The organism is Endothiovibrio diazotrophicus (assembly GCF_054657215.1).
Genome location: NZ_BAAHXB010000027.1, coordinates 1 through 52,732, shown reverse-complemented (window position 1 = coordinate 52,732; position 52,732 = coordinate 1). Strand labels below are relative to the sequence as shown.

58 protein-coding genes, 1 tRNA gene and 1 pseudogene are annotated in these 52,732 nt (G+C 66.5%); 26 read left to right on the top strand and 34 right to left on the bottom strand.

All coding sequences use genetic code 11. The features are described 5' to 3' along the window. Window positions 1-118: 118 nt before the first annotated feature. Window positions 119-379 (bottom strand): 30S ribosomal protein S20, encoded by a 261-nt coding sequence (rpsT, locus tag ACYQ2W_RS09470; RefSeq protein ID WP_459865623.1) that lies wholly within the window; start codon window positions 377-379, stop codon window positions 119-121. A 142-nt stretch (window positions 380-521) separates the two neighbouring features. On the opposite strand from rpsT, the gene murJ reads away from it, so the two are divergent. Then, a complete protein-coding gene (murJ, locus tag ACYQ2W_RS09465) occupies window positions 522-2,093 on the top strand; it encodes a murein biosynthesis integral membrane protein MurJ (RefSeq protein WP_459865621.1) in 1,572 nt (523 codons plus the stop codon). Here the strand turns inward: murJ and ACYQ2W_RS09460 are convergent. Beyond that, complete coding sequence (locus tag ACYQ2W_RS09460) at window positions 2,038-2,256, bottom strand: hypothetical protein (RefSeq protein WP_459865619.1); 219 nt, start codon at window positions 2,254-2,256, stop codon at window positions 2,038-2,040. The two genes, murJ and ACYQ2W_RS09460, sit on opposite strands and share 56 nt — an antisense overlap. A 10-nt stretch (window positions 2,257-2,266) precedes the next feature. On the opposite strand from ACYQ2W_RS09460, the gene ribF reads away from it, so the two are divergent. Then, complete coding sequence (gene ribF / locus ACYQ2W_RS09455) at window positions 2,267-3,190, top strand: bifunctional riboflavin kinase/FAD synthetase (protein WP_459865617.1); 924 nt, start codon at window positions 2,267-2,269, stop codon at window positions 3,188-3,190. Window positions 3,191-3,340: 150 nt separating this feature from the next. Here the strand turns inward: ribF and ACYQ2W_RS09450 are convergent, their stop codons facing one another. From ACYQ2W_RS09450 to ACYQ2W_RS09435, 4 genes are all read right to left on the bottom strand, one after another. Beyond that, window positions 3,341-3,760, bottom strand: a complete 420-nt coding sequence (locus ACYQ2W_RS09450; RefSeq protein WP_459865615.1) for a hypothetical protein — start codon at window positions 3,758-3,760, stop codon at window positions 3,341-3,343. Between the two features lie 11 nt (window positions 3,761-3,771). Then, window positions 3,772-5,418 (bottom strand): methyl-accepting chemotaxis protein, encoded by a 1,647-nt coding sequence (locus tag ACYQ2W_RS09445; RefSeq protein WP_459865613.1) that lies wholly within the window; start codon window positions 5,416-5,418, stop codon window positions 3,772-3,774. 27 nt (window positions 5,419-5,445) lie between these two features. After that, window positions 5,446-5,718 carry a hypothetical protein gene (locus ACYQ2W_RS09440; RefSeq protein ID WP_459865611.1) on the bottom strand — a complete coding sequence of 91 codons (273 nt, stop codon included), beginning with the start codon at window positions 5,716-5,718 and terminating at the stop codon, window positions 5,446-5,448. A 261-nt stretch (window positions 5,719-5,979) separates the two neighbouring features. After that, window positions 5,980-8,010 (bottom strand): thioredoxin domain-containing protein, encoded by a 2,031-nt coding sequence (locus ACYQ2W_RS09435; protein WP_459865609.1) that lies wholly within the window; start codon window positions 8,008-8,010, stop codon window positions 5,980-5,982. Window positions 8,011-8,124: 114 nt separating this feature from the next. Here ACYQ2W_RS09435 and ACYQ2W_RS09430 point away from each other — a divergent pair, with 114 nt between their 5' ends. From ACYQ2W_RS09430 to thyA, 3 genes are all read left to right on the top strand, one after another. After that, window positions 8,125-9,333: a class I SAM-dependent rRNA methyltransferase gene (locus ACYQ2W_RS09430; RefSeq protein WP_459865607.1), complete on the top strand. Its 1,209-nt coding sequence runs from the start codon at window positions 8,125-8,127 to the stop codon at window positions 9,331-9,333. 286 nt (window positions 9,334-9,619) lie between these two features. Continuing rightward, window positions 9,620-10,426, top strand: a complete 807-nt coding sequence (gene lgt / locus ACYQ2W_RS09425) for a prolipoprotein diacylglyceryl transferase (RefSeq protein WP_459865605.1) — start codon at window positions 9,620-9,622, stop codon at window positions 10,424-10,426. Beyond that, a complete protein-coding gene (thyA, locus tag ACYQ2W_RS09420; protein WP_459865603.1) occupies window positions 10,423-11,301 on the top strand; it encodes a thymidylate synthase in 879 nt (292 codons plus the stop codon). Before lgt ends, thyA begins: the two co-directional genes overlap by 4 nt. Window positions 11,302-11,626: 325 nt before the next feature. On the opposite strand, the gene ACYQ2W_RS09415 is transcribed toward thyA, so the two are convergent. The 5 genes and pseudogenes from ACYQ2W_RS09415 to rplM all read right to left on the bottom strand — a co-directional run bounded on the left by ACYQ2W_RS09415 (window position 11,627) and on the right by rplM (window position 14,110). Continuing rightward, entirely contained in the window at window positions 11,627-12,628 is a 1,002-nt protein-coding gene (locus ACYQ2W_RS09415; RefSeq protein ID WP_459865599.1) for a porin, read from the bottom strand. A 318-nt stretch (window positions 12,629-12,946) separates the two neighbouring features. Next, a tRNA-Gln gene (locus ACYQ2W_RS09410) sits at window positions 12,947-13,020 on the bottom strand. A 38-nt stretch (window positions 13,021-13,058) separates the two neighbouring features. Continuing rightward, window positions 13,059-13,226 (bottom strand): annotated as a pseudogene (locus ACYQ2W_RS09405) (four helix bundle protein); the annotation flags it as partial. Window positions 13,227-13,264: 38 nt separating this feature from the next. Then, window positions 13,265-13,654: a 30S ribosomal protein S9 gene (gene rpsI, locus ACYQ2W_RS09400; protein ID WP_459865597.1), complete on the bottom strand. Its 390-nt coding sequence runs from the start codon at window positions 13,652-13,654 to the stop codon at window positions 13,265-13,267. A 27-nt stretch (window positions 13,655-13,681) separates the two neighbouring features. Continuing rightward, complete coding sequence (gene rplM, locus ACYQ2W_RS09395) at window positions 13,682-14,110, bottom strand: 50S ribosomal protein L13 (RefSeq protein WP_459865595.1); 429 nt, start codon at window positions 14,108-14,110, stop codon at window positions 13,682-13,684. A 427-nt stretch (window positions 14,111-14,537) separates the two neighbouring features. Here rplM and hemC point away from each other — a divergent pair, with 427 nt between their 5' ends. Genes hemC through ACYQ2W_RS09375 form a run of 4 tightly spaced genes read left to right on the top strand, consistent with a single transcriptional unit; the run spans window position 14,538 to window position 18,530 of the window. Beyond that, window positions 14,538-15,470 carry a hydroxymethylbilane synthase gene (gene hemC, locus ACYQ2W_RS09390; RefSeq protein WP_459865593.1) on the top strand — a complete coding sequence of 311 codons (933 nt, stop codon included), beginning with the start codon at window positions 14,538-14,540 and terminating at the stop codon, window positions 15,468-15,470. Continuing rightward, window positions 15,467-16,258: a uroporphyrinogen-III synthase gene (locus tag ACYQ2W_RS09385; RefSeq protein ID WP_459865591.1), complete on the top strand. Its 792-nt coding sequence runs from the start codon at window positions 15,467-15,469 to the stop codon at window positions 16,256-16,258. Before hemC ends, ACYQ2W_RS09385 begins: the two co-directional genes overlap by 4 nt. Further along, window positions 16,255-17,370: a uroporphyrinogen-III C-methyltransferase gene (locus ACYQ2W_RS09380; protein WP_459865589.1), complete on the top strand. Its 1,116-nt coding sequence runs from the start codon at window positions 16,255-16,257 to the stop codon at window positions 17,368-17,370. The genes ACYQ2W_RS09385 and ACYQ2W_RS09380 overlap by 4 nt, the downstream gene beginning before the upstream one ends. Further along, entirely contained in the window at window positions 17,367-18,530 is a 1,164-nt protein-coding gene (locus ACYQ2W_RS09375) for a heme biosynthesis HemY N-terminal domain-containing protein (RefSeq protein ID WP_459865587.1), read from the top strand. The genes ACYQ2W_RS09380 and ACYQ2W_RS09375 overlap by 4 nt, the downstream gene beginning before the upstream one ends. Window positions 18,531-18,583: 53 nt before the next feature. Here ACYQ2W_RS09375 and ACYQ2W_RS09370 read toward each other — a convergent pair whose 3' ends face one another. From ACYQ2W_RS09370 to ACYQ2W_RS09310, 13 genes are all read right to left on the bottom strand, one after another. Further along, window positions 18,584-19,420: a tetratricopeptide repeat protein gene (locus ACYQ2W_RS09370; RefSeq protein ID WP_459865585.1), complete on the bottom strand. Its 837-nt coding sequence runs from the start codon at window positions 19,418-19,420 to the stop codon at window positions 18,584-18,586. Next, window positions 19,351-19,944: a hypothetical protein gene (locus ACYQ2W_RS09365; RefSeq protein WP_459865583.1), complete on the bottom strand. Its 594-nt coding sequence runs from the start codon at window positions 19,942-19,944 to the stop codon at window positions 19,351-19,353. Before ACYQ2W_RS09365 ends, ACYQ2W_RS09370 begins: the two co-directional genes overlap by 70 nt. 21 nt (window positions 19,945-19,965) lie before the next feature. Further along, window positions 19,966-20,352, bottom strand: a complete 387-nt coding sequence (locus tag ACYQ2W_RS09360; RefSeq protein WP_459865581.1) for a hypothetical protein — start codon at window positions 20,350-20,352, stop codon at window positions 19,966-19,968. Between the two features lie 114 nt (window positions 20,353-20,466). Then, window positions 20,467-22,350, bottom strand: a complete 1,884-nt coding sequence (locus ACYQ2W_RS09355) for an AAA family ATPase (RefSeq protein WP_459865579.1) — start codon at window positions 22,348-22,350, stop codon at window positions 20,467-20,469. A gap of 107 nt (window positions 22,351-22,457) precedes the next feature. Further along, window positions 22,458-23,087, bottom strand: coding sequence for an SPOR domain-containing protein (locus tag ACYQ2W_RS09350; RefSeq protein WP_459865577.1), 630 nt, complete (start codon window positions 23,085-23,087; stop codon window positions 22,458-22,460). Next, window positions 23,084-23,338, bottom strand: a complete 255-nt coding sequence (locus ACYQ2W_RS09345; protein ID WP_459865575.1) for a hypothetical protein — start codon at window positions 23,336-23,338, stop codon at window positions 23,084-23,086. Before ACYQ2W_RS09345 ends, ACYQ2W_RS09350 begins: the two co-directional genes overlap by 4 nt. An 18-nt stretch (window positions 23,339-23,356) precedes the next feature. Then, complete coding sequence (aroB, locus tag ACYQ2W_RS09340; protein ID WP_459865573.1) at window positions 23,357-24,442, bottom strand: 3-dehydroquinate synthase; 1,086 nt, start codon at window positions 24,440-24,442, stop codon at window positions 23,357-23,359. Between the two features lie 45 nt (window positions 24,443-24,487). Further along, window positions 24,488-25,006 carry a shikimate kinase AroK gene (gene aroK / locus ACYQ2W_RS09335; protein WP_459865571.1) on the bottom strand — a complete coding sequence of 173 codons (519 nt, stop codon included), beginning with the start codon at window positions 25,004-25,006 and terminating at the stop codon, window positions 24,488-24,490. Between the two features lie 49 nt (window positions 25,007-25,055). Then, window positions 25,056-27,233 (bottom strand): type IV pilus secretin PilQ, encoded by a 2,178-nt coding sequence (locus tag ACYQ2W_RS09330; protein WP_459865569.1) that lies wholly within the window; start codon window positions 27,231-27,233, stop codon window positions 25,056-25,058. Window positions 27,234-27,248: 15 nt separating this feature from the next. Beyond that, window positions 27,249-27,824, bottom strand: coding sequence for a pilus assembly protein PilP (locus ACYQ2W_RS09325; protein WP_459865567.1), 576 nt, complete (start codon window positions 27,822-27,824; stop codon window positions 27,249-27,251). Window positions 27,825-27,831: 7 nt separating this feature from the next. Beyond that, window positions 27,832-28,425 (bottom strand): type IV pilus inner membrane component PilO, encoded by a 594-nt coding sequence (locus tag ACYQ2W_RS09320; protein WP_459865565.1) that lies wholly within the window; start codon window positions 28,423-28,425, stop codon window positions 27,832-27,834. Between the two features lie 35 nt (window positions 28,426-28,460). After that, window positions 28,461-29,015, bottom strand: coding sequence for a PilN domain-containing protein (locus tag ACYQ2W_RS09315; protein WP_459865563.1), 555 nt, complete (start codon window positions 29,013-29,015; stop codon window positions 28,461-28,463). Window position 29,016: 1 nt separating this feature from the next. Next, a complete protein-coding gene (locus ACYQ2W_RS09310; protein WP_459865561.1) occupies window positions 29,017-30,087 on the bottom strand; it encodes a pilus assembly protein PilM in 1,071 nt (356 codons plus the stop codon). Window positions 30,088-30,291: 204 nt separating this feature from the next. Between ACYQ2W_RS09310 and ACYQ2W_RS09305 the strand changes: the two genes are divergently transcribed. The 3 genes from ACYQ2W_RS09305 to ACYQ2W_RS09295 all read left to right on the top strand — a co-directional run bounded on the left by ACYQ2W_RS09305 (window position 30,292) and on the right by ACYQ2W_RS09295 (window position 33,673). Beyond that, window positions 30,292-32,766, top strand: a complete 2,475-nt coding sequence (locus tag ACYQ2W_RS09305; protein WP_459865559.1) for a penicillin-binding protein 1A — start codon at window positions 30,292-30,294, stop codon at window positions 32,764-32,766. A gap of 32 nt (window positions 32,767-32,798) precedes the next feature. Further along, window positions 32,799-33,407: a hypothetical protein gene (locus tag ACYQ2W_RS09300; RefSeq protein ID WP_459865557.1), complete on the top strand. Its 609-nt coding sequence runs from the start codon at window positions 32,799-32,801 to the stop codon at window positions 33,405-33,407. Between the two features lie 113 nt (window positions 33,408-33,520). Then, window positions 33,521-33,673, top strand: a complete 153-nt coding sequence (locus ACYQ2W_RS09295) for a DsrE/DsrF/DrsH-like family protein (RefSeq protein WP_459865625.1) — start codon at window positions 33,521-33,523, stop codon at window positions 33,671-33,673. Window positions 33,674-33,830: 157 nt separating this feature from the next. Here ACYQ2W_RS09295 and ACYQ2W_RS09290 read toward each other — a convergent pair whose 3' ends face one another. From ACYQ2W_RS09290 to ccmA, 10 genes are all read right to left on the bottom strand, one after another. Further along, window positions 33,831-34,379 (bottom strand): cytochrome b, encoded by a 549-nt coding sequence (locus tag ACYQ2W_RS09290; RefSeq protein ID WP_459865555.1) that lies wholly within the window; start codon window positions 34,377-34,379, stop codon window positions 33,831-33,833. Between the two features lie 173 nt (window positions 34,380-34,552). Further along, a complete protein-coding gene (ccmI, locus tag ACYQ2W_RS09285; protein ID WP_459865553.1) occupies window positions 34,553-35,767 on the bottom strand; it encodes a c-type cytochrome biogenesis protein CcmI in 1,215 nt (404 codons plus the stop codon). Further along, window positions 35,764-36,240, bottom strand: coding sequence for a cytochrome c-type biogenesis protein (locus tag ACYQ2W_RS09280; protein WP_459865551.1), 477 nt, complete (start codon window positions 36,238-36,240; stop codon window positions 35,764-35,766). Before ACYQ2W_RS09280 ends, ccmI begins: the two co-directional genes overlap by 4 nt. An 8-nt stretch (window positions 36,241-36,248) precedes the next feature. Beyond that, on the bottom strand, window positions 36,249-36,788 hold the full coding sequence (locus ACYQ2W_RS09275; protein ID WP_459865549.1) for a DsbE family thiol:disulfide interchange protein: 540 nt from the start codon (window positions 36,786-36,788) through the stop codon (window positions 36,249-36,251). Between the two features lie 125 nt (window positions 36,789-36,913). Then, window positions 36,914-38,857, bottom strand: a complete 1,944-nt coding sequence (locus ACYQ2W_RS09270; RefSeq protein ID WP_459865547.1) for a heme lyase CcmF/NrfE family subunit — start codon at window positions 38,855-38,857, stop codon at window positions 36,914-36,916. A gap of 4 nt (window positions 38,858-38,861) precedes the next feature. Continuing rightward, window positions 38,862-39,323, bottom strand: a complete 462-nt coding sequence (gene ccmE / locus ACYQ2W_RS09265) for a cytochrome c maturation protein CcmE (protein WP_459865545.1) — start codon at window positions 39,321-39,323, stop codon at window positions 38,862-38,864. Further along, entirely contained in the window at window positions 39,320-39,499 is a 180-nt protein-coding gene (gene ccmD / locus ACYQ2W_RS09260; protein WP_459865543.1) for a heme exporter protein CcmD, read from the bottom strand. The genes ccmE and ccmD overlap by 4 nt, the downstream gene beginning before the upstream one ends. Beyond that, window positions 39,496-40,251, bottom strand: a complete 756-nt coding sequence (gene ccsA, locus ACYQ2W_RS09255) for a cytochrome c biogenesis protein CcsA (RefSeq protein WP_459865541.1) — start codon at window positions 40,249-40,251, stop codon at window positions 39,496-39,498. Before ccsA ends, ccmD begins: the two co-directional genes overlap by 4 nt. 40 nt (window positions 40,252-40,291) lie before the next feature. Beyond that, complete coding sequence (gene ccmB / locus ACYQ2W_RS09250) at window positions 40,292-40,963, bottom strand: heme exporter protein CcmB (protein WP_459865539.1); 672 nt, start codon at window positions 40,961-40,963, stop codon at window positions 40,292-40,294. A 6-nt stretch (window positions 40,964-40,969) separates the two neighbouring features. Next, window positions 40,970-41,629, bottom strand: a complete 660-nt coding sequence (gene ccmA / locus ACYQ2W_RS09245; RefSeq protein WP_459865537.1) for a cytochrome c biogenesis heme-transporting ATPase CcmA — start codon at window positions 41,627-41,629, stop codon at window positions 40,970-40,972. 429 nt (window positions 41,630-42,058) lie between these two features. Between ccmA and proC the strand changes: the two genes are divergently transcribed. The 14 genes from proC (at window position 42,059) to ACYQ2W_RS09175 (ending at window position 52,721) form a co-directional block, all read left to right on the top strand. Continuing rightward, window positions 42,059-42,892 carry a pyrroline-5-carboxylate reductase gene (gene proC, locus ACYQ2W_RS09240; RefSeq protein WP_459865535.1) on the top strand — a complete coding sequence of 278 codons (834 nt, stop codon included), beginning with the start codon at window positions 42,059-42,061 and terminating at the stop codon, window positions 42,890-42,892. Then, window positions 42,893-43,477: a YggT family protein gene (locus ACYQ2W_RS09235; protein WP_459865533.1), complete on the top strand. Its 585-nt coding sequence runs from the start codon at window positions 42,893-42,895 to the stop codon at window positions 43,475-43,477. Between the two features lie 69 nt (window positions 43,478-43,546). Next, window positions 43,547-43,834, top strand: a complete 288-nt coding sequence (locus ACYQ2W_RS09230; protein WP_459865531.1) for a DUF167 family protein — start codon at window positions 43,547-43,549, stop codon at window positions 43,832-43,834. Between the two features lie 95 nt (window positions 43,835-43,929). Then, window positions 43,930-44,184: a DUF1640 domain-containing protein gene (locus ACYQ2W_RS09225; RefSeq protein ID WP_459865529.1), complete on the top strand. Its 255-nt coding sequence runs from the start codon at window positions 43,930-43,932 to the stop codon at window positions 44,182-44,184. 97 nt (window positions 44,185-44,281) lie between these two features. Continuing rightward, the gene (metX, locus tag ACYQ2W_RS09220; protein WP_459865527.1) at window positions 44,282-45,445 is read left to right on the top strand and encodes a homoserine O-succinyltransferase MetX; all 1,164 of its coding nucleotides are present in this window, start codon (window positions 44,282-44,284) and stop codon (window positions 45,443-45,445) included. Continuing rightward, the gene (gene metW, locus ACYQ2W_RS09215; protein WP_459865525.1) at window positions 45,442-46,047 is read left to right on the top strand and encodes a methionine biosynthesis protein MetW; all 606 of its coding nucleotides are present in this window, start codon (window positions 45,442-45,444) and stop codon (window positions 46,045-46,047) included. The genes metX and metW overlap by 4 nt, the downstream gene beginning before the upstream one ends. Window positions 46,048-46,281: 234 nt before the next feature. After that, window positions 46,282-48,507 (top strand): GspE/PulE family protein, encoded by a 2,226-nt coding sequence (locus tag ACYQ2W_RS09210; RefSeq protein ID WP_459865523.1) that lies wholly within the window; start codon window positions 46,282-46,284, stop codon window positions 48,505-48,507. A gap of 36 nt (window positions 48,508-48,543) precedes the next feature. Beyond that, window positions 48,544-49,065, top strand: a complete 522-nt coding sequence (locus ACYQ2W_RS09205) for a hypothetical protein (protein WP_459865521.1) — start codon at window positions 48,544-48,546, stop codon at window positions 49,063-49,065. A gap of 72 nt (window positions 49,066-49,137) precedes the next feature. Then, the gene (locus ACYQ2W_RS09200; RefSeq protein WP_459865519.1) at window positions 49,138-49,770 is read left to right on the top strand and encodes a roadblock/LC7 domain-containing protein; all 633 of its coding nucleotides are present in this window, start codon (window positions 49,138-49,140) and stop codon (window positions 49,768-49,770) included. Window positions 49,771-49,819: 49 nt separating this feature from the next. Then, window positions 49,820-50,182, top strand: a complete 363-nt coding sequence (locus ACYQ2W_RS09195; RefSeq protein ID WP_459865517.1) for a roadblock/LC7 domain-containing protein — start codon at window positions 49,820-49,822, stop codon at window positions 50,180-50,182. A 16-nt stretch (window positions 50,183-50,198) separates the two neighbouring features. Beyond that, window positions 50,199-50,675 (top strand): PAS domain-containing protein, encoded by a 477-nt coding sequence (locus ACYQ2W_RS09190; RefSeq protein ID WP_459865515.1) that lies wholly within the window; start codon window positions 50,199-50,201, stop codon window positions 50,673-50,675. A 33-nt stretch (window positions 50,676-50,708) separates the two neighbouring features. Beyond that, the gene (locus ACYQ2W_RS09185; RefSeq protein WP_459865513.1) at window positions 50,709-51,455 is read left to right on the top strand and encodes a phosphate/phosphite/phosphonate ABC transporter substrate-binding protein; all 747 of its coding nucleotides are present in this window, start codon (window positions 50,709-50,711) and stop codon (window positions 51,453-51,455) included. Window positions 51,456-51,514: 59 nt separating this feature from the next. After that, entirely contained in the window at window positions 51,515-52,186 is a 672-nt protein-coding gene (locus ACYQ2W_RS09180) for a FimV/HubP family polar landmark protein (RefSeq protein WP_459865624.1), read from the top strand. A gap of 142 nt (window positions 52,187-52,328) precedes the next feature. Beyond that, the gene (locus ACYQ2W_RS09175) at window positions 52,329-52,721 is read left to right on the top strand and encodes a MarR family winged helix-turn-helix transcriptional regulator (RefSeq protein WP_459865511.1); all 393 of its coding nucleotides are present in this window, start codon (window positions 52,329-52,331) and stop codon (window positions 52,719-52,721) included. Window positions 52,722-52,732: the final 11 nt, after the last annotated feature.

Below are 52,732 nucleotides of genomic sequence, written 5' to 3'. Positions count from 1 at the left end.
CTAGGTTTGGGCTTTCCTACTACTCCCCGACCCCCCCCCCCCCCCCCCGCGGAAGCCGACACAAAAAAAGCCGCTCATGTGAGCGGCTTTTTTCCGGGAGTGCCCGCTAAGGCGTCTCTTACATCGCCTTGATGTGGGCGCTGAGACGGCTCTTGTGGCGGGCGGCCTTGTTCTTGTGGATCAGGCCCTTGCCGACGGCGCTGTCGATCACCGGCACGGCGCTCTTGTAGGCGGACTCGGCGGAGGCCTTGTCGCCGGTGGCGACGGCCTTCACCACCTTCTTGATGTAGGTGCGCAACATGGAGCGCTGAGCGGCGTTGTGCTGGCGGTGCTTCTCCGCCTGACGGGCGCGCTTCCTCGCTTGAGCGGAATTAGCCAAGGTCGTTACTCCCAAATGAAAGTTGGTCATGAAAAAGAGAGGCGGTAAGTATCCGGATTTCGCGCACGATGTCAATAGCCGCAGCCACGACATTCCTTTAGACTGCGCCGGTTTCCTGCCTCACCCCCCGGTGCGCCTGCCAATGTCGACCCGCCTGCTCAAGTCCACCGCCGTGGTCAGCGCCATGACCCTGGTCTCGCGCATCCTCGGCTTCGTCCGCGACATGGTGGTGGCACGGATGTTCGGCGCAGGCATCGGCACCGACGCCTTCTTCGTCGCCTTCAAGATCCCCAACCTGCTGCGCCGGCTGTTCGCCGAGGGGGCCTTCTCCCAGGCCTTCGTGCCGGTGCTCTCGGCGCACAAGACCCGCGAGGATCACGCCGAGGTCCGCGCCCTGGTGGACCGGGTGGCCGGGACCCTGGCGCTGATCCTCTTCGCGGTCACCGCCGTGGGGGTGGTCGCCGCGCCGATCCTGGTGTCGATCTTCGCCCCCGGCTTCATCGACGAGCCGGAGAAACACCGGCTCGCCGCGGAGATGCTGCGGCTCACCTTCCCCTACCTGCTGTTCATCTCGCTGACCGCCTTCGCCGGTGCGATCCTCAACAGCTATAGCCGCTTCGCCGTGCCGGCGCTCACTCCGGTGCTGCTCAACCTGGCGCTGATCGTCTGCGCCCTGTGGCTCGCCCCGCGGATGGAGCGGCCGATCACCGCGCTGGCCTGGGGCGTATTCATCGCCGGCGTCGTCCAACTCGCCGTCCAACTCCCCTTCCTCGCCCGCCTGGGACTCCTGCCGCGCCCCCGCTGGGGCTGGCACGACAGCGGCGTGCGCAAGATCCTCAAGCTGATGGGACCGGCGATCTTCGGCTCCTCGGTGGCCCAGATCAACCTGCTGTTCGACACCCTGATCGCCTCCCTGCTGGCCACCGGCAGCGTCTCCTGGCTCTACTACTCCGACCGGTTGATGGAGTTCCCGCTGGGGATGTTCGGCGTCGCCCTCGGCACGGTGATCCTGCCGGCGCTGTCGCGCAGGCACGCCGCCGCCGACCCGGCGGCCTTCTCCGCCACCCTCGACTGGGCGCTGCGCTGGGCGCTGCTGATCGCCCTGCCAGCGGCGCTGGGCCTCGCCCTGCTGGCCGGCCCGATGCTCACCACCCTGTTCCAGTACGACCGTTTCGGCGTCGACGACGTGATGATGGCGCGGATGAGCCTGATCGCCTACAGCCTGGGGCTGCCCGGCTTCATCCTGATCAAGGTGCTCGCCCCCGGTTTCTACGCCCGCCAGGACACCCGGACGCCGGTGCGCATCGGCGTCCGCGCGATGATCGCCAACATGGGGCTCAACGTCCTCTTCGTCGCCGCCATGACCCTCGGCGATCTGCCCGGCCCCCACACCGGCCTGGCACTGGCCACCGCCGCCTCGGCCTGGCTCAATGCCGGCTGGCTGCTCGCCACCCTGCGGCGCGACGGCGTCTACACCCCGTCGGCCGGCTGGCGCAGACTGTTTCTCCAGGTGCTCGCCGCCAACGCCGTGATGGCCCTGCTGCTCGCCTGGGGCAGCGCCGACACCGCGCAGTGGCTGCAATGGGACGCCACCACCCGCGTCCTGCAACTGGCCCTGTGGGTCGCCGCCGCCGCCGCCCTCTACTTCGCCGCCCTGTTCACCTTCGGCCTGCGCATCTCGCTCCGAAGAGGGTCCGCAAACGAACGCGAATGAACGCAAACGCGCAACACGGCCTATAATGTCTCCCCTCCCTCGCACCCAACCACACGGACTTTTTGGTCGGGTCGCGTAACGCCCATCGAAGGCAGCGCCCCCGAACCGGGCAGCGCCGCCCCCGACAACGACCAAGCCCCGACTCACCGAGCGACCCGAGCAAAAAATCCGCAATGGAGCTGATCCGAGGCCTTCACAATCTGCGCCCCCGCCACCGCGGCTGCGTCGCCACCATCGGCAACTTCGACGGCGTCCACCTCGGCCACCAGGCGGTGCTCGGCCAGTTGGCCGACCACGCCGACGCCCTCGGCCTGCCGATGACGGTGGTCGCCTTCGAGCCCCAGCCCCAGGAGTTCTTCGCCCCCGACAAGGCGCCGCCGCGGCTGACCAAGATGCGCGAGAAGGTGAAGGCGCTGCGCCGCTTCTCGGTGGAGCGCACCCTGCTGCTGCCCTTCAACCGGGCGCTCGCCGCGATGAGCCCGGACCAGTTTGTGCAACGGCTGCTGGTGGAGGGGCTCGGGGTGAAGTATCTGGTGGTCGGCGACGACTTCCGTTTCGGCGCCGGACGCAAGGGGGACTTTGCCCTGCTCCACGCCCTGGGCCGCCAGCATGGCTTCCAGGTGGCGCACATGCACACCTTCCTGATCGAGGACCGGCGGGTCTCCAGCACCCGCATCCGCACCGCGCTGGCCGCCGGCGACTTGGGCGAGGCGCAGAAACTCCTCGGCCGCCCCTACCGCATGTGCGGTCGGATCGCCCACGGCGACAAGCGGGGGCGCACCATCGGCTTCCCCACCGCCAACATCTTCCTCCACCGTATCGCCACCCCGCTCACCGGGGTCTACGCGATCGAGATGTTCGGCCTCGACGAGGAGCCGGTGCAGGGGGTCGCCAACCTCGGCAGCCGCCCCACGGTGGATGGTTTCAAGACCCTGCTGGAGGTCCACCTGTTCGACTTCGATCAGCAGATCTACGGCCGCCACGTCCAGGTGGACTTCCTGCACAAGATCCGCGACGAGCGCAAATTCCCTTCCTTCGACGATCTGAAGAACCAGATCCTGCTGGACGTGGAGCAGGCACGGGGCTACTTCGCCTGACGTCGCCTGCCCATCCGACGCCCATGAATTGCGGTGCTACCGGAAAGGATGGGAGAGGCACGGGCCGCCCTATGGGGCGCGCCGCTGCCGACCGGGGCACCGTTGCGGATGGATGGGAGCGGCTTGTCCTGCCTCATGCGGGCGAGAGGATCACCCCTTGAGGATGCAACGATAGATGGGATAGCGGTCGAGCCAGCGCCCCTCCTCGGGGCCGCGGCGACAGACGTCGAAAAGGTAGTGGCGCCCCAGCCGGTAGGGGGCGCCGGTGGCGGTGGTGCCCTCCACCTCGATGCGGAACAGCGGCACCAGGATGCGCTGCTGCAGTTGCGCGTCGTCGAGGGGGGTGCGGTTGATGGTGATGCGGCGCTCGGCCAGGAAGGGGGTATCGACGCCGCGGAAGACGTAGTCGAAGCGCTTCTCGCGGATCAGCTGCTTCAGCTCCGCCCGCTGCTCCTCTTCTGGCGAGAGCACCTCTTCCCCTTCGTCGTCATCGGACAGGAACCCCTGGGGGAAGCCGGCGGTCGGCCACAGCAGGTTGGGCAGCAGCAGGGCGAGGAGGAGGGGGCGCACATCCATCGTCGTCAGATGCGATAGACGCCGATCTGTTGACGCAGGCCGGTGGACATCTCGGCGAGCTGGCCGCTCAGGCTGGCGGTGGTGTCGGCCCCCCCGGCGGTGCGGTCGGCGACGTTTTGGATCGCCTGAACATCGCGCTCCATCGCCTCTGCCACCTCGCTCTGTTCGTCGGCGATGCGGGAGATCTCGCTGTTCATCTCGCGGATCGCCGCCACCTCACCGGTGATCGCCTCCAGCCGCACCCCGGCATCGCGAGCCTGCTCCAGGCTGCCCGCGGCGTGCTCGCGGCCGCGGTCCATGGCGGCCACGGCATCGGTGGCCCCCTTCTGCAGCCGCTCGATCATCGCCTGGATCTCCTCGGTGGAGCGGCGAGTGCGGGTGGCCAGGGTGCGCACCTCGTCGGCCACCACCGCGAAGCCGCGCCCCTGCTCGCCGGCCCGGGCCGCCTCGATGGCGGCGTTCAACGCCAGCAGATTGGTCTGTTCGGCGACCCCGTCGATGACGTCAAGGACGGTACCGATGGCATCGCTCTCTTGGGCGAGGCTGCGCACCGCGTCGTTGGCCCCCTCCATCCGCCTGGTGAGGCTCTCCATGGAGGCCAGCGTCGCCATCACCGCCTCGCGACCGCGCACCGCGTCGCCATCGGCCGCGGTGGCCCGCGCCGCGGCCTGGCGGGCGTGCTCGGAGATGCGCTCGACGGTCTCCGCCATGCGCCGGATCCCCTCCACCATGGAGCGGGTCTTCGCATGCTGCTCGGCCACCTCGGCACGGGTCCCCTCGGAGAGGCCGGCAACCCGACCGGCGACACCGGTCACCTCATCGCCGGCAGAGCGGAAGTTGGCGAGGATGGCGCGGAACTCCGCCATCAGGCTGGAGAAGTGGCCGGCGATGCCGGAGAGCTCGTCGTTGCCGTCCACCGGCACCGGGGCGGTGAGGTCGCGCTCGGCACGCACCCGCTCCATCGCCCCCTGGAGCTGACGCACCGAGCGCTTGATCCCCTGGGCGACACCGAAGGCGAGCAGCAGGGCGGCCGCGTTGGCAACGGCGAAGATGATCACCGCCAGGCGCACGTCGGTGGCGAGCTTCTCCTCGATCGCCGCCAGCGCCCGCTCCTTGTCGGCAGCGACCCGATCGAGCAGCTTCTTGAGAAGGATGGCGGGGACCTGCTCGACCCCCCGCATGTACTTGTCGGTGGTAATGTGGGGATCGGTCTCGGCCAGGCGGTAGGCGGTCAGCGCCTCGCGGTAACGCTTGCCGAGGCGGTGGTGCTCGCGCAGGAAGGCGCGCACCAGCAGGCTCGCCTCGGAACTCTCGCCGAGATCCCCCTCCAGACCGTGGGCCAGCTTGCGGGTCGCCTTCTCCTCCTCCTCGAAACGGGCGAAATATTCGTCGTACTGGTCGCCGACCTCGCCGCGCACCAGCAGGTTCTTCCACTCGATCATCTGCCGCTGGTAGGCCACCTGCACCCGTAGCGCCTCCTGGGAGACCCGCGAGGCGTGCTCCACCGCGTCGTTGCCGGCGAGATAGTTGCGGTGCTGGATCAGACCGAGCCCGATGGCGTCGAGGGCGATCGCAAGGATCACGAAGGAGAGCAGCCACACCTTCTCGCGAATCGAGAAGTTCAGGCTCAGCAGATTCCAGAGTTTCTCCATGGGATTGGGTGCTTCTTCCGGTCCGGGTCAGTCTTGATCGGCCAGCACCACCAATTCGGCGTGGTGGCAGGCCATGTCGTTGACCAGTTCGAGGTAACGGGCGTGATCGCTGATCCGCAGCGCCTCGCGCTTGGCGTGGACGCACTCGTGGGCCTTCTGTTCGAGCTGGGCGCGGGTGAGGTGGAGGATCTCGTCGGGCAGCCGCGCCTCGTAATCGCCGCCGGAGTGGTCGGTGGCCATGTTGGCGAAGGCAAGGAAACCAAAGCTGGAGAGGATAATGATGGCGAACCAGGTTTTCATGGACGCAATCCTTGGCGCGAGACGCGGGGATGCGAATGTTAGGGAGCGTCCGTTACGGATTGATGACCGGGCTTTGACCCTGCGGTTGCAGGGAGGTGAGGGGGAGGTGAGGAGGTTGGCGCAGGGGATTGATAGGGATCAGGTTTCGGGATGAGGAGGCGAAGAGGCGAAGAGGCGAAGAGGCGAAGAATTTTGAAGTCACACCCCACGATGTCAAGCACTTCCGGGCAACCGCCCTTAGCCCCTTAGCCCCTTAGCCCCTTAGCCCCTTAGCCCCTTAGCCCCTCCTTCCGCCAGCGCCTCCCGCAACGCCGCCGGCGACTCGATCGGCAGGTGGCAACCCGCCTCGTCGCACAGGTAGGCGACACCACCGGGGCGGGGCTCGTGGACCGCCAGCGCCCCCGGCAGGGTGGCCACTTCGGGGATGAAGAAGAGCAGCGCCTGCGACACCTGCCATGCGCCCAACTCGTGATGGGGCGCGCGAACGATCACCCGCGGCGGCGGGTCGAGCCGCTCTTCGAGGGCGGCGAGCAGGCTGCAGTGGGCGTGGGGCATCGCCTCGATGGCGGGCCAGGCGGCGCGCAACGTCCGCTCCGCGGCGTCGCCGTAGCGGGACTCATCGACCAGCCGGCCGAGTCGGCCGAGGGCGCGGGCGAGCACGCCGTTGCCCGCGGGGGTGGCCTCGTCGGCGAGCGGCTTGGGGCGCTGAATCAGCCGCTCATGGTCGTCGGCGGTGAAGTAGAAACCGCCCCGCTCGCGGTCCTCGTAGTGGACCAGCACGCTATTGGCCAGCTCCATGGCGAAGGCGAGATCCTCGTCCCTCCAGGAGGCGCGCAGCAGCTCCAGCAGGGCATCGAGAAGGAAGGCATAGTCGTCCAGATAGGCGCGGTAGCGGACCCGGCCATCGGCATAGACGGCGTGGAGACGCTGGTCGTGGTAGAGCTTGATGCGAATGAACTCCACCGCCTGGCGGGCCGCCTTGATGAAGCGCGCCTCACCGAGCAGGCGCCCGGCCACCGCCAGGCCGCGGATCATCAGACCATTCCAGGCGGTGAGGATCTTCTCGTCGCGCCCCGGCAGGGGATTGCGGCGGCGGCGGGCGAGCATCCGTTCCCGGGCATGGGCAGCGTGCACCTCCACCTCCTGGAGGGAGATGCCGAGCCGCTCCGCCACCATCGCCAAGCCCTCTTCGGCGTGGAGGTGCCAGCGCCCCTCGAAGTTGGGCGCCCCCTTCAAACCATACCATTCGGCGACCACCGCCAACTCCACCGGGGCCAGCAGCGCCTCCAGTTCCCTGCGCTCCCACACGTAATAGCCCCCCTCCTCCCCGTCCGAGTCGGCATCGAGGGTGGAGAAAAACCCCCCCTCTTCGGAGCACATCTCCTCCATCGCCCAGCGGCCGGTCTCTTCGGCGACCCGGCGAAACAGCGGATCGCCGGTCATCGCCCACGCTTCGGCATAGAGGGCGAGGAGCAGGCCGTTGTCATACAGCATCTTTTCGAAGTGGGGGATCATCCAGCGCTCGTCCACCGAATAGCGGAAAAAGCCACCGGCAAGCTGGTCGTAGACGCCGCCCAAGGCCATCCGCCGCAGGGTGTGCAGGGCCGCTTCGCGGTCGGCGCCGTCGGCGGCGTGAAGCAGGCGCCCGAGCGCATCGGGGTGAGGAAACTTGGGAGCGGCGCCGAATCCGCCGTGGCGCGGGTCATACTGCTCCATCAGTGCCCGCTCGGCACGGGCGATGGGCTCGCGCCGCGGCTCGCCGGGGACGCCGGTGTCGGCCAGCGCGTTCAGGTAGGCGCTCAGCTGCGCGCCCTGTTCGGCCACCGCCTCGGGCTGCTGCCGGTAGGCCTCGGCAACCCCCCGCAGCAGCTCGCGGAAGGCCGGCAGACCATGGCGCGGCTGGGGCGGAAAGTAGGTTCCGGCGTAGATCGGCAGGTGCTCCCCGGGGGTGAGAAAAAGAGTCAGCGGCCAACCACCGGGTCGGCGATTGAGCAGTTGATGGGCGGTCTGGTAGATGCGATCGAGGTCGGGACGCTCCTCGCGGTCCACCTTGATGTTGACGAAATGGTCGTTCATCACCGCCGCGGTCGCCTCGTCCTCGAAGGATTCGTGGGCCATCACGTGACACCAGTGACAGGCGGAGTAGCCGATGGAGAGGAGGATCGGCCGATCCTCGCGACGGGCGCGCTCCAGCGCCTCCTCGTCCCACGGCTGCCAAGCCACCGGGTTGTCGGCATGCTGCTGAAGGTAGGGGCTGCTCTCGGCGGCGAGCCGGTTGACGAGCGAAGGCATGGGACGAACCCTCTCGAATGACATAGCGTTAGTGTCAACCATAGCCCCGCCCGCCCCTTTTGTCAGTCACACGCTTGACGTATCCTTCCCGCCCCTTCCCCCGGAGCCCGCACCATGACCCACACCGCCTCCGCCCTGCCGCCGCTGCGGCTGAAGAAGAACGAGGAGCGCCGGCTGCGCGGCGGCCATCTGTGGGTCTACAGCAACGAGGTGGATACCGCGGCGACCCCCTTGAAGGACTTCGTGCCCGGCGACCCGGTGGAGATCCAGGCCCACAACGGGCGCCCGCTGGGCATCGGCTACGTCCACCCCCACGCCCTGCTCTGCGCCCGCCTGATCGGCCGCGACCTGGACCACCCCGTGGACCGCTCGCTGATCGTCCACCGCTTGAAGATCGCGCTGTCGCTGCGCGAGCGGCTCTATCCCGGCCCGTGGTATCGGCTGGTCTACGGCGAGAGCGACGGGCTTCCGGGGTTGGTGGTGGATCGATTCGGCGAGGTGGCGGTGGTGCAGATCACCACCGCCGGCATGGAGCGCCTGCGCGAGGAGGTGGTGGCGGCGGTGGAGAAGGTGCTCACCCCGGCGACGATCATCCTGCGCAACGATATCGGCTCGCGGGCGGCGGAGGGGCTACCCGCCTACGTGGAAACGGCGCTCGGAGAAACTCCGCGGTGGCTGGAACTGGAGGAGAACGGCTGCCGCTTCCGCGCCCCCGCCCACGCCGGCCAGAAGACCGGCTGGTTCTACGACCAACGGGAAAACCGTGCGCGGATCGCCCGCTACGTGAAAGGGATGCGGGTGCTGGACCTGTTCAGCTACAGCGGCGGCTGGGGGGTGCAGGCGGCGCACTTCGGGGCGAAACGGGTGGTCTGTGTCGACGCCTCCAGACCGGCCCTCGAACAGTTGCAGGAGAACGCCGACCTGAACGGGGTTGCCGACCGGGTGGAAGCACTCCACGGGGATGTCTTCGACGCCCTGAAAACGCTGAAGGCCGACAACGAACAGTTCGACGTGGTGATCTGCGACCCCCCGGCCTTCATCAAACGGAAGAAGGATCTGAAGGAGGGGCTGGCCGCCTATCAGCGGGTCAACCAGATGGCGATCCAGTTGCTCGACCGCGACGCGATCCTCGTCTCCGCATCCTGCTCCTTCCACCTCAAGCGCGAACAGTTGCTCCATGCGGTGGCCTCCGGCGCCCACCACCTGGGGCGACAGGTGCAGATCCTCGAACAGGGGCAACAGGGGGCGGACCACCCGGTCCACCCCCACATCCCCGAGACCGAATACATCAAGGCCTACTTCGCCCGCGTGCTGCCTCGCTGAGCGACGGTGCCGCAAACGCGGAGGCCGTGGATTGGCGCAGACTGTTTCCACCTGGTCGCAGCGCCGATCCGCGGTCAACGATGATTCTGAGCCTGCGGGTGGATAAGCGGCAGCGCATCCACCAAAACGGGGGCAGCTACCGCCCGGCAGGGATCGTCCCCATCCGATCAGAGCCCGGCGGATGCGCCATCGCTTATCCAACCTACGGCGCCCATGAACGACTCGGACTTTAAGCGTATTCGATTTCCGACCCAAAATGCCTCCCTGTCTGATAGGATTCGGGGCCATGTTGAGTTTTCCCGAATTCAATCCCATCGCCCTCGAACTGGGGCCGCTGAAGGTGCGCTGGTACGGCCTGATGTACCTGGTGGGCTTCGCCGGCGGCTGGTGGCTCGGACGGCTACGGGTGCGCCGGCCCGGATCCGGCTGGAAACCGCTGGAGATGGACGACCTGCTCTTCTATACGGCCCTCGGCGTGGTGCTGGGCGGGCGCATCGGCTACACCCTTTTCTACAACCTGCCGCTCTTTCTCCACGACCCGCTGGTGCTGTTCCGCGTCTGGGAAGGGGGCATGTCCTTCCACGGCGGACTGCTCGGCGTGATCACCGCACTCTGGCTGTTCGGCCGGCGCCACGGCAAGGGCTTTTTCGCCGTCGCCGACTTCGTCGCCCCGCTGGTACCGATCGGCCTGTTCAGCGGCCGCATCGGCAACTTCATCAATGGCGAGCTGTGGGGCGCCCCCACCGACCTTCCGTGGGGAATGGTCTTTCCGGACGCCGGCCCGCTGGCCCGCCACCCCTCGCAACTCTATGAGGCGACCCTGGAGGGCGTGGTACTGTTCCTGCTCCTCTGGTTCTATTCGGCCAAGCCCCGCCCCACCATGGCGGTCTCCGGGCTATTCCTTTCCGCCTACGGCATCTTCCGTTTCCTGGTGGAGTTCGTCCGCCAACCCGACATTCAGATCGGCTACCTCGCCGGCGGCTGGTTCACCATGGGCCAGCTCCTCAGCACACCGATGATCCTCTTCGGCGCCCTGCTGCTGCTGCTCGCCCATCGCCACCGCGGGCACGCCAAGGAGGGCGCCACCCCGTGAAGCCGTACCTTGACCTGATGCGCCACGTCCTGGAAAACGGCACCCGCAAGGGAGACCGCACCGGCACCGGCACCCTGAGCATCTTCGGTCATCAGATGCGCTTCGACCTGCGGGACGGATTCCCGCTGCTCACCACCAAGAAGGTATTCCTGCGCGGGATCATCCACGAACTGCTCTGGTTTCTCGCCGGCGACACCAACATCCGCTATCTGGTGGAGAACCGGGTGGGAATCTGGAACGAGTGGCCCCACCGCGACTACGTCGCCGCCACCCATGACGCGATCTCCCTGGAGCGCTTCGTCGAGCGAATCCGCGACGACGCCGCCTTTGCCGAACGCTGGGGCGGCATCGGCCCCGGCTACGGCCACCAGTGGCGCAGCTGGCCCACCCCGGACGGCGGCCACATCGATCAGATCCGCCAGGTAGTGGAACAGATCCGCAACACCCCCGACTCCCGCCGCCTGATCGTCTCCGCCTGGAACGTGGCCCAGGTCGAGCAGATGGCACTCCCCCCCTGCCACACCCTGTTCCAGTTCTACGTCGCCGACGGTCGACTCTCCTGCCAGCTCTACCAGCGCTCGGCGGACATCTTCCTCGGCGTCCCTTTCAACATCGCCTCCTACGCCCTGCTCACCCGGATGATTGCCCAGGTGTGCGATCTCGAACCCGGCGACTTCGTCCACACGCTCGGCGACGCCCACCTCTACCTCAACCACCTGGAGCAAGCCCGCGAACAGCTCTCCCGCCCCCCGCTCCCACTCCCCGCGATGCACCTCAACCCTCAGGTCAAAGAACTCTTCGACTTCCGTTTCGACGATTTCGAACTGACGGACTACCAATGCCACCCGCCGATCAAGGCGCCGGTCGCGGTCTAGGAACCTGTCGGACCATGGGGGATCGGGCCGCGAAAGCGGGATGACGGCCCTGCCCATTTCCGAAAACCCTCGTCAAATAGCCCGCTATTCTCCTCGGATTTTCGAAAAATTGGGGCCGGCCCTCCGGCCCTCCCGCGGCTCGCCCTCCCATAGCCCGACAGGCTCCCAGCCCGAACAGCCCACGACACCCACGGGCCCCACCGCCTCCTTCAACCACTCTCCATTTCGAAAACGAAAGACGCCCCACCGCCATGCGGTGAGGCGTCGAAAACGGAAAAAGGGGCCCGAAGGCCCCTTTTTTCAGCTCATCACGTCCGCAGGACGATTAGAAGCTGTGCACCATACCCACGGAGAAGGTATCGGTGTTGGAGACGCCGGCGGCGTCCGGATCGATTTCGACGTACTGGGCATAGACCTTGGTACGCTTGCTGAAGTGGTGATCCAGGCCGATGCCCCAGGAGTCGCCCTTGCCGATGGTGCCCAGGGCGTTGCCGTCGGTCTCGCCGTACATGCCCTTCACGACGTTGTTGCCGAACTTGTAGGCGGCGGACAGCTGGTAGATGTCGAAATCGGCGCCGACGTCCTCGTTCTCGTAGACGAAGCCGACCTTGAAGGCGTCCATGGAGTAGCCGATGCCGAAACGCCACATGTCGAGGTCAGGGGTCGCGCTGGTGGAGGTGATCACGTCCTGATCGTAGGTCTCGTAGGCCAGGGCGGCGTACAGAGGACCGTTGCCGTACATGGCGGCGACGGAGATCGCCTCGGCCAGACCGTCGGCGTTGGCGTTGGCGCCGCCGAAGACGGTGGAGGTGCCGGCAGGAACCATGGCGGCAGCCAGGGTCAGACCGCTCATCGAGGGCGAGATGTAGGCGACGGCGTTGTCGGCGCGGGCGTCGATGAAGCCGAGGGTGTCGTTGTAGTCAGCCGCCTCATCGCCGAACAGGTCCAGCTTGCCGGTGGAGATCTTGAAGGGGGTGTCGTGACGACCGACGACGAAGGTACCCCAGTCACCGGCCAGGCCGATGAAGGTGTTACGCTGGGAGAGGCTACCACGGTCACCATCGTTGATGTCGTTGTTGCGGTCGGCCATCTCCACACCGAACTCCATCTGGTACACGGCCTTCAGGCCGTCACCCAGGTCCTCGGTACCCTTGAAGCCGAGGCGGGAGGCACGGCTGCGCACGTCCCACATGCTATTGCCGGTGTCGACGTGGTCGATGGACATGTGGGCCTTGCCGTAGACGGTGACGTTGGCGGTGTCGGCGGAGGCGGCAACAGGGGCAGCCAGGACGCCGGCGATCGCGAGAGCGATAAACTTCTTCTGCATTCTCATTCTCCTTCAGTGAGTTAGGAATGAAACCAAATAAACCGCAGCAGTTAACGGTGCCTTTTTATAGCACTGCCTCAACAAGGACGCAACAGATTTTTTCAAAAAAACCACACCCCCGCAGAACTGTTGCCAATGCGCAACAGTTCCGTATATCCACTTAAGGGAAATTCGAGTCTATATGTTGGGGCTAAAAAAAATGCGGATACAGTATGTATTGTTTTCATGACAATACCCCACTCTCGCCAACCGAAAAAGCATCCGAGCGGCCAAAATGACGAAGGCCCGACCATCTCGATGATGGCCGGGCCTTCTTGTTGGCTGGGGGACTAGGATTCGAACCTAGGTTGACGGAGTCAGAGTCCGTAGTCCTGCCGCTAGACGATCCCCCAAAAAGCGGAGAGAAAAGATACAAGATAAAAGAGAAAAGTTAAAGCGGGTTCACACTTCGAATCAGGCCTTGGAGCATCCGGGAGATTTCCACTGTCTCCTGAATGTAGCCGGAGGCCGCTTCGGCCTCGATCAACCCCAGCTCTTTGACGATGTAGAGCTGAGTCCGCACTTCGGCGCACGACCCCTTTGCGATACCGAGAAACCGAACATACTCCTTTTATCTTTAATCTTTGCCCTTTGCTCTTAACGTTTAGAGAACTGGGTCGCCCGACGGGCCTTGCGCAGACCCACCTTCTTGCGCTCCACCTCGCGGGCGTCACGGGTAACGAAGCCGGCCTTACGCAGCGGGCTGCGCAGGGACTCGTCGTAGGCGATCAGCGCGCGGGCGATACCGAGGCGGATGGCGCCAGCCTGCCCAGTGTTGCCGCCACCGCGGACCGTCACCTTGACGTCGAACTTCCCGACCATCTCCACCGTCTCCAGCGGCTGGCGGACAATCATCCGCGAGGTCTCACGACCGAAGAAGGTGTCGAGGGAACGACCGTTGACGGTGATCTCGCCCTGACCGGGCTTGATGAATACACGGGCCGCGGAACTCTTGCGGCGGCCGGTGGCGATGTGCTGTTCAGGCATGATGCACGCTTCCGTTGTTCTCTAAATTCAGATTTCCAGCGGCTGGGGCTGCTGGGCAGTGTGGGGATGCTCGGCACCGGCGTAGACCTTCAGCTTGCCGAACATGGCGCGGCCGAGCGGATTCTTCGGCAGCATGCCCTTTACCGCGGTCTCGATGACACGCTCAGGCGCCTTGTCGATCAGCTTCTCGAAACTGATGGACTTCAGGTTGCCGATATACCCGGTGTGATGGTGATACATCTTGTCCTTGGCCTTGTTGCCGGTCACCGCCACCTTCTCGGCATTGATCACCACAATGTAGTCGCCGGTATCGACGTGGGGGGTGTACTCGGTCTTGTGCTTGCCGCGTAGGCGACGGGCGATCTCACTGGCCAGTCGGCCCAGGGTCTTGCCGTCGGCGTCAACCAGGAACCAGTCACGCTTCACTTCGGCCGGCTTGGCGCTGAAAGTCTTCATCGATACACTCCGCAGATAAACCGCTTCACGAAAGGCGGGAGATCCTACAAGATTCCTCGCGACGACACAAGACCCAAAAGGAAAATCTCATCGCCTCGCGGGCAACGCCGCCCGGCCAGCTCGCATGATAATGATTATTCCCGTTTCCATCATCGCCCTTTTCCGCTTGGCACGGCATCCGGGAATAAAGGGAATTGGGGCAAAAAAATGGCGCGGCATGGGGTGCCGCGCCAAAACCACCAAAGGAGGATGGAGGAGTTGCTTGAAAATAAGCGTATAAGGATTATCTAATCAAGCATCCGGGAAGTCAACCCCGTTTTTACCTGTCGCCGCACACCGCGCGAGCCCTTTGAAATGGGGGAGCAATTCAGGAACAATGACGGACTTTCCGATTCCCCGCTCCCGGTTACCGAATTCCCATCCAGACATGAGCCACCCATCGATCCGAATCGCCACCCGCAAGAGCCAGCTGGCGCTGTGGCAAGCCGAACACGTCAAACAGCGGCTCGAAGAGGCCCATCCCGGGCTCGTCGTGGAGCTGCTCCCCATGAGCACCCGGGGGGACAGGATCCTCGACACCCCGCTGGCCAAGATCGGCGGCAAGGGACTCTTCGTAAAGGAGCTGGAGCAGCGCATGGAGGCCGGCGAGGCCGATCTGGCGGTTCACTCCATGAAGGACGTCCCGGCGGAGCTGCCCACCGGCTTCGAGCTGGCGGTGATTCTGGAGCGGGAAGATCCGACCGACGCCTTCGTCTCCAACGCCTTCAAGGCGCTGGACGAACTTCCCGGCGGCGCCCGCCTGGGCACGTCCAGCCTACGCCGGCAGTGCCAGGTCCGTGCCCGGCGACCGGACCTGGAGGTCATCAGCCTGCGCGGCAACGTCAACACCCGGCTGGCAAAACTGGATGCCGGTGACTACGACGCCATCATCCTCGCCAGCTCCGGCCTCAAGCGCCTCGGCTTCGACCCGCGCATCACCGCCATCCTCGGCGAGGAGGAGAGCCTGCCGGCGGTGGGCCAGGGCGCCCTCGGCATCGAGATTCGTCAGGGAGACGAGCGAATCAGAGAGTTGGTCACGTGCCTCGACCACCCCGCCACCCACACCCGGGTCCGTGCCGAGCGGGCGATGAACGCCCGTTTGATGGGAGGCTGTCAGGTCCCCATCGCCGGTTACGCGCAACTGGAGGGAGAGACGCTCTGGCTACGCGGACTGGTCGGCGCGGTGGACGGCTCGGAGGTGGTCCGCGGCGAGATCCGCGGCCCGGCCGCCGACGCCGAGCGCCTGGGCGTACGCCTCGCCGATGATCTGCTCTCCCGCGGCGCCGACCGCATACTCCGGGAACTGATGGAATCGGAATGAGCCCCCGTTCCCTCCTCGGCCTCGGCATCCTGGTCACCCGCCCGGAGGGGCAGGCCGACCCCTTTTGCCGCCTGATCACCGAAGAGGGGGGGACCGCCTTCCGCTTCCCCGTCCTGGAGATCGGCCCACCGGCCGACCCCGCTCCGCTGGAGCGGTTGATCGCCGACCTGGACCGCTTCGATCTCGTTATCTTCGTCAGCATCAATGCGGTGGAGTGGGGCGTGGAGGCCGTTCGTCGTCGACGCCGGTTTCCCCCTGAGCTGCAGCGGGCGGTGATCGGCCCGACCACCGCCCGCGCGCTCGCTGAGCGACACCTCGCCCCCCACCTGATGCCCGCCCCGCCCTACAACAGCGAATCGCTGCTGGCGCTGCCGGAGATGCATGAGGTCGCCGGCAAGCGGATCGTCATCTTCCGCGGCGAGGGCGGACGGGAACACATCGCGGAGACCCTGCGCAGCCGGGGCGCCGAGGTCGATTACGCGGAGGCATACCGTCGCATCCGCCCCAACCACGACCCTGCCCCGCTGCTTCGCGCCTGGCGTGAAGGGGAGATCCAGGTCGCCACCGCCACCAGCAACGAAGCGCTCCTCAACCTGGTGGAGATGGTGGGCGAGGAGGGGCGCCGCTATCTGCTGGAGACCCCGCTGGTGGTGATCAGCGAGCGCAATGCCGCGCTGGCCCGCGAGCTGGGCTTCACCTTTGAACCGATCGTGGCCCAGGAAGCGGGAGACGACGCCATGGTGGCGGCCATCGCCGAAGGGGTCCGGCGCCAATGGACGATTCGATGACCGCACGCACCCTGCCCGCCCAGCTTGACGAACGCCCCGAATCACCCCCGCCGGAGAACGAGCCGCCGACCGCCGAGCAATCGGAAGCATCGCCGACCGAGCCGTCGTCCGCCACACCGTCCCGGGAACGACGCAGCGGCGGCGCGGCGGCTTGGCTGGCACTGCTCACCGCCCTGGCGGTAGCCGGCTGGAACGGTCATCAGTATCTGGAGCAGGGGCGCCGCGACCAAGGCGAGCGGGCGCTGCTCAACGACCAGGCGCGACGCATCGGCGAACTGGAACACAAACTGGCACTGAACGAGCGTGAATCGGCCACCCGCAGCCGCACCCTGGAAGAACGACAGCGCGCCCTGCAGGAGACGCTATCCGGATTGCGCACCCTCGCCGGTCTGCACGGCCGCAACGGCTGGGTGGTTGCCGAGGCCGAATACCTGGTACGCCTCGCCCGCCACACCCTGCGGGTCAAGGAGGACGCCACCACCGCCATCGCCCTGCTGCGGGACGCCGACCGCCGCCTCGCCGAACTGGGGGATCCCGCCCTGCACACCCCGCGCACCCTGCTCGCCGCCGATGTCGCCGCCCTCGAGTCGCTCCCCCCCGCCCCCCTTTCCGCACACTCCGCCGCCCTGGGCCGGCTGATCGACCAGGTGGAAACGCTGCCGCTGCCGATCCCCCACACCCCGGCCGACGCCCCCGCCGGGGCGCCCGAACCCCCCGCCGACCGCTGGCAGTGGCGCGACTGGCTCGACCAGGCCGAACGCTGGCTGAAGCAGTCGGTCGTGGTGCGCCGCGACGGCGACCCGCCCCGCCCGCTGATCGCCCCCGCGGAGCGCTACTTCCTGACCGAAAACCTGCGCCTTACCCTGGAGACGGCACGGCTGGCCCTCTATCGGGAAGACCCTGCCGGTTTCCGCGACGCCCTCGCCCGGGCCCGCCGCTGGATCGTCGCCCACTTCGACGGAGCCGCCCCCTCGACCCGCATTACCCTGCGCGAATTGGCGCGTCTCGAGCAGGCGCCGTTGCAGCGCCCCCTTCCCGACCTGGGCGAAACCCTGGAGGCACTCACCACGGTGAGGAACACCGAGGCGGAGAGCGGGGAGCGCTCGCCGTGATCTGGCGGCTGCTGCTCGCCGCGGCCGCCGTCGCCGCCATCATCGCCTGGGTGATGGCCACCGATCGCGATCCCGGCTACGTCCTGATCCACTACGGCCCCTGGTCCCTGGAAACCACGCTCTCGCTGGTCACCCTCGGCGCGGCGGCCGCCTTCCTCGCCCTCCATCTGGCGCTGCGCCTCGGCGGCGGCCTGTTCCGGCTGCCCGGGCGGATCGGTCGCTGGAAGAGGGCGCGGCGAGCCAGCCGTGCCCGCGCCCGTCTTGCCGACGCGGTGACCGCTGCCGCCGAAGGCCACCTCACGCGGGCCATGCGCCTCGCCACCGAAGGGGTTCGCCACAGCGAGCACCCCCAACTCCACCTCTACACCGCCGCCGCCGCCGCCCACGAACTGGGGGAACGGGAGCTGCGCGACCGCCACCTCCACCAGGCGATGGAGCTGCGCGAGCGGGACGAGGCGGCCGCGGGCCTGCTCCAGGCCCGTTGGTGGATCGAGGAGGGACGTCACGAACAGGCCCTCGCCACCCTGCTCAGACTGCATGAGCGCCATCCCAAACTGCCCCGCCTCGACACCCTGCTCGCCCGCAGCCACTACGCCCTGCAGGATTGGGGCGCGCTACGCACGCTCCTCCCCCGGCTCGATCCCGCTCCGCCCATCGAATGGGAGCGGGCCACGTGGCTCGGTCTGATGGAGAAATACGCGGAGGGGAACGACCCGGAAGGGCTGCGCGGGGTCTGGAAAGCGCTCCCGGAGCGGCTGCGGGAGGAGGATGAGGTGGTGGCCGCCTACGTCCGCCGACTGATGGCCTGCGAAGCGGCGATCGACGTGGAGAATTTCCTCCGCCGCCGGCTGGAGGAGCGCTGGAGCGAGGCGCTGGCGCTGCTCTACGGCGATCTCCACCACCACCTGGAGGTGATCCCCCTGCTCAATCAGGCGGAGGCGTGGCTGAAACGCCACGAGCGTGACGCCTCCCTGCTGCTCACCGCCGGCCGGCTGGCGCTCCACGCCCGGCTGTGGGGAAAGGCCCGCGGCTACCTGGAGGCGAGCGTCGCACTACAACCGCGGCTTGCGGGGTTCCGCCTGCTGGCCCGCACCCTGGAGGAGATGGGCGATCGCGAGGCGCTGGCCGCCTGCCGGCGCGACGCCCTGGAAAGGCTGTAGCCTGCATTCTCCCCCTACTGCCGCCGCCGATCCTCCCGCGGTGACGGGAGAGGTTACTCGACCGACGCTGCCTTCCCGAACGCCCGCAGGCGCCCGCTGAAATAGTCCGCCAACCCTTTGTATTGCGCGTGTTGCGGCAAGGCGGCGGCCAGGCGTTCGCCGATATCCAACCCTTCGCGCAGGGCCGTCAGACCCGCATCGAGATCACCCTGCGCACGGGCGGCGTCCGCCACGTTGTCGAGCGACACACACAAATCGCGCAAGGCTTCGGGGGTTTCGCCGACGCGTTGCAGGATTTGGCGGCGAATCGCCAACGATTCGTCGAACGCGGCGCGAGCGTCCTCCCAGCGGCCCAGGGCTTGGGCGGTTTTACCTACGTTGTTCAAAGAGACGGAGAGGTCGCGCAAGGCTTCGGGGGTTTGCCGCGCAAGGGCCAAACACGCCTGCGCGACCTCCTCGGCGTGTTGCAGGTGGCGTTTGGCGTAGAGGGCGTTGAAGGCGCCGAAGCCGGTTTGCAGCAGACCGGCCGGCGGCGCGGCGCGTTTGGGCAAACCGCCCGGCGGGTGCTTGTCCCACAAGCGCTGCCACTCGTCCACGGTTTGTTGTTCATACCTGGACAGCGGAAACAGGCCGCCAGCCCGGGTAGGCTCGGCCCGCGGGGGGGCGGGAAGCGCGCCGATCCAGTTTTCGGTATCCAGGCAGAAGGTGCGGATGGCCCATAGATCCGGGGTCAGGATTTTGGTGTGGGCCCGCTCCACGGCGGGCAGGATCAGCACCAGCGGGCGATTCTGGCACTGTCGCAGCGGTTCGCGCTGCTCGTTCAAGCGGCTGAGAAAATCCGCCCGCGCCTCATGCCAGCGGTTCTCACCCTTTTTGTCCAGGCGCGACAAGTCCAGCCAGATCGGGGTGTGGCTGAGCGCCTGATCGCGGTGGCCGGGGTGCAGCAGGCGGGGGATATAGCCGGCGATATGCGCCGGGTTGTCCGTCTCCCATTCACGAAAGCGGGTGACGCGGACATGATAGAGCGCAGGCGGTTTTCCACTTGGTCGACAATCGCCGCGGTGACGCCGTCCTCGGTCACCGAGGCGGCGATCAGGGCGTCGCGGATGACCCGGAAGAAATCGCGCAGATCGCCGCCGGTGGCACGTCCCAGGCGACGCAACTGCTCGCGGCTGAAGAACTCCTGCCACTTGGGATAGCGGCGCCAAACGATCTCTTCCAGCAGCTTCAGGCCGTCCTCGTCGTCGCCACCGTCTTTCCTGCGCACATGCAGGTTGGGCCAGTTCACCACCGAGGCACCGAAGACTTTGCCGATGCCCGGCATCATGGGCAGGAGGAACGGCGGAATGGTGTACACCACATGCAGGAGCGGAAAACGCAGATTGTTGGCCTGGGCATAAAACAGTTCCAGCACGCTGTCGTGGATTTGCCGCGCCTAGTCGCTCATGCCGATGCCGCGAATCTGTTCCACCGAATCAACCAGCAGCACCACCTTGAGTTCCGGATCACCGTGTTGTTCACGCAGCGCGGCGACGATTTCGCCGACGTATTCCCGCGCCTGCCTGGTGATTTGCCCGTAATAGCCGCGCAGGGCGTGCTGCAGGCTCTCCTTGAAGGTGGGGTCGTTCTTCAGGCTGAGGCCGAAATCGAAATTGCCCACCTCGGCACTGAATTCGAAATTCACTTCGCTTTGCAGGAAATGCAGCAGGCGGTCGCCATAGCTTCGGGTGATGGTATCCAAGCCGTGCGTTTGCCGCAGTTGCTCGGTCGGGCCGACCATCAACGACAAGGTGAAAGTCGCGTGAAGGGTTCGGGTTCCCATCGGTAGTCCCGTGCAAAATGGTTGTCTGGCGGTAACCGCCCACCCCGCCGGGGTGGGCCGTTGCGTTTGACTCAATCCTATGGAGGGCGGGCCCCCGGGTGCCTGCCCGCGTCCCTAATGCCGCGACTTCTCGATCTCCTTCTGGACCGAGGCGATACTGCGCGACCACGGCTCGTACCCCGCAGAGAGCGGCGGCAGCGCCTTGAGCGCACGACGGGCCGCATCCACATCGGGATAGACCCCGGAGAGCAACCCGTACCAGCTTTGCCCGTGGTTGTCGCCGTGGAAGAGGGCCCCTCCCTCCACCAACCCGTGTTTCCTGGCGAAGGCGACCAGCGCCTCGCGGTCCCCCCCGCCGAGCACTTGCACCGCGATGGCTCCGGGGGGCTGTTGCATCAACCACTCCTCGTCCCTCAGCTGCGCCTCCTCCGGCGCGGCCTCTGCCGGCTTGTCGGCGGCGGGAGAGGGCGACGGGTCCGCGGCGGCGGCCTTCGCCTCCCCAGCCACCGGCTTCTCCGTCTGCTCCGCCGCGGGCATCGGCAACGCCTCCCCGCTCTTCACCTCGGCCGACGACGACGTCTCTCCGGGCCCCATCGCCGCTGGGGAGGCGGGCTGCGCCACCCCGGCCGGCACCTCCGGGGCGCCGGACGTCGGCGGCGTGGCCACCGGCTCACTGGGCGTAAAGGGCGTCGGTTTCTCCAGGTGGGGGATACGGTGTTCGAGCGGCGCACCGGCCAACGGGTCGCCGGCCATCGCTTCCGGCGCGGACGCCTCCGGCCCCATCGCCCCTGCGGCCGCAGACGGCATCCCGTCGCCCCCGGCGGGCGCAGGGGCAGGTGCCGTCGGCGCGGGGGACGACACGGCTCCGTTGGCACCGGCCTCCCCGCCGCCGATCTCCGCCAGCGGCTTCGGCTCCAGCTTCTCCACCTCACCGGGTGACGCAGTCCCCGCAGCCTGCGCGATCGGCGGTGCGACGACCGGCGGCGAGACGAGGGGGACCGCGGAGCGCACCACCCGGTCCGGCAGCGTCCCCTGCGGCATCTCGCCGACCCGCCGCTGGATGGCGATCGGCTGCGGCTCGGCGGTCTCCTCGGCGCGGGGCACGGCGGCATCTCCCTGGATCATCTGGTTGATCTGCCCCTGGAAGATCAGGATGGCGAGCAGCAGCAGCGCCACCCCCGACCAGGTGAGCACCTTCTTGATGTCCAGATCCCGCAATTTAGACAGATTCATCTCCCCTCCTCCCGCCTTGGTTGCCGCCCTACCGCCAAGCAACCGCCGGGCCACCTCGTCGATCCTTCCGGGCAGCCCACCGCTCTCCTCGCCGATCGTCCTCAGCTGGGCGGGGGAGAAGAGCCGTTTCGAAGCCCCGCCCGCCGTCGCCAGACACCACGCCAGATAAGACTCCACCTGACGCTCCACCAGCGGCGCCACATCGAGTGTGCGCAGCTCGGATAGGTATTTGCGAAAGCGCGGATGCGCAGCGAGCCGCCCCTCGGCGTCCGGCTCACCGGCCAGCACCACCCGCAACAGTCGCCCGCTCTCGCCCATCCGCTCATAGAGTTCGAGCACCGTATCGAGCGCCTCGTCGGTCAACCGCTCGACGTCGTCCAGCAGCAGCAGCGGGATGCCGCCATCACGCTGGATCTCCAGCAGCCGCTCGCCGAGGTCCTCCGATGCCCCCCCCGCCAGGTCATTGGCGAAGGCCCGGGAGAGCGCTACCAGAAGGCGCACCGAATTGAAGCCGTCCGCAGCCTGTACCGCACAGATGACGAAGCGCCCCTCGGCGCGCTCGACGAACTGGCTCAACAGCACGCTCTTGCCGGCCCCCCGCGCGCCGCGGACCAGCACCATCGGGTCCCCGGACTGGATCAGATAGACCAGCAGATCAAGCCGCCGCTTCAGATCATCGTCCGTGTACCATCCGTCGCGCGAGGCCGGGAACGGATCCCGCTCCAGTCCGTGCCGCCGCCAGTATTCGTCAGGGCCCCCGGCCATGGCTCATGGATCGGTCGCGTGGCATCTGACCGCTCGGCGATTCGCTGAATGGGCCATCAGTTGCGGCGCGATACGCTGGTTGGTCCATGCGGAAAATATTGCAACGCTCAGCGCCCCTCACGAATCGCCTTCTGCACCGACTCGATGGTGCGCGGGAAGGGGGCGTTCTTGCGCACCGCCGGTGGCAGCATCCCCACCGCCACGCTCGCCTCGTCCCGATCGGCATAGAGGCCATAGAGCAACACGTACCACGCCTCCCCCGTCAACCGGGTGCGGTAGTAGGCGGTCATCGACTCCAGACGGTAACGACGGACGAACTCACGCAGCGTCTCCTCGTGACGCGAACCGAGCAGTTGCAGGGTGTAGCCCTTCGGCGGCAGGCTGAGCAGCCACTCGGCGTTACCGTTGCCGGCCACCGCGGGGGGCGGCGGGGGCGCGGCCTGCGCCGCTGGAGGGGAGGCGCTCGCCGCCGGGGCCACCTCGGCGATGACCGGCTCGGGCATCGGCGGCGACGCATTGACCCGCGGCATCACCTCCACCTCAGCGACGGGCGCGGCCATCGGGATCACCGTCACCGAGTGGTCTCCCTCGCCGGGCAGCATGAGATAACCGAGCAGAACGAGCAGCATAATCAGCGGGTAGAGCAGCGGCAGGCGCACCCCGAACAGCAGCCGGCCGAGGGCGCCGGCCTCCGTCGCCCGCCGGTGGAATGCGCCGATCCGCTCCAGAACGTTCAAACCGGTCGCTCCTGTCCCTCCGCGAAGACCACCTTGAAGCCCTTCCTGCTCTGGGCGTCGCGCTCCTTGAGCATCACCCCTTCGGCCTCTTCACGCTCCTCGAAGTGCTCCCGCCGCACCCGCCCCGACCGCCCCTGAAGCCCCGCCTCCTTGACCACGCTCCAACCGCCGAGCAGGTCCCGCTGAAGGATCAGGTGGACGAAGCGCGGCGGCTGTCCGGGGGATGCGGTGGTCTGCATGTAGATACGCACGAAGGGAGCGGCTCGCGGTCAACGCCGGGAGAGGCACGCCTCGATGGCGGCACGAAGCGAGGCGGGATCGAAGTCTCCGGTCACCAGCGACTGGCCGATCCCTTTCATCAGCACCAGCCGCAGACGGCCATCCAGTACCTTCTTGTCCACCGCCATCAGGTCGAGAAAGCGTTCGACGGTCAGCTCGGCAGGAGGGATCAACGGCAGGCGCGCCCGCTCCAGCAACCGGTCGACCCGTCCGCGCGACGCCTCGTCCAGCCAGCCCAGGCGCACCGAGAACTCCGCGGCCATGCTCATGCCGGTGCCGACCGCCTCACCGTGGAGCCAATTGCCGTAGCCGGCGCCGGTCTCGATGGCGTGGCCGAAGGTGTGGCCGAGATTGAGCAGCGCCCGCTGCCCGGCCTCCCGCTCATCGGCCGCCACCACCTCCGCCTTGATCCGGCAGGAGCGTTCGATGGCGTAACCGAGGGCCTCGGGATCGCGTTCCAGCAACCGCTCCATGTTCTCTTCCAGCCAGCCGAGGAACGCCTCGTCGCGGATCAGGCCGTATTTGATCACCTCGGCGATACCGGCGGAGAGTTGACGGTCGTCGAGGGTGTTCAGGGTGTCGGTATCGGCGATCACGCAGCGCGGCTGGTAGAAGGCGCCGATCATGTTCTTGCCCAGCGGGTGGTTGACGCCGGTCTTGCCGCCCACCGAGGAGTCCACCTGGGCGAGCAGGGTGGTGGGGATCTGGATGAAGGCGACACCCCGCTGATAGCAGGCGGCGGCGAAACCGGTGATGTCGCCGATCACCCCGCCGCCGAGGGCGATCAGGGTGGTTCCGCGATCGTGGCGCCGCTCCAGCAACTGGTCGAAGATGCGGTTCATCACCTCCAGGGTCTTGTAGCGTTCGCCGTCGGGGAGCACCACCACGTCGTGGGGGACCTCGCCGAGGGCCTCGCGCACCCGTTCCAGGTAGAGCGGCGCGACCGTCTCGTTGCTGACGATCATCGCCCGCCGGCCGGCAAGGTGGGGCAGCAGCCGCTGCGGCTCCCCGAGCAGGCCGCGGCCGATGTAGATGGGGTAGCTGCGCTCCCCGAGATCGACGGTCAAGGTCTTCATGCGTTCTCGTATCGCCCCTTCTCCAAGGTCGTGCGGGGGGACCCGTCACTCCTCCTCCAACCGTTCCAACAGCTCCTTCACCACCGCCCGCACACTGCGGCCACTGGTATCGATGGCGATATCGGCCACCTCGCGGTAGAGGGGTTCGCGTACCGCCATGATCTCTTCCAATTTGCGACGCGGGTCACCGCCCTGCAGCAGCGGCCGGTTACGGTCGCGGGCGGTCCGCTTGACCAGTTGATCGATGGAGGCGTGAAGGTAGATCACCGTACCGCGGGCGGCCAGCACCGTGCGGTTCTCCGGGTCGAGCACCGCGCCGCCACCGGTGGCGAGCACCGTCCCGGCGGTCCCCGCCAGCTCGTGGATCATCGCCGACTCGCGCTTGCGGAACCCGGCCTCCCCCTCCAATTCGAAGATCAGCGGGATGTCGACGCCGGTGCGCCGCTCGATCTCCTTGTCGCTGTCGACGAACTCCATCCCCAGCTCCTCTCCGAGCTGCCGGCCGATGGTCGATTTACCCGCTCCCATGGGACCGACGAGGATCAGATTCTGCTTTCGAGTCATGCCCCGCATGATACCTCATACGACAGGGGCGAACCCGCAGGCCCGCCCCTTACTTCAGCGTCAGCCCCTCGCGGAGAATGCGCGGCGTAACGAAGACCAGCAGCTCCTGCTTGGTGTTGGAACGGGTCTTCGACCGGAACAGCGCGCCGAGGCCGGGCAGATCGCCGAGCAGCGGCACCTTGGTGGTGCCGTGACGGCGGCTCTCCTGATAGATCCCGCCGAGCACCAGCGTCTCGCCATCGGCCACCAGCACGTTGGTGGTGATCGACCGGTTGTTGGTGACCGCCACCGTCGAAGAGATCGAATCGGCGCTGTCATCGGTGATGGTCAACGACATCAGCACGTGGTCGTCCGGGGTCACCTGGGGCGTCACCGCCAGACTCAGGTTGGCGTTGATCGGCTGCACCGACGCGCCGTCGGCGGTGATGGCGAGGAACTGGATGGTCTGCCCCTGGGAGATGGTGGCGGTCTGGTTGTTGCCGGTGATCACCCGCGGATTGGAGAGCACCTCGCCCTTGCCCTCGTTCTGCATCGCCTGCAATTCCATATCCAGCAGGTAGTCGGCGCCGAGGATCGCCAGGCCAAACTGGCCGGCACCGGTCACCGGCAGGTTGACGTTGTACCGATCCGCCTGGGAGGGCATGGTGATCGGATAGAACGACCCCGTGCTGGTCATGTTGTCGACGGCGCTACCAATCATCGTGTCTGCCCCGGCGGCGGAACCGGTCAGTGCGGTGAGGCCGTCTCCCCGCTCGGCGAGCTTGGTTGCACCGAAACGAACGCCGAGGTCCTTGCTGAAGGTGTCGTCGGCGACCACGATCCGCGATTCGATCATCACCTGGCGCACCGCCACGTCGAGGCGCGTCACCAGCCGCCGGATGTCGGCGATGCTGTCGGCGGTATCCTGCACCAGCAGGGTATTGGTACGCTCATCGACCGAGATGTTGCCACGGTCGGAAAGCAGCGAGACCCCCTCGCTACGCAGCAGGCCCATGATGTCGGAGGCGCGCGCGTAGTTGACCTGGATGAACTCGGAGCGCAACGGTGCCAGTGCCTGGTTCTGGTTCTGCGCCTCCAGCTCCTGGCGCTCCTGGGCGGCGATGTCGCTGGCCGGCGCCACCATGATGACGTTCCCCTCCTGACGCATGGCGAGCCCCTTGCTCTGCAGGATGATATCCATCGCCTGGTCCCAGGGGACGTTGTTGAGGCGCAGCGTCACCGAACCGGAGACGGTATCGGCGACAACGATGTTGAAGCCGGTGAATTCGGCAATCAGTTGCAGCACCGAGCGTACCTCGATGTCCTGGAAGTTGAGCGACAGCCGCTCGCCGGTGTAGCCAAACTTCTTCTTCTTCGCCTCCTCCTCGGTGGCGGTGAACGGTTTCACCTCGACCACGTAGCGGTTGTCGGACTGATAGGCGAAGTGGTCGAAATTGCCGCTCGCCGCCACCACCACCCGCACCTGGTTGCCGCGCGCGGTGGTCTCCACCGAGCGCACCGGGGTGGCGAAGTCGACCACGTCGAGACGGCGCTCCAGCTCCGCGGGCAGCGCGGCGTCCAACAGGGTCAGCACCACGCTGTCCCCTTCGGTGCTCATATCCACCGGCATGGAGGGATCGGAGAGTGTCACCTCCACCCGCCCTTCGCCGTTCTCGCCCCGACGGAAGTCGACATTCTCGACCTGACGCACCCCGGACCTCGCTCTCTTCTTCGCCGTGGTCACCGGGGCGGGAGCCTGCTCGGCCGGGGTGGGAGGGGCGGTCATACTCATCCCGCTGCCGGTGCCGTCAAGCACCACCACCACCTCGTTGCCCTCGACGCGGGTCACGTAGGGGACCATCTCCACCAGATTGAGCACCACCCGGGTACGCCCCTTGGCCTCGGCGCTGGCCATCGAACGCGCCACGCCGATGCCGATGGTCTGGGTCTTGCGTTCCAGCCGATTGGCGACGCCAGGCAGATCGAGGGCGACCCTCGCCGGATTGTCGATGGTGAAGCTGACCGGGCGGGGTGGGGGCCCGGAGAGCGAAAGGACCACCTGCACCCGATCGCCGGAAAGCGCGGTGAACTCGGCCCCTTCGAGTCCCAGGGGTTGCGTCTGGGCATGGGCCAGCGGAGCCAGCACCCCGAGCAGCATCCAGAGCCCCCCCCACAAACCTCCCCGGAGCAGCAACGTCCAGCCCGAAGAGAGGCCGAAGCGAGGCCGTTGATAACCGTTACCGCTCATTGATCACCCCCAAAATCACTGTTCGCTCAGGGCGATGGACGCTTGGCGCTCCATCCAGCCGCCGAGGCCGTCCTGCACGATCTCGACCAAGTCGATCCGCTCCTCGGTGACGCGGATGATGCGGCCGTAGTTCTGACCCAGGTAGTTTCCAGGCTGCACCCGGTGCAGCGTACCTCCGGGATCCCTCACCAGCCCCCACAGCTCTCCGCCGCGAGTGAGGCTGCCGACCATCCGCAACGAATCGAGCGGGAAGCTTTCGGTCACCTCTTTCGGGCGCTTGAAATCGGGGGATACGCCGCTGCCGCTGCCCATGCTCTCCCCGCCGCCAGCCCCCTCGCCCGATGTCGTGGCGGAGAAGGGGTCACGCAGCTCGAACGCCTGATAGACGAACGCCTCGTAGGGCTTCGGCTGGGGCAACGGCTCGATCGGCGCCCCGCGACGGCTCTTCACCTCACTGATATAGGCGGTCAGATCGTCCATGCCGGCCCGACCGCAGGCGCTCAGCAGGGCGACCAGCGCCAGCAACGCCCCGGCGCGGCCGACACGCCGCACCCTGCTCGACAATATTCGATGGGCCGTGGGAACAATCACGGGGCGATCACTCTTCAAGATAGCGGTAGGTCTTGGCGGTAGCCGACATGTTCAGCTCGGAACCCTTGCCGCTGATGTTGATGTTGTGCAGGGTGACAATCCGGGGCAGCGCCGCCACCCCGCTGGCGAAGGCACCGAACTCGTGATAATTGCCGTTGACGTTGAGGCTGATCGGCAGCTCGGCGTAGAACTCCTTGCGCACCTCCCCGGCCGGCTTGAACAGGGTGAACTCCAACCCGCTGGCGAGACCGGTATGGGAGATGTCGTCGAGCAGGTTCTCCACCTCGGTCTTCTCCGGCAGCTGGCGCAACATCGAGCCGAACGACTCCTCCATCTCCTTGAGCTGGGCACGCAGCTTCTCCAGATTGGCCGCCTTGCGCTGCTTGACCTCGAAATCGGTACGCAGCTCATCCTCTTTCTTCTCCAGCCCCGCCAGCGCCTCCTGTTGATCCATGGTATCGAAATAGTAGGCCCCGCCGACGATCACCGCCGCCAGCAACACGCCGGCGCCGATCTTCGCCCACAGCGGCCAGCCACCGGGGTTGTTGGGGTCGATGTTGAGATCGGCCAGGTCCAGATTGTTCAGGTCGGAGAGGTCCACGTCGTATCCTCATCGGGCGGGCGGCGGCGGGCCGCTCACTCCTCCTCCGCTTTCTTTTTCCAGGTCTGCTTCACCTTCAGGGTGAACCGGTGGCGTCCCTCGCCGCCCCCCCCCTGGATCACCTCCAGGCGCGGCGAACCGAGCCACTCCGAGGCCTCCAGGTTGCGCATATAGGTGGAGATCCGCTCGTTGGACTGGGCGATCCCCACCAGGGTGATCTCATCGCCGGACTGGGCCAGCGAATCGAGCACCACCCCCTCGGGCAGGGTACGCACCATCTCGTCGAACAGATGAACCACCACCGGCCGCGAGCTCTGCAGCTCCTGGATCACGTTCATGCGCGCCAGCAGGCTGCGTTTCTTCTGCTCGATGTCCTTGATCTCCCGGATCTTCTTGTCGACCGCCGCGATCTCCTGCTCGAGCACGCCGTTGCGCTCGCGCTGATGCTCCAGCACCGATTCCATGTAGAGATGGGCGACGAACACCAGCGCCCCGATCACCGCAGCGACCACCCCCATGGCGATGCCGAAACGCTGATTGCGCTCCTTGCGCAGCTCTTCACGCCAGGGAAGGAGGTTGATCCTCGCCATCTCAGTCGAAGCTCCGCATGGCCAGGCCGCAGGCGATCACCAGGGAAGGGGCATCGGCGCGCAGTTGCTCCTCCTTCACCTTGGCGGGCGGCGTCATCCCTTCGAGAGGATCGAACACCTGCACCCCCACCAAGCCGGTGCGCGAGGCGACGTGATCGGCGATCCCGTCAATGGTGGCGCAGCCGCCGGAGAGCAGCAGTTGATCGACCTGATTGAATTCGGTGTTGGAATAGAACGTCTGCAACGCGCTGTAGACGGTGCTCGCCAGTCGGTCCTTGAAGGGGCCGAGCAGCTCGCTGCGAAAATCGTCCGGCAGTTCCCCCTGACGGCGTGCTCGCGCCGCCTCCTCGAAGGAGAGGCCATAGCGGGCCATGATCTCCTGGATCAGGACGTTGCCGCCGAACGGCTCCTCGCGGGTATACAGCGTGGCCCCGTCGCGCATCACCTGCAGGCCGGTCTTGGCGGCACCGATATCCACCAGCGCCACCAGCCGGCCCGCGCCTCCGTCGGGCATCGCCGCCACCCGCCGGGACAGGGCGTTCTCCACCGCATAGGTCTCGATATCCACCACCTTGGCGCTCAATCCCGCCGCGTCGAGGGAGGCCACCCGCATCTCCACGTTCTCGCTACGCGCCGCGGCGAGCAGCACATCGACCATCTCGTCACTCTTCTCCGAAGAGCCGAGCACCTGGAAATCGAGACTCACCTCCTCCAGCGGATAAGGGATGTACTGGTCGGCCTCCAACTGGATCTGTCCCTCCATCTCGTCTTCGGAGAAATTGGAGGGCATCGGGATCACCTTGGTGATGACGAAGGAGGCGGGCAGTGCCACCACCGCCAATTTGTTGCGGGTCCCGGCACGCTTGACGGCACGCTTGATCGCCTCCCCCACCAGCTCCACCTCGCGGATCACATCGTCCTGCACGGTGTCGTTGGGCAGCGGCTCGATCGCATAGGCCTCCACGCGGTAGCGCTCCCCCTTGCGACTCAGCTCGACGAGCTTGACCGCGGTGGTGGAGATGTCGACCCCCAGGAGCGGTGGCCTTCTTGCCGACAAAAACGGCAGAGCCATCTTCTGATTTTCCTTCTATTACCCGTAGTTAGAAAGGATAGATGCCACTAAACATTAAAAGACATGTCCAACTATATATCAAGGAATCGGGAAAAGAAAACCCCGCCCCCTTTCCCCACCACCCGGAATTCCTTACATTATGGGGCCTGCCAACGACCTCCACGCGACATCCCACGCCGAAGCCCCCTCTGCCACGGACGTACCATGAATCTCCTCAAACGGCTGATCGGCCGGCTGGCGATCCTCGCCATCGTCGGCTCCCTCCTCGGAGCGGTGGCCGCGATCATCCTCTACAGCCGGATCGCCCCCGAGCTGCCGCCCATCGACAGCCTCAAGGACGTGCGGCTGCAGGTCCCGCTGCGGGTCTATGACCGCAACCAGCGGCTGATCGCCGAATTCGGCGAGAAGCGGCGCATCCCGCTGCGCATGGAGCAGATCCCGCCCCAGCAGGTCCACGCCTTCCTCGCCGCCGAGGACGACCGTTTCTACCAGCACCCCGGCGTCGACTACCAGGGGCTGCTGCGTGCCGCCTGGCAACTGGCGTTGACCGGCCAGAAGCGCCAGGGCGGCAGCACCATCACCATGCAGGTGGCACGCAACTTCTTCCTCTCCAGCGAAAAGACCTACCTGCGCAAGCTGAGCGAGATCCTGCTCGCCTTGAAGATCGAACGGGAGCTGAGCAAGGACGACATCCTCACCCTCTACCTCAACAAAATCTACCTCGGCCACCGCGCCTACGGCATCGGCGCCGCCGCCCAGATCTACTACGGCAAGGAGATCGGCGAACTCACCCTGCCCGAGATGGCGATGATCGCCGGCCTGCCCAAGGCGCCGGCCCGCGACAACCCGGTGAGCAACCCCACCCGCGCCAAGGAGCGGCGCAACTACGTGCTGAAGCGGATGCGCGACCTGGACTACATCGACGAGGCCCGCTACCGCCAGGCGGTCGATGCCCCGCTTACCGCCGAGCGCCACGCCCTGCCGATCGAGGTGGAGGCCCCCTACGTCGCCGAAATGGTGCGTAAACAACTGGTGGAGCAGTACGGCGAGGAGGCCTACACCCGCGGCCTCGACGTCACCACCACCCTCGACGGTCCGCTGCAGAACGCCGCCAACCGCGCCCTGCGCCACGCCTTGCTCGCCTACGACCGCCGCCACGGCTACCGCGGCGCCGAGCGTCATCTGGAGCACACCACCGGCATGAACCCGGCCCAGTGGGACGACGAACTGCGCCAGCTCCCACGCCACGGCGGTCTCGTCCCGGGCGTGGTCATCGCCCTCGACGGCGACCACGCCACCGCCTATCTGGGCGATGGAAAGAGCGTTACGCTGCCCTGGGAGGGTCTCTCCTGGGCCCGCCGCCACCTCTCCACCAACCGTCTGGGCCCCAAGCCGAATCAGGCCGCGGACATCCTGCAGATCGGTGACGTGGTGCGGCTGGAGGAGATCCCGCCCGCCAAGCCCGAAGAGGAGCCCCACTGGGAACTGGCGCAGATCCCCGAAGTGGAGGGTGCCCTGGTCTCGCTCCACCCCGACGACGGCGCGGTGCTCGCCCTGGTCGGCGGCTTCGATTTCCACCGCAGCAAATTCAACCGGGTCACCCAGGCCAAGCGCCAGCCCGGTTCCAACTTCAAGCCCTTCATCTACTCCGCCGCCCTGAACAACGGCTACACCGCCGCCAGCCTGATCAACGACGCCCCGGTGGTGTTCGACGACCCCTACCTGGAGAAGGCGTGGAAACCGGAGAACTACAGCGGCAAGATCTTCGGCCCGACCCGTCTGCGGGTAGCACTGACCCACTCGCGCAACCTGGTCTCGATCCGCCTGCTCGACGGCATGGGCATCGACAACGCCCTCAAGCACGTCGCCCTCTTCGGTTTCTCCCCCGACGAGCTGCCCCACAACCTCTCACTCGCTCTCGGCAGCGGCGTGCTCGCCCCGATCCAAATCGTGCGCGGCTATGCGATCCTCGCCAACGGCGGCTACCGGGTAAGCCCCTACCATATCCAGCGCGTCATCGACTCCTCCACCGGCGAGACCCTGTTCGAGGCCCACCCCGCCACCGTCTGCCACGACTGCCCGGAGACGCCGCCGAACACCGACCCGGACACGGCCGCGACGCCGGACGACACCGCGACCGCCGACACCGCGACCGCCGACGCCCCGCCCCGTGCGCCGCGGGTGGTGAGCGCCCAGAACATCTACGTCACCACCTCGATGCTGCGCGACGTCATCCGCCACGGCACCGGCCGCCGCGCCCTGGTCCTCGGCCGCCACGATCTGGCCGGCAAGACCGGCACCACCAACGACCAACGCGACGCCTGGTTCAGCGGCTTCAACGCCGACCTGGTGACCACCTGCTGGGTCGGCTTCGACTCGATGGAGAAGCTGGGCAACCGCGAGACCGGCGGACACGCCGCGCTGCCGATGTGGATCGAATACATGCGGGCGGCCCTCGATGGGGTGCCGGAGCGCCCGTTGACCACCCCGCAGGGGCTGGTCACCCTGCGCATCGACCCGGCCACCGGCAAGGCGGTGGGCAGTGACTTCGCCGGAGCGATCTTCGAGACCTTCCCGGAGAACAACCTGCCCCAGCGCCTCGAAACCGCGACCACCACCGCGGGCGGCGACCGCGCCGAAGGAGGTGCCGCGCCACCGGTGCCGGCGCAAATCTTCTAGCTCTTCGCCAATACGTAACGCCATCCGACCCCATGCGTCACCTGAGCGCCGCCAAAATCGATGAATTCCGCCGCCGCGTCGCCGCCGAAGCGGCGCGGATCATGGCCGAGGACGGGGTCCACGAATTCCACGTCGCCAAGCGGCGCGCCGCCGAACGGCTACGTATCGACGATCGCCGCTGCCTTCCCGACAACGAGGCGGTGGAGGAGGCGCTGGCCCAGCACCAGCGCCTCTTCCGCGGTCATCGCCAGCCCGAGGCGCTGGCACGCCTGCGGCGGGTCGCCGCGGCGGCGATGCGCTTCCTCGAACCCTTCGAACCCCGACTGGTGGGCCCGGTCCTCGCCGGCACCGCCGATGAAGGGAGCACCGTCTATCTCCACCTCTTTCCCGACCACCCCGAGGCGGTACTCCATTTTCTGATGGACCGGCAGATCCCCTTCGAGGAGAACGAGCGCCGCGTGCGCTACCCCGGCGGCCGCGACGAGCTCTACCCGATGCTCAGCCTCTACGCCGACGACACCCCGTTGGAACTCACCCTCTTCCCCCCGGAGGCGATCCGCCAGGCGCCCCTCAGCCCGATCGACAAGAAGCCGCAGAAACGCGCCCGCCTCCAGCAGCTCCAGGCGCTGCTCGACGAATAGCCCGGTCGCCCTCCGCAGCGACCTGCCCGGCTTCGAGGCGGTCGCCGCGGGGATGATGCAGGACCCTGTGCGAGCAGGGGGTGGCGAGTGTCGGCAAGCTACGCGAGCTCTGACTGGAGGCGGACGTACGTTTCAGCGCCTGTCGGATGACGGTAGACCTGTTCGGTTATCGGCGGGAGGAGTTGATCGACGGGATTGAGCAGTGGGTCGTTGCCACCAGCTTCCGGCCGGAGGCGACGAAGGCCGACGTCACCCTCTTCATCTGAAACCGCCCCGCCCCGGTCGGCTGCGACGTTGTCGCAGCCGACCGGGGCGGGGCGGTTTCAGATGACATTACACGGTAGGAAGGGCGGGCCGTGCCTACTGCGGGGCCGAGCATAGCGCCAAACGGTGAAGCCGAGCGAAGCGCCGATGGCGCCGGGCTTACAGCATCCTTTGGAGGATGTCCGCCGCGGTGCCCTTGGACTTCAGGCGGTGCTTGATGGCACCGGCGACGTGCAGCGCAACCAGGGCGGCGAGGGTGTAGGCGAGGATCTCGTGGGCCTCGTGGGCGAAGCCGCCGATGGCCTTGCTCTTGGCCACCAGGGTAGGCAGATCGAACAGGCCGAAGAAGGGCACCGGGAAACCGGCCGCATTGGACATCACATAGCCGCTCACCGGCACCAGGATCATCAGCAGGTAGAGCAGTTTCTGGATGCCCTTGACCACCAGCTGCTCCTTCGGCTCGAAGACCCCCGGCAGCGGCGGCGCGGGGCTCACCCGCAGCCACACCAGCCGCGCCACCACCAGCAGCAGCGCCACCACCCCGAAGGACTTGTGCAGCCCATAGAGCTGGAGCCGCCCGGCGGCCTCCTCCGGCAGGTCGGCCATGTAGATCCCCACCCCGAGCAGGGTAAGGATCACCGCCGCCGAGACCCAGTGGATCAACTTCGACGCCGTCCCGTAGTGCTTTTCATCGTTCGTCATCGCCATGACCCACTCTCCTAACCAATAGTCGACAAAACCCAAATACCCGACCGCCACGCAAGGATACTCTCCCCACCCAACGAAGCAACCGAAAAAAAGCCGCATCCCCAACCTACTGATTTTTTCGCCCCCGGGCTCCTGCGCGACGTATGTCGCGCAGGAGCCCGGGGGCGAAAAAATCAGAGTGAGTGATCGATGTGAACGGTGGCGCTGCTCCCCTCGGCGGGGGTGAGGGGCTCGCTCTTGCCCTCCAGATCCCCCGCGGCGGCCATCGCCTGGCCCGACTTGCTGACCCGCGCGTAGATCACCACCTGCGGGAAGGCGGAGAGGTCCATCCCCGGCACCATCGACATGGAGTTGTCCAAGGTGACGGTGAGCGGCAGCTCGGAGACCTTGTGGCGGCTCATCGCCAGCGGCGCCTTCGGGCCCTCGGCGGCGCGGGCGTAGATGAACAGCGCATCATCCACCCCCGCCTGGCGCGCCATCTCCGCGGAGATGTCGACCTTGACGGTGACCGTCGGGCCTCCCGCCGCGGCGGCAGCCGCCGGCACGGGAGGGGCCTGGAGCGGCGGCATCCCGGCGTTGGCGCGCGCCTCGCTCAACGCCTGGAAGACCATCTTGTAGCCGTCGCTGCCCGGCTCCTGCCCCTGCAGCACCTGCTCCCAATCGGCGACCGCCTCTTCGAAGCGGTTGTTCTGGAAGGCGATGATGCCGCTCATCCACAGCGCCGAGGCGTGTTGCGGATTGATCGATAGCGCGTGCTTCACCAGCGCCTCGGGCTGCCCGGCCATGTTGCCCCCCTGGCCGTTGGCGATCGCCTCGGCCTGATAGAGGATCACGTCGGGATTGTCCGGCTCCAGGGCGGCGGCGCGGCCGAAGGCGGCAGCGGCCTCGCGGTAGCGCTCCAGGGCCGAGTAGGAGCGGCCCAGCATCATCCACCCTTCGAGATTGTTGGGTTCGGCGGCGAGCTTCGCCTCCAGCGAGGCGAGCATCTTGTCGACGTCGGGGGCACCGTCAGGGCGGGTGGGGATCACCCCGTCCACCGCCTGCGGCATACCCACCCCGAGGTAGAGCCCCACGGTGAGCAGCGGCACCACCAGCGCCGCGACCACCACCATCCAGCGCCCGCCGCGAGCCGGGGCGGCGACCTCCTCACCGGAAACGTCCTGCAGCAGGTCGCGCTCCAGTTCCTCCTTGGCCTGGGTGAAAAGCTCCTCGCTCAGGCTCCCCTCGGACCGTTCGGCCTCCAGCTCGCGCAGCCGGTCGCGGTGGACCGCCACGTTGAGGGCGCGTTGATCGACCCCGGCGGCGTGGCCACCGCGCAGCAGAGGGAGCAGGACGAGGGCGAGGGCCGCGGCGACCATCGCCGCGGCCAGGGACCAGAAGAGGATCATGAATCGTTGTCCTGAAGCAGCTTTTCGGCGCGCGCGCGCTCCTCGTCGGAGAGCCCCGGTGGGCCCTCCTCCCCGGTCGCGCGGCGACGGATGATCACGGCGAGGGTCAGCCCGGCGACGAAGAGCAGGATCAGCGGGCCGAACCAGAGCAGCCAGGTGGTGGACTTCACCGGCGGGCGGTAGAGGACGAAATCGCCGTAGCGGTCGACCATGTAGTCCACCACCTGCTGGCGGCTGCTGCCGGTGGCCACCATCTCCTTCACCTGGCGGCGCAGGTCCACCGCCAACTCGGCGTTGGAGTCGGCCAGGTTCTGGTTCTGACAGACCAGGCAGCGCAGCTCCTCGATCAGCCCCTGGTACTCGGCCTCCTGCTCGGGCGTGGCGAACGAGTAGGGGTCCACCGCCGCCTGCGCACCGGCGGAGAAGAGCAGTGCGAGGCCGAGCAGCGGGCCGCGGTATCGATTGAACGTCATGGCTGGTCTCACCCCTGTTCCGCCTTCAGCTTGCGCACCCGCGGGATCACGTCATCGCGGGCCATCTCGCGGGAGATGGGGCCGGTATACTTGTGGCGCACCACCCCGTGCTTGTCGATGAGGAAGGTCTCCGGGGTGCCGTAGACCCCCCAGTCGATCCCCGCCCGCCCCTCGGCGTCGAAGCCGTTGGCGACGTAGGGGTCGCCGAGCTGGGCGAGCCAGCGCAGCGCTTCGCCCCGCTCGTCCTTGTAGTTGAGGCCGTAGATCTTCACCTCGTCGGTGGCCGCCAGCTCCACCAGCACCTCGTGCTCGGCGCGGCAGGAGACGCACCAGGTGGCCCACACGTTGAGCAGCACCACTTCACCATCGAAGGCGGCGTTGGACAGCGTCTTGGTCGGCTCCTTCAGCTCCGGCAGGGAGAACTGCGGCGCCGCCTTGCCGATGAACGGCGAGGGCACCTCGCGCACCGTGGGGGCGTTCTTCAGACCGAACCAGAGCACCACCACCAATACCAGGAAGGCGCCCAACGGAATCAGATATCGAGCCATTCGTTAACTCCGCAAATTTTCGTCCGCAAATGAACGCAAATGCACGCAAATAAGAAGAGAAGAGCTTCTTCTATTTCTCTTCATTTGCGTGCATTTGCGTTCATTTGCGGACAACTCTTCTTCTCTTATGCCGCCGCCTGTTTGATCAGGCGGTAGCGGCGGTCGAGGATGGCGACCAGGCCGCCGAGGGCCATCAACACCGCGCCGAGCCAGATCCAGCGCACATAGGGCTTGTAGTAGACGCGCACCGCCCAGTCGCCGTTGGGCAGCGGCTCGCCCAGGGCGACGTAGAGGTCGCGGGTCAGCCCCCAGTCGATGGCCGCCTCGGTCATCGGCATCCGCTGCACGTTGTAGAGCCGCTTCTGCGGGGTCAGGTCGGCCACCTCGTCGTCCCCCTTGAAGATCCGGAACAGCCCCTCGTGGGCGGTGTAGTTGGGGCCGGGGGTCTGGCGCACGCCGACGAACTCGAAGCGGTGGCCGGCCACCTCCACCGACTTGCCGGGGGTGGCCCGCAGGTCCTTCTCCACGCTGAAGGCGGAGGTGACGGTGACCCCGACGATGAAGGCGGCGACCCCGGCGTGGGCCAGCAGCATGCCCCAGAAGCTGGGCGAGAGCCCCTTCAGGCCGTCGACGAGGCTGGCCTTGTTCCTCAGGTGGGCGCGCAGGTCCCGGGCGCCGCCGAGGACGATCCACACCGCCAGCGTGAGCCCCACCGCCACCATGATCGACCAGCGCTCGCCGGCGGCCCAGGCCAGCGCCCCGCCGAGCACCGCGGCCACCGCCAGCGCCACCACCACACCGCGGCCGAGTCGCCCGAGGGTGTCGCGCTTCCAACGCAGCTGCGGGCCGAAACCGAGCAGCAGCAGCAGCGGGATCATCAGCGGCACGAAGACGCTCTCGAAGTAGGGGGGGCCCACCGACAGCTTGCCCAGATCGAGGGCCTGCAGGATCAGCGGGTAGAGGGTGCCGAGGAGCACCGAGGCGGCGGCCACCACCAGCACCACGTTGTTGGCCAGCAGCGCCGCCTCGCGGGAGGCCAGATTGAACTTGCCCCCGCCGGCCATCCGCGGCGCGCGGAAGGCGAACAGCGTCAGCGACACGCCGACCACCACCGCCAGCAGGCCGAGGATGAAGATGCCGCGGGAGGGATCGGCGGCGAAGGCGTGGACCGAAGTGAGCACCCCGGAGCGCACCAGGAAGGTACCGAGCAGCGACAGCGAGAAGGCGAACACCGCCAGCAGCACCGTCCAGTTGCGGAAGGCGCCGCGCTTCTCGGTCACCGCCAGGGAGTGGATCAGCGCGGTGCCCACCAGCCACGGCATGAACGAGGCGTTCTCCACCGGGTCCCAAAACCACCAGCCTCCCCAGCCCAACTCGTAGTAGGCCCACCAGGAGCCCAGCGTGATACCGAGGGTGAGGAAAATCCAGGCGACCACGGTCCAGGGGCGCGACCAGCGCGCCCAGGTGGCGTCCAGCTTGCCGCCGATCATCGCCGCGATGGCGAAGGCGAAGGCCACCGAGAAGCCGACGTAGCCCATGTAAAGGAGCGGCGGGTGGAACACCAGGCCGGGGTCCTGGAGCAGCGGGTTGAGGTCGCGGCCGTCCATCGGCGTCGGGAAGAGCCGCTCGAAGGGGTTGGAGGTGAGGATGATGAAGGCGAGGAAACCGACGCTGACCAGCCCCATCACCGCCAGCACCCGGGCGCTCATCACCGTCGGCAGCGGCCGCGAGAAGGCGGCCACCGCCACGCTCCAGCCGGAGAGCGTGAGCGCCCACAACAGCAACGACCCCTCGTGGCCGCCCCACACCGCGGCGAAGCGGTAGATCGCCGGCAGCTGGGTGTTGGAGTTGCCGGCGACGTAGCGCACCGAGAAGTCGTTGCTCAGAAAGCAGTAGGCGAGGGCGCCGAAGGCGATCGCCAGGAAGAGGAACTGCCCGGCGACGGCGGGGCGCGCCACCGCGGTCCAGTTGGACCAGCCGCGCAGGCTGCCGGCCAGCGGCACCACCCCCTGGACCAGGGCCAGGGCGAGGGCGAGGATCATGGCGAAATGGCCGAGTTCGGGGATCATGGCGTTACTTACCATCCTTCACCTGATGGGGCATCTTGTCGCTGCCGGCAGCCTCTTCCAAGGCGTCCTTCACCTCCGGCGGCATGTAGCTCTCGTCGTGCTTGGCGAGCACCTCCTCGGCGACGAACACGCCGCCGGGCCCGAGCCGCCCCTTGGCGACCATTCCCTGCCCCTCGCCGAACAGATCGGGGAGGATGCCGGTGTAGTGGACGGTGATCTCCTTGCGGGTGTCGGTAACCACGAACGAGGAGGTGAGCCCATCGGCCTCGCGCTTCAGGGTCCCCTTCTCCACCAGCCCGCCTACACGGAACAGCGCGTCCTGCGGGGCCTCGCCGGCGAGCACCTGGGTGGGGGTGAAGAAGTAGGCGATGTTGCTGCGCAGGGCGTTGATGGCGAGGAACGCCGCCAGCCCAACCCCGGCCACCGCCACCGCCACCAGCACCAGCCGCTTCTGCCGCGCCTTCATCGGGAGGCCTCCTCGGCGCGCATGCGGATCAGCCGGCGGATGCGTTCCAGGGTGCCCTTGCGGCCGCGGCGCAGGGCGATCAGCTCGCCGAGCATCAGCACCGCGCAGACCCCGTAGGAGCACCAGACGTAGAAGGCGTAGCCGCCCTGGGAGAGAAATTGGGACATGGAACTCATCGAACCTCGCTTTCGATCGCCTGGCGGACCCATTCCGAATCCTTCTCGCGGGTCAGGATGATGCCGCGCAGCCGCATGAAGCTGGTGGCGAAGGAGTACATCCAGAAACCGAAGGTGAGGGTCAGCATGGCGATCAGGATGTTGCCGTCGATCTTCGACATCGACGAGCGCTGATGGAGTGCCGCGCACTGGTTGGGGTCGGGGCAGTTGATCGACCAGAAGATGATCGGCACGCAGACCAGGCCGACGATCACCAGCAGCGCCGAGGCCTTGTCGGCGCGGCGCACGTCGTCGATCGCGCCGTGCAGGGCCATGTAGCCGACGTAGAGGAAGAGCAGGATCAGCTCGGAGGTGAGCCGCGGGTCCCAGTCCCACCAGGTACCCCAACTGGGGCGGCCCCAGAAGGCGCCGGTCCACAGCGCGACGAAGGTGAAGATGGCGCCGGTGGGGGCGATCGCCGCGATCATCATGTAGGAGAGGCGGGTGTTGAAGACCAGCCCGATGGCGGCCCAGCCGGCCATCACCATGTACAGCCACATCGACATCCACGCCGCCGGCACGTGGATGAAGATGATCCGGTAGTACTCCTTCTGCGGATTGGTGCCGCCGAGCCGGTCGGGGGTCTCGAAGAAGCCCCAGTAGAGACCGACCAGGGTCAGGATCAGCGCCAACCCGCCGAACCAGGGGATGCTCTTCCCCGCCAACGGGTAGAAGGTGGCCGGCGAGGCGTATTTGAACCAGTTGATCTTCATCGTTCCGTCACTCTATCCCGCCGTGTTGTCCGACCCAAACTCATTCAACCGAAATCCGCAACGCCGCCGCGGAGGCCAGCGGCGAAAACACCAGGGCGAGGATCAGAAACGCCCCCAGCAGTGAAAAATAGGGCCCGATGTCGGCCATCTCGACCATGCTCACGCTGACCGCCCCGGAGCCGTAGACGAGCACCGGGATGTAGAGCGGCAGCACCAACAGCGAGAGCAGGATCCCGCCGCCACGCAATCCCAGGGTGAGCGCCGCGCCGATCGCCCCGATCAAGCTGAGGATCGGCGTGCCCACCGCCAGGGAGGCCATCATCACCAGCAGCGTCTGCTCGGGCAGGTGATACTGCAATCCGATCAGTGGTGCGATCAACACCAAAGGCAGTCCGGTTACCAGCCAGTGGGAGAAGACCTTGCCCAGGGCGAGGATCGCCAGGGGCTGGGGGGTGAGCAGCATCTGCTCCAGGGTGCCGTCGCGATAGTCCCCCTCGAACAGCCGCTCCAGGGCGAGCATCGAGGCGAGCAGCGCCGCCACCCACACCACCCCCGGCCCCAGTTGGCGCAGGGTCTCCTTCTCGGTGCCCACCCCCAGGGGAAACAGGCTGACCACGATGACGAAGAAAAACAGCGTGGTCAGCACGTCGGTGCGCCGCCGCAGGGCGAGGGTCAGGTCGCGGCCGACGATGGCCAGGAGGGTCTTGAACATCGTCGCCTAGCGCCCCAAACGCAACCGTTCCACCGTACCCGAGGTGAGCGCCACCTCCTGGTGGGTGGTGATGATCGCCATCCCGCCGCCGGCCACGTGCTCCGCGATCAGCGACTCCAGAAAGGCCACCGCCTTCACGTCCAGCGCGGTGAAGGGCTCGTCGAGCACCCACACCGAGGCGCTGCTCAACATCAGCCGGGCCAGCGCCACCCGCTTCTTCTGTCCCTGGGAGAGCACCTTGGTGGGCAGGTCCTCGAAGCCCGCCAGCCCCATCCGCGAGAGCGCCGCCCACAGCGCCTCCTCCTCCACCGCATCGCCGTCCAGGGTGGCCGAGACCCGCAGGTTCTCGATGCCGGTCAGATCGTTCTTGATCCCGTTGAGGTGCCCGAAGTAGAGCACCTCCTTGCAAAACTCCTCGCGCAGCGAGCGGATGTTGCCTCCCTGCCAGCGCACCTCCCCCTCCTGGGGCTGGAGCAGGCCGCAGAGCACCCGCAGCAGGGTGGTCTTGCCGCTCCCGTTGTGACCCTCCACATGGAGCAGAGTTCCGGCATTGACCGAAAAGGAGAGATCGGAGAAGAGCCGGCGGTCGCCACGCATCACCTCCAACGCCACCGCCTCCAGCGGGGGGGCGTCGAGCGGTGCGGCTTGGGAAGCGGGTTCGGACATGGGGCGGGACGAATCGAAAAATAGCCTGGGATCATACCATGCCGACCGGCGGGGGGCATCGGGTGGGGTCTTCCCCCTCGTTTCCACGCTCCGCGTGGAAACGCCCCTCTTCGACGCTCCGCGTCGTGCCGAACGAAGGCACCGTGCCCCCGATCCGCCTCCCACGAGGACGCAGAGCGTCCAAGGTCCCCGATTACGACGCAGAGCGCTTTAATCGGAAAGCTCGACGCTCGGCGGTGAATTCAACGACGCCGCGGCGAGTTTCGCTTCGCTCGCGGCAATTGTCCCTGCGTTGCTCTACCTCCAGCATCCATGCAGGCGTTCCCACCCTACACCCGCCCATTTCGGCAGACGAGGCTTGCTTTCCCATCGCCCGCCCCCACTTGTACACTACCTTTTTCGAGGGAATTCCCGCAGGGCGAACAAGCAATGACTATCAAAGACCGAACGATCGCGTTCATCGGTGGCGGTAATATGGCGCGCAGCCTGATCGGCGGGCTGGTATCCGCCGGCATGAGCCCCGACCGGATCTGGGTGGCCGATCCCGACGCCGGCCAGTTGGAGATGCTCCGCGGCCAGCAGCCGGTCCACGCCACCCGCGACAACGACGAGGCGGTGCTCGCCGCCGATGTCCTTGTGCTGGCGGTGAAGCCGCAGATGCTGGGCGAGGTGGCAGAGGGAATTCGCGGCGCGGTGCAGTCGGCCAAGCCGCTGGTGATCTCGGTGGCCGCGGGGGTCCGCGAGCCGGACCTCCAACGCTGGCTCGGCGGCGGCGTCGCCCTGGTGCGCACCATGCCCAACACCCCCTCGCTGGTGCAGTGCGGCGCCACCGCGCTGTGTGCCGGTCCCGACGTCACCACCGCCCAGCGGGAGCTGGCGGAAAACGTGATGCGCGCCGTCGGCCTCACCCTGTGGGTAGAAAACGAGGGCCAGATGGACGCGGTCACCGCCGTCTCCGGCTCCGGCCCCGCCTACTTCTTCCTGCTGATGGAGCTGATGGAGGAGGCCGGCCGCAGCCTCGGGCTCACCCAGAAGAGCGCCCGCCTGCTCGCCACCCAGACCGCCTTCGGCGCCGCCAAGATGGCGCTGGAATCCAATGAGGATGCCGCCACCCTGCGCCGCCGGGTCACCTCCCCCAACGGCACCACCGAGCGGGCGCTGAAGATCATGGAGGAAGGGGGCATGCGCGAGCTGATCCACAAGGCCCTGGAGGGGGCCCGTGACCGGTCGAGGGAACTGGCCGACGAGCTGGGTGGCAAGTAGATGGGCGGCGGCTACCTGGGCAACGCCGGGATCTTCCTGATCAAGACCCTGTTCGGCCTGTTCATCCTGGCGGTGCTGCTGCGCCTGCTGCTGCAATGGGTGCGGGCCGACTTCTACAACCCGCTGGCCCAGTTCGTCGTCAAGGTGACCAATCCGGCCCTGCGCCCGCTGCGCCGCTTTATCCCCGGCTACGCCGGCATCGACTTCGCCGCCCTGGTACTCGCCTTCGCCCTGCAGTGGATCGAACTGATGATCATCGGCGCCATCGGCGGTCGCGCCCTCTCCCTGCCCGGCCTGCTGGTGCTGTCGGTGGCGGAGATCGCCACCATCATGACCTACGTCTTCATCGGCTCGATCCTGGTCCAGGCGATCATCAGCTGGGTCAACCCCACCGGCTACAACCCGGTCACCGCAATCCTCTACCGCCTCAACGAACCGCTGCTGGGCCCGATACGGCGACTGATGCCGCCCATCGGCGGTATCGACCTCTCGCCGCTGGCGGTGCTGATCATCCTCCAACTGGTGCTCCTGGTGATCATCGCCCCCCTCTCCGACGTCGGCTGGATGCTCGCCCTCGGCCGCTGAGCCACCGCCGATCACTCCCCACTCATTTCCCGTTTATTCGCGTTCAGTTGTGAAAAGCATTCCCTGTCGATGAAAGGCTGCCGCCGCGAAGGAGACGACCTGATCCTCACCCTGCGCATCCAGCCCAAGGCGAGCCGCGACGAGGTGTGTGGAGAACACGGTGACGCCGTCAAGATCCGCATCACCGCCCCACCGGTGGACGGCAAGGCCAACGCCCACCTGATCAAGTACCTCGCCAAACTGTTCAGGGTTCCCAAGGGGCAGGTGACGGTGGTCAGCGGCGACACCGGCCGCGACAAGGTGGTTCGCATCCACGCCCCACGGGAGCTGCCGGATTGGGCTGTCTCGGACCGGTAGTCCGACACTTCATCCGAAAATACTGAAAGAATTTTCCTAAAAACTCCTACACACCCGGAGATTCACAAAAACTGTCGGCGAGGTATACTCGCCCCATGACCTCGATCACCATCGATACCCTCAAATTCGCCCGCCGGCTGCGCGACGCCGGGGTCTCCGAGCGCCAGGCCGAAGCGGAGGCGTGCGCCCTCGCGGAGCTTTTCGCGGAGCAGCGGGACGACTTGGTGACCCGGGAGAGCCTGCGCGCCGAACTGGAACCCGTGCGCACCGACCTCCACCCGATCAAATGGATCCTCGCCCTGATGGTCCTGGTTAACGTCGTTCCCGCCCTGAAGGCCCTCTTCGGCTGACCGCCCTCCCGCGTCGCCGATCCCGCGCGCTTATTGCCCTCCCCTCCCCCACTCATTAGACTCTGCTCTCTTTTCACTCCCGCACGCCGCACCGCCCATGCCCGAGACGATTCCGGCCGATTCGGTCGGCCTGGTGACCCCCAAGCGCATACAGTTTGACGAACCGCTCGATCTCGATTGCGGTCGACGGCTTGCGGGCTATGAACTGATCTATGAGACCTACGGCACGCTCAACGCCGCGCGCACCAATGCGGTGCTGATCTGCCACGCGCTCTCCGGCGACCATCACGCCGCCGGCTACCACTCGATGGAGGAGCGCAAAGCCGGCTGGTGGGAGTCCGCCATCGGCCCGGGAAAGCCGATCGACACCGACCGTTTCTTCGTCGTCAGCCTGAACAACCTGGGCGGCTGCAAGGGGAGCACCGGCCCCAACACCATCAATCCGGACACCGGCAGGGCATGGGGCCCCGACTTCCCCATCGTCACCGTGCGCGACTGGGTGAAGAGCCACGCCCGGCTCGCCGACGCCCTGGGGATCGAGCGGTTCGCCGCGGTGATCGGCGGCTCGCTCGGCGGCATGCAGGTGTTGCAGTGGGCGATCGACTACCCGGAGCGGCTGCGCCACGCGGTGGTGATCGCCGCAGCCCCCAACCTGAGCGCCCAGAACATCGGCTTCAACGAGGTGGTGCGCCAGGCACTGCGCTCCGACCCCGGCTTCCACGACGGCCGCTACTACGAGCACCAGGATGCCCCCGCCCAGGGGATGAAGATCGCCCGCATGCTCGGCCACATCACCTACCTCTCCGACGACGCGATGCGCAAGAAATTCGGCCGCGAGCTGCGCGAGGGGAAGATCAACTTCGGCTTCGACGTGGAGTTCCAGGTGGAGAGCTACCTGCGCTACCAGGGGGAATCCTTCGTCGATCGCTTCGACGCCAACACCTACCTGCTGATGACCAAGGCCCTCGACTATTTCGATCCGGCCAGCGACTTCGGCGGCGACCTCTCCAAGGCCTTCGCCGAGGTGGACGCCAAGTTCCTGGTGATCTCCTTCACCAGCGACTGGCGTTTCGCCCCGGAACGCTCGCGGGAGATCGTCCGCGCACTGCTCGATGCCGACCGTGCCGTCTGCTATGCCGAGATCGAGGCCCACCAGGGCCACGACGCCTTCCTCATCCCGATCCCCCACTACATGGACACCCTGGGCACCTACCTCGACCGGGTCGCCGGCGAGATCGACGCCGGGGAGGCGGCCGCATGACCCCGCTGCGTCCCGACCTGGAGCTGATCAGCGAGTGGATCGAGCCGGGCAGCCGAGTGCTCGACCTGGGGTGCGGCGACGGCACCCTGCTCAAACACCTGGCGGAACACCGCGGGGTGAGCGGCTACGGCCTGGAGATCGAACCGGAGAACATCGTCCGCTGCATCCGCAACGGCGTCGACGTGATCCAATCGGACCTCGACGAGGGGCTCTCCGACTATTTCGACGACGACTCCTTCGACTACGTGGTAATGACCCAGACCCTGCAGGCGGTCCACTATCCCGCCTGGATGCTCAAGGAGATGCTGAGGGTGGGTCGCGAGGGGATCGTCACCTTCCCCAACTTCGGCCACTGGCGCTCGCGCATGCAGATCGCCCTGGGCGGGCACATGCCCAAGCACGCGAGCATCCCCTACGAGTGGTACGACACCCCCAACATCCACTTCTGCACCTTCCAGGACTTCGAGGAGCTCTGCCGCCACGAGGAGATCCGCATCCTCGACCGCTGCGTCGCCGACTACCTTCACCGCAGCAGCCTGGGGATGAAGCTGCTCCCCAACCTGCTCGGCGAGATGGCCATCTATCGTTTCACGAAAGGTTGAGGCTGCTCACCATGCGGCGTCCGCGCCTAATCGGCCACCCGTAAAAGAATGATTAGATTTCGGTAACATTCCTTTAACACAACCCCTTGACGTTTAGGGAATAGAGTTGGAGACTAAGCCGTGGCGGATACGGATTTCTACTTAGCCATCTAACAACAATCGCCATCGAACGAGGAAGCGGGCTCCGGCGACCTCCCGCTTCCGCGCCAGCGGCTACAACACGAGCGTCCCGTCGTGATCGACCCTGCTTCCCGACACGTTCCGTTCCCGACCGTCACCCACCTCCGCGGCGTTCCGCACGTCCTCAACCGGCTGAAAAGGCTGTGGGGAACCCTCGGGTTTCTCGAATATGTTCAGGAACTGACGGTCGTCGAACGGGATCGCGACGGACGTGCGGGCTTCCCACCGGCGGTTGTCGCGGAAATCCAGCGCATCCGCGATGTGATGATCGAGAACCTCGGCGACATGGGCCTGAATGCCGCTGAGCTCGATCGTGCCTATGCGATGCCTGGCGTCGCCCCTCCTCCAGCTCCGACGGCCGCCCCGACGCCGGCACCGGCTCCCGAGGAGGGAACCATCGAATTCGATTGGCCGGAAGACGTCGCGACTCCGCAAAAAAGCGTGACCCCGTCCCTGAAAACCGTGCCACCGAAGGCGGCACCACCCGCCTACCGGCCCCCACGACTAAAGATCGATGGAGAGCTTGCAGCCACCCCCGTCAGTACCACGGCGGAACTGATCAGGCTCACCAGCAGCCGAAGCGAGCCGAGCAAGCGCCGCATCGGTGAGATGCTCGTGGACGAGGGCATCATCAACTCCCGTCAACTCGACAAGGCGCTGGAACGCAAGGCCAAGGAGCGCAACAAGCGGCTGGGGGAGATCTTCGTCCAGATGGGCGTGGCGACCGAGGAAGAGATCACCATCGCCGTGGCCCGCAAGCTGGCTATACCGTTCATCACCCTGAAGGAAATGCAGGCCAACCGGGAAGCGCTCGCCCTGATCCCCCAAGAGATCGCCGAACAACAGCAGGTGCTCCCGCTGGCATTGCACGAAGGCGTTCTGATTGTCGCGGTAGCCGGCCTGCGTCACACCAGCATCGTCAACGACTTGCGCTTCGTCGTCCGGCGCCCGATCAAGGTCGTCCTGATCGCCGGCAACGAACTGAAGTCGGCCATCGCGGCCCACTACCAACTACCGGAAGGCGCCGCCGACGTCGAGGTGTTGGAATTCGATACCTCCGAATTCGATAGCGGCCCGACGGAGGACTCCCGGAGCGGCAACCACCACCCCAGCGACGCGGACCTGGCGCAGCAGACGCCCGTTGTGCGCCTCGTCGACAAGATCTTCCACGGGGCCATTCGTTCACGCGCCTCGGACATCCACATCCGTCCGGAGGAAAACACCTTCGAAGTGATCTACCGCATCGACGGCGCCCTGATCCACCAGTCCAGCGCGCCGAAAAGCGCACTCCGCGCCTTGGCCAGCCGCATCAAGGTGCTCGGGAAGATGGACATCGCCGAGCGGCGCCTGCCGCAAGACGGGCGGATTCGCATCTCACTGGACCAAATGACGGTCGACCTGCGCGTTTCGATCATGCCGAGCATCAAGGGCGAAAGCATCGTCGTCCGCATCGTGGACCAGAATGCCGGTATCCGCCCCATCTCCAGCCTCGGCTTCAGCGACGATGAGTTGGAAAGCTTCAACCATCTGATCCATTCGAGCCAAGGCATGCTACTGGTCACCGGTCCGACCGGATCGGGGAAATCGAGCACCCTTTATGCCTCGCTTGCCGAAATCGCGAAACGGGAACCCAACATCATCACCGTCGAGGACCCGGTGGAACAGAACGTCCCGGGCATCACGCAGATTCAGATCAACACCGTTCCCGGCTACGACGCCGCCCGCGCGCTGCGCAACATTTTGCGCCACGACCCCGACGTCATCATGATTGGGGAGGTGCGCGACCAGGAGACGCTGCGCCTCGCGGCGGAGAGCTCCCTGACCGGACACCTCGTTCTCAGCACCCTGCACACCAACGATGCCGTGGGCACCATTTCCCGTCTGGTCGATATGGGAACGCCCCCTTACCTGATCGCGTCAGCGCTGATCGGCGTCCTGTCACAGCGCCTGGTCCGGCTCAACTGCCCCCACTGCCTCGAACCGGAGGAGATCTCCCCCGCCATCCGCCGCAGCCTGAAGGTGGGCGACGATGAAGTGTTCCAGCGGGGCCGCGGCTGCAAGTATTGCAACCAGCTCGGTTTCAAAGGACGTCACGGCGTATACGAACTGTTGACCGTCGATCCGAAGCTGCGCGACCTGATCAGCCGCAAGGCTTCTGCGGAGCAGCTGCGTCAGGCGGCCCTGCTCAGCGGCATGCGTCCGCTGACGGAAAATGCGCTGCGCTTGGCCCGGGAAGGGCGCATTCCCCTCGCGGAAGTCTACCGGGTGCGCCTGGAATAACGCGACCCCATCAACCAGGGAATTTTGGAGGCCTCATTGTCCACCGATGACGAAGCCCATATCGCGGAACCGCCAACCCCGCTTGGCGGCGGCATTCCGGCCGATCCGGCGTTTTTCACGCCCACCACGGAACTGAACCTGCGCCTCCCCTCGCCCGAATGGAGAACCCGTTACGTCGAGAACTTCGCTCACAGGATCAGCCGCCGCCCCGAGGACCTGATCATCCACACCCTGCGCATCGAACTGCTACTAAGCACCGGGAAGGCTTCCGACGTATTGGCCTCCGACGCGCTGTTCGATGCCCTGGTGGATCTCTTCATCGTTTTGGGCGAGCGCGGCCTCGCCCTGCGGCGACGGCTGCTGGCCCGCGCCGCGCTTCAGCTGCCACTGATCCGCTACCGCCAGCTCTCTCAAGCCCTCACCAATCCGCAGGCGATTCTTCGGGCGGTGCCCGGCTCGCAAAGCCGTCTCTGGTACCCGCCGCCGGGCCCGCCCCTGGTGGAGGTCGTGTTTGAGCGCGCCACCACCGAAAGCCGCCCGGCCTTGCCGGATCCCTAATGGAGGGGAACCGGCCATCCTCCCGCGGAATCGATCCCTCCACCCCGAGCCGATGGAACAGCGAACGAAACGATGACCAATTATCTGCTGAACGAGGAACTCTTCGTGGCACCGACCCCCGCCGGCGCCTACTACTCCATCTCCAGTCCTGACCCGGAGCCGGCGCGGCTCCTGCTGTTCGCGCTCATGTCGCACGAGCGGACCCAGCAGACGACGCGCGACCGCCTGCTGGAGTGGACACGGCTGGACTACGTCGACGCCGCGGTCGCCGTCCTGGGACACGCCCAGTCAAACGGCTGGGTCAAAGCCGAACAAGCCTCCCGCCCGATCCCTCCGGGGAGCATCGAGTCGAACATCCCCCAGATGCTCAAGCAGCTCTCGTCGAAGGGCAAGGCGATCCTCGCCGACCAGCACGGCTTTTATCTGGCCGCCACCGGCTTCGAGCACGACGACGCAGAAACCCTTTCCGCCCTCAGCGCCGACGTCGCCTCGCTGCACGACCGCCACGCCGCGACCCTGCGAGACACCCAAGGAATCCTGTCCGCGGCCTGGTCGGTGGTCGACGCCGCGGGAAACAGCACGATCGGCTTCTGGCCCCTGTTTATCGGACAGGAACGTTTCTCGCTGATCATCGAAGGCATACCGAGCCTCAACCTGCCGATCTTTTCCGATCTCATCTGGATTCTCAGCAACCGCTACCTATAGCATCGTGAAAAGCCACGCGCCCCCCATACCAACACCGAAGGACCCCCCCATGCGTGAACAAGACCTGATGTCCATACTGCATGACCTCAACGCGACGTCCGCCGACATCGAGGCCTCCGCCATCATCTCGGCGGACGGTCTATCCATCGCCAGCGCACTGCCCAACGGCATGGACGAAGACCGGATCGGCGCGATGAATGCCGCGATGCTGACGCTCGGCGACCGCAGCGCCAAGGAGCTGGGGCGCGGAGAACTCGACCAGGTCATGGTCCGAGGTCGCGCCGGCTACATCCTGATGACCCACGCCGGCCCCGACGCGGTCCTGTCGATCGTCGCCGGTGCCTCGGCCAAGCTGGGGTTGATCTTCCTGGACGCGAAACGGGCGGCGGCGGCGATCGCCAAGGCACTCTAGTCCGGAGAATCAGTTCATGAAAGACATCGAACCGGCCGACGTGGAAGGTGACTTCAGGCAGCACGAACTCACCTTCCACGATGGATCGACGCGAAAGGTGTGCGTCGTCGACGAAGAGCTACCCTTTCCGGAGGGCTACCTGATCGTCTCGCGCACCGACACGCGAGGCATCATCACCCACGCGAACAAGTCTTTCGTCGCCATGTCCGGCTACACCATGGAGGAGTTGATCGGCGAGCCGCACCACATCCTGCGCCACCCGGACATGCCCAAGGCGGGGTTTCAATCGCTGTGGGAGACCATTGAAAGCGGGAAGAAGTGGCACGGATACGTAAAGAATCTGCGCAAGGACGGGCGTTTCTACTGGGTCTATGCCACCGTGGTGCCCAATGTTCGCCACGGCAAGGTGGTCGGCTACACCTCGGTAAGGCGCCGACCATCGCGCAAAAAGGTCGCCGAAGCGGAAGCGCTCTATCGGACCTTGATGCCCTAACCGTCCCTGGAATCCCGGAAAAAGGCGGCCCCGATGCCACAACTGTTCTCCGTCAGCCCCGACTTCAACACCAAGTTCCTTCCCGGCTGGTACATCCTCAACACCTGGCTCCAGCGGACGCTGGACATGGCGATCCACTTTGAGCTGTTCGATGACTTCGAAGCCCAACACAAAGCGATCGTCGAAGGCCGCCTGGGGATGCTCTACGTAAACCCCTACGACGCCACCACGCTGGTGCGTGAGCATGGGTTCATTCCCGTCGTCCGCCCCTCGCGCAAAGTCGATGAAGGGATCATCGCGACCCGGGCCGACAGCCCCGTGCAGAAAGTGGAGGACCTCGCCCCCGGGTGCAGGATCGCCACCACCAAGGACCCGGACGTCCACATGATCTGCATGATCATGTTGGAGCCCGCCGACCTGGGACCCGACAACGTGGAATTCCACCATCGGGACAACTACATCATCGTCGCCAAAGAGCTGCTGAGCGGAGACGCGGATATCGGTTTTTTCCTCGCCGACACCTATAATGACCTCTCGGCGCTCCTCCGCAAGCAGCTGCGCGTCGTGATCCACAGCCACATCCACATGGTCCACCATCTCTTCGTCATCCACCCGCAGATGCGCGACCGGCTTCCCGCGCTCCAGCGGGCGATGACCGAAATGGGAAACACCCCGAAGGGACAGACCATTCTCCAGGAACTGAATATCGAGAAATGGGAGCGGGTTGGTCAGGAGGAGGTGGAGTTCATGATCGATCTGATGGACACTCTCGAGCCCTGAAGGGCGACCGGCCTCCGAGACTCGTTCCGAGATCGGAATCCGAAGCGAAACGGGTGGCGATGAACATACAATGGCGAAAATTGGGGACGACATGGAAAAAGGATTTTCCTGCCGGGCAACGGGCCGTTACCACCGGGATTCTCTCCTTCTGGCTACCGGCGGCAGGCGCGGCCGACGTCGCGACACCCTATCCGGCGACGACCGCGGGCATTCACGTCGTCGTCCTCGGGGGCTTGGTCGCGGCCATCGGCATCGCCCTCCTGATCGCCCGTGTCCTTGCGGCGAAGGCGTATGCTCCCCCCGCGCGGCCAGACGCCGCGCCGAATACACCTGAACCACCCCGCCCACCTCAAGAGGAGCTCGCCGCCCCCCCTCCCTCGCCACCGCCGCCACCAGCGACGACTTCGGCCCCACCTCCCGCGCCGGCCGAGCCACTGCGCCGCGCGCCGGCGACGGTGTCCGCCAACCGTTCGGTGAAGCCGATCCAGCGTGACGACAGCGCCACCAAGATCGATCTCGCGTTCGCCTACTGCGAAATGGGAGACACCCGGCGCGCCCAGACATTGGTTGAAGACGTTCTGCACAACGGGAACGAGAAACAGTGCCAACTGGTGACGCTGCTGCGCTCACGGATCGAAAAAGGGGCCATCCAGCCGCGCCTCGGAACATCGATCCTGCGCAATATCGAGCACCGAAACTTCCCCGCGCTAGCGGGGACTCGGGATGATTGATCCACACCGTGCCGCATCGATGTATCTCCGCCTGACTTTCTGCGCCCCCATACACATTTTTTCCATTTGCCTGCGTTAGGTTGTAGCCGTGTCTCCAACGCGGCGGGTAAATACAATGTTCGAGCGGTGCCTGTATTTCAACTTGAATGCGCTCGCCCGACGGGTGAACCGGGTGTGGGAAGAGGCGTTCCGCGACCACGGACTCTCCCCGGCCCAGGGCTACCTGCTGCGCGCGGTACTGGAACAGCCGGGGATCAGCCACAAGGGATTGGCCGAACAGCTGGCGCTGGAGAAATCCACGGTGACCCGGTTGGTCAACGCCCTGGAGCGCCACGGACTGGTGAGCCGCGAGCCGGGGGACGGCCGGGAGATCGGAATCACCCCGACCGACACCGCCCGCGAGCTGGACGAGGAGCTGGACGCAAGGATCAAACAGCTCAACAAGACGCTGCGCAAGCGGCTGGGAAAGCGGGAGACACGGGAGCTGGTGAAGCAGCTGCGTGCGCTGGCCGAGCAGTTCGACGCGAAGTCCTGACCCCCCCTGGG

Coding starts and splice junctions, on each gene's coding strand:
- ACYQ2W_RS09280 (WP_459865551.1), bottom strand. CDS start 36,240: ATGACGTTCAATCGATACCGCGGCCCGCTGCTCGGCCTCGCACTGCTC.
- hemC (WP_459865593.1), top strand. CDS start 14,538: ATGAGCCACCCATCGATCCGAATCGCCACCCGCAAGAGCCAGCTGGCG.
- ACYQ2W_RS09185 (WP_459865513.1), top strand. CDS start 50,709: ATGCCACAACTGTTCTCCGTCAGCCCCGACTTCAACACCAAGTTCCTT.
- aroB (WP_459865573.1), bottom strand. CDS start 24,442: ATGAAGACCTTGACCGTCGATCTCGGGGAGCGCAGCTACCCCATCTAC.
- ACYQ2W_RS09360 (WP_459865581.1), bottom strand. CDS start 20,352: ATGGGAACCCGAACCCTTCACGCGACTTTCACCTTGTCGTTGATGGTC.
- ACYQ2W_RS09230 (WP_459865531.1), top strand. CDS start 43,547: ATGAAAGGCTGCCGCCGCGAAGGAGACGACCTGATCCTCACCCTGCGC.
- aroK (WP_459865571.1), bottom strand. CDS start 25,006: ATGACTCGAAAGCAGAATCTGATCCTCGTCGGTCCCATGGGAGCGGGT.
- ACYQ2W_RS09275 (WP_459865549.1), bottom strand. CDS start 36,788: ATGGCTCGATATCTGATTCCGTTGGGCGCCTTCCTGGTATTGGTGGTG.
- rplM (WP_459865595.1), bottom strand. CDS start 14,110: ATGAAGACTTTCAGCGCCAAGCCGGCCGAAGTGAAGCGTGACTGGTTC.
- ACYQ2W_RS09355 (WP_459865579.1), bottom strand. CDS start 22,350: ATGGCCGGGGGCCCTGACGAATACTGGCGGCGGCACGGACTGGAGCGG.
- ACYQ2W_RS09200 (WP_459865519.1), top strand. CDS start 49,138: ATGACCAATTATCTGCTGAACGAGGAACTCTTCGTGGCACCGACCCCC.
- lgt (WP_459865605.1), top strand. CDS start 9,620: ATGTTGAGTTTTCCCGAATTCAATCCCATCGCCCTCGAACTGGGGCCG.
- ACYQ2W_RS09225 (WP_459865529.1), top strand. CDS start 43,930: ATGACCTCGATCACCATCGATACCCTCAAATTCGCCCGCCGGCTGCGC.
- ACYQ2W_RS09290 (WP_459865555.1), bottom strand. CDS start 34,379: ATGGCGATGACGAACGATGAAAAGCACTACGGGACGGCGTCGAAGTTG.
- ccmA (WP_459865537.1), bottom strand. CDS start 41,629: ATGTCCGAACCCGCTTCCCAAGCCGCACCGCTCGACGCCCCCCCGCTG.
- ACYQ2W_RS09435 (WP_459865609.1), bottom strand. CDS start 8,010: ATGCCTTCGCTCGTCAACCGGCTCGCCGCCGAGAGCAGCCCCTACCTT.
- ACYQ2W_RS09430 (WP_459865607.1), top strand. CDS start 8,125: ATGACCCACACCGCCTCCGCCCTGCCGCCGCTGCGGCTGAAGAAGAAC.
- ACYQ2W_RS09310 (WP_459865561.1), bottom strand. CDS start 30,087: ATGGCTCTGCCGTTTTTGTCGGCAAGAAGGCCACCGCTCCTGGGGGTC.
- ACYQ2W_RS09445 (WP_459865613.1), bottom strand. CDS start 5,418: ATGGAGAAACTCTGGAATCTGCTGAGCCTGAACTTCTCGATTCGCGAG.
- ACYQ2W_RS09270 (WP_459865547.1), bottom strand. CDS start 38,857: ATGATCCCCGAACTCGGCCATTTCGCCATGATCCTCGCCCTCGCCCTG.
- ACYQ2W_RS09315 (WP_459865563.1), bottom strand. CDS start 29,015: ATGGCGAGGATCAACCTCCTTCCCTGGCGTGAAGAGCTGCGCAAGGAG.
- ACYQ2W_RS09330 (WP_459865569.1), bottom strand. CDS start 27,233: ATGAGCGGTAACGGTTATCAACGGCCTCGCTTCGGCCTCTCTTCGGGC.
- metW (WP_459865525.1), top strand. CDS start 45,442: ATGACCCCGCTGCGTCCCGACCTGGAGCTGATCAGCGAGTGGATCGAG.
- ACYQ2W_RS09380 (WP_459865589.1), top strand. CDS start 16,255: ATGACCGCACGCACCCTGCCCGCCCAGCTTGACGAACGCCCCGAATCA.
- ACYQ2W_RS09305 (WP_459865559.1), top strand. CDS start 30,292: ATGAATCTCCTCAAACGGCTGATCGGCCGGCTGGCGATCCTCGCCATC.
- ACYQ2W_RS09235 (WP_459865533.1), top strand. CDS start 42,893: ATGGGCGGCGGCTACCTGGGCAACGCCGGGATCTTCCTGATCAAGACC.
- metX (WP_459865527.1), top strand. CDS start 44,282: ATGCCCGAGACGATTCCGGCCGATTCGGTCGGCCTGGTGACCCCCAAG.
- ACYQ2W_RS09440 (WP_459865611.1), bottom strand. CDS start 5,718: ATGAAAACCTGGTTCGCCATCATTATCCTCTCCAGCTTTGGTTTCCTT.
- rpsI (WP_459865597.1), bottom strand. CDS start 13,654: ATGCCTGAACAGCACATCGCCACCGGCCGCCGCAAGAGTTCCGCGGCC.
- ribF (WP_459865617.1), top strand. CDS start 2,267: ATGGAGCTGATCCGAGGCCTTCACAATCTGCGCCCCCGCCACCGCGGC.
- ccsA (WP_459865541.1), bottom strand. CDS start 40,251: ATGAAGATCAACTGGTTCAAATACGCCTCGCCGGCCACCTTCTACCCG.
- ccmB (WP_459865539.1), bottom strand. CDS start 40,963: ATGTTCAAGACCCTCCTGGCCATCGTCGGCCGCGACCTGACCCTCGCC.
- ACYQ2W_RS09300 (WP_459865557.1), top strand. CDS start 32,799: ATGCGTCACCTGAGCGCCGCCAAAATCGATGAATTCCGCCGCCGCGTC.
- ACYQ2W_RS09415 (WP_459865599.1), bottom strand. CDS start 12,628: ATGCAGAAGAAGTTTATCGCTCTCGCGATCGCCGGCGTCCTGGCTGCC.
- murJ (WP_459865621.1), top strand. CDS start 522: ATGTCGACCCGCCTGCTCAAGTCCACCGCCGTGGTCAGCGCCATGACC.
- ACYQ2W_RS09190 (WP_459865515.1), top strand. CDS start 50,199: ATGAAAGACATCGAACCGGCCGACGTGGAAGGTGACTTCAGGCAGCAC.
- ACYQ2W_RS09385 (WP_459865591.1), top strand. CDS start 15,467: ATGAGCCCCCGTTCCCTCCTCGGCCTCGGCATCCTGGTCACCCGCCCG.
- ccmI (WP_459865553.1), bottom strand. CDS start 35,767: ATGATCCTCTTCTGGTCCCTGGCCGCGGCGATGGTCGCCGCGGCCCTC.
- proC (WP_459865535.1), top strand. CDS start 42,059: ATGACTATCAAAGACCGAACGATCGCGTTCATCGGTGGCGGTAATATG.
- ccmE (WP_459865545.1), bottom strand. CDS start 39,323: ATGAAGGCGCGGCAGAAGCGGCTGGTGCTGGTGGCGGTGGCGGTGGCC.
- ccmD (WP_459865543.1), bottom strand. CDS start 39,499: ATGAGTTCCATGTCCCAATTTCTCTCCCAGGGCGGCTACGCCTTCTAC.
- ACYQ2W_RS09180 (WP_459865624.1), top strand. CDS start 51,515: ATGAACATACAATGGCGAAAATTGGGGACGACATGGAAAAAGGATTTT.
- ACYQ2W_RS09195 (WP_459865517.1), top strand. CDS start 49,820: ATGCGTGAACAAGACCTGATGTCCATACTGCATGACCTCAACGCGACG.